The following is a 57,671-nucleotide window of genomic DNA, read 5'->3' as shown; positions in this document are numbered from 1 at the left end:
CGTGCTCAACCTCGACAAACAGGGCGTGGCGATCAAAGGCTACGACCCGGTGGCTTACTTCACCGAAGGCGCCGCACGGGCGGGCTCGCCTCGCTTCACGGCCACGCACAAGGGTGCGACCTACCACTTCGCCAACGCCGCCAACCGTGACGCCTTCAAGGCCAAGCCCGATCAGTACGAACCGGCCTACGGCGGCTTCTGCGCAATGGGCGTGGCGCTCGACAAGAAGCTCGATGGCGACCCGCAAGTCTGGCGCGTGGTCGACGGCAGGCTCTACCTGAACGTGAACAAGGATGTGCAGGTGCGTTGGCTGGAGGACGTGCCGGGCAACCTGAAGAAAGCCGAGGCCGAATGGCCGCTGATCCGCAACAAGGCCCCCAAGGACCTGTAAGCCCCCAACGCACTTCGCGGCACTTCGCTGCCGCGAAGTGCCTGCCTGGAGAAGCACCATGGACGACATCACCGTCTACTCGGGCGAGCACTGCCCGTTCTGCACCGCCGCCAAGTCGCTGCTCGATTCGCGCGGCCTGCGCTACACCGAGATCAAGGTCAGCGAAGACCCCGTCCGCCTGCATGAAATGATCGCGCGCAGCCAGCGCCGCACGGTGCCGCAGATCTTCTTCGGCGAGCGCCACATCGGCGGGTTCGACGACCTGCAGGCGCATTTCGGCGGGCAAGGCTGAACGCGCCACCTCACGATCCAAACACCCCACACAAGGAGCCTTCGGGCTCCTTTTTTTCGTTCACGCGTCCGGCGCCGCTGCGGTGCTAAGTGTTCCCTCAGTGTTCCATTTTGTGGAACAAATTATTGCGCTGCGCGCGGATTCTTCTTTGATTCGGAAGTTGAAAGAATGCAGTCACCCCGCAGCACACGGTGTGCGGCGGAATCCGAACCCAACCGAATACAGGAGTTACACCATGTCTCGCATCGCCATCCCGTCCGTCGAACAATCGCCCGTCGCCTCCAAGCCGCTGCTCGACGCGGTCCACAAGCAGCTGGGCGTCGTCCCCAACCTGATGAAGCTGGTCGGCAACAGCCCGGCGGCGCTCGAAGGCTACCTCTCGCTCAACGGCGCGCTGGCCAAGGGCGTGCTGAGCGTGCAACTGCGTGAGCGCATCGCGCTGGCGATTGCCGAATACAACGGCTGCGACTACTGCCTCTCGGCCCACACGTATCTGTCGACGCATGTCGCGAAGATCGACGCAGCGGAAATCGACGCTGCCCGCGATGCGTACTCGGCTGACGCGAAGACCCGCGCCGCGCTGCAGTTCGCCCGCCGTGTGGCGGCCGAGCGTGGCCGCGTCAGCGAGGCCGACCTGGCCAGCCTGCGCGCTGCGGGTTTTGACGACGCCAGCGTGGTCGAGATCGTGCTCAACGTGGCGCTCAATGTGTTGACCAACTACATCAACAACGTGGCCCAAACCGACGTGGATTTCCCGCACGTCACCCGCAAGGCGGCCTGATTGCCGTTCCCCTGGTGGCCTGACGCCCTGCGCTCAGGCCACCGCCCCTGAATGAAAGGACTTCCGCCATGCCCCGCGCCTTCGCCGACATCAGCTTCACCCCCAGCGTCAAAGCGGCGCAGGTGCGCTACGGCAGCCGTGAGAACAATCTCGGTTTCGAGCTGGCGGAAGACCCCCGCAACGAACTGCAAGACCACGACATCGCATTCATCGAGGCACGCGACAGCTTCTACCAGGCCAGCGTGGGCGAGAACGGCTGGCCCTATGTGCAGCACCGCGGCGGCCCAGCCGGCTTCCTGCGTGTGCTCGACGCCCGCACGATCGGCTACGCCGATTTCCGTGGCAACCGGCAGTACCTCAGTGTCGGCAACCTCAACGCCAACGAGCGCATCTCGCTGATCCTGATGGACTACGCGAACCGCCGCCGCCTCAAGATCTGGGGCCGCGCGCGCATCGTGCATGAGGCCGACGCGCCCGAACTGATCGCGCAGCTTGAAGTGCCCAGCTACCGCGCCCGCGTGGAACGCGGCGTGCTGATCCATGTCGAGGCGATCGAGTGGAACTGCCCGCAGCACATCACCCCGCGCTTCACCGAGGCGGAGCTCGATCAGATGATCGCGCCCTTGCTCGAAGAGAACCGCGCCCTGCGCGCCGGTGCCCTGGCCGCACGCTCACCGAACGAACTGGGCCAGGGCGAACTGGAGCTGGTGATCAGCGGCGTGCGGCAGCTGAGCCCCCGCGTGCGGGCCTACGAACTGCGACACCCGCTCGGCGCTGACCTGCCGCAGGTCAGCGCCGGTTCGCATCTGCAGGTGCCGGTGCGCCTGCCCGATGGCAGCGAGGCCACGCGGCACTACTCGATCAGCTCCAACCCGGCGCGCCGCGATGCGTACGAGATCGCCGTGCTGCAGCACGAAAACGGCAGCGGCGGCTCGGCCTTCGTGCATCATCACTACCAGCTCGGCATGCGCTTGCGCTGCGGTTTGCCGCGCAACGACTTCGCGCTGCACGACGATGCGCGCCCGGCGGTGCTGATTGCCGGTGGCATCGGCATCACGCCGATCAAGGCGATGGCGCTCGCGCTCAAGGCGCAGGGCCGCGCATTCGAGATCCACTACGCCGGGCGCAGCGCGGGCGACATGGCCTACCGCGACCGCATGCAGCGCGAGTTCGGTGCGCGCCTCACCGTGTGGGCCAGCGATCAACGCGCCATGCCGGTGGCCGAAGTGTTGCGCAGCGCGCCCGCCGATGCGGTGATCTACGTGTGTGGCCCGCAACGCCTGATCGACGGCGTGCAGGCCGCCGCTGCCGCGCTGGGCATTGACGCCGCGCGCATCCACAGCGAGCGCTTTGCCGCGCCGACCGGCGACGGCAGCGCGAGCGCGATCGAAGTGGAACTGCGCCGCAGCGGCAAGACGATTCACGTCGCGCCGACGCAGAGCATCCTCGCCGCGGTGGAGGCGGCCGGGGTGCCGGCCCGATCGGACTGCCGGGTCGGCAACTGTGGCAGCTGCGCGGTGAAGGTCATCGCAGGCACGCCGCAGCACGCCGACACCGCCCTCAACGAACGCGAACGCACGCAGGGCCGGCAGATGTGCATCTGCGTTTCACGTGCCAGCACGCAAACGCTGGTGCTCGACCTTTGAACCCCGATCGTCACAAGGACGCCACCATGATCCAGCTCTACGAATTCCCGCTCTCCGGCAACAGCCACAAGGTGCGCCTGATGCTGAGCCTGCTCGGCCTGCCCTACCAGAGCGTGGTGGTGAGCGGCGCCACGCGGGAGCACAAATCGCGCGATTTCATCGCGATGAATCCCTTCGGCCAGGTGCCGGTGCTCACAGACGGCGACACCGTCGTGCGCGACAGTCAGGCGATCCTCGTCTATCTCGCCAGCCGCTACGGCGGCGCGCAGTGGTGGCCGCAAGATCCGGCCGCGCTCGCGGCGGTGTCGGCATGGCTATCCACCGCGGCCAACGAGGTCGCCCGCGGCCCCAACGCGCTGCGCTTGCACCACAAATTCGGCCGCGCTGGCATCGCGCTGGACGAGGCCACGCGGATCACCGAAGCCCTGCTTGGCATCCTCGAAACCCGGCTCACCGAGCACGACTGGGTCGCACTGGAAATCCCCAGCATCGCGGATGTCGCCGTCTACCCTTACATTGCCCTGGCACCCGAAGGCCGCGTCGATCTTTCTGCCTACCCTGCCGTGCGCAACTGGCTTGCCCGCATGCAAGCGCTGCCTGGCTACGTCGGCATGCCCGGTATCTGACCCCTCCCTCTCAACCCGTACACACACTTCGACAGGAGCCCCCATGAGCCCGAACACGGAAGCCCGCCCGCCGCTGCCGCCCTTCACCCGTGAAACGGCAATCCAGAAAGTCCGCTTGGCCGAAGACGCCTGGAACAGCCGCGACCCCAAGCGCGTCGCGCTGGCCTACACGCCCGACAGCCAATGGCGCAACCGCGGCGAATTTCCGCGCGGCCGCGCCGAGATCGAAGCCTTCCTCACCCGCAAGTGGGCACGCGAGATCGAATACCGCCTGATCAAGGAACTTTGGGCTTTCACCGACAACCGCATCGCGGTGCGCTTCGCCTACGAATGGCGCGACGACGCCGGCAACTGGTTCCGTTCCTACGGCAACGAGAACTGGGAGTTCGACGAGAACGGCCTCATGGCGCGCCGTTTCGCCAGCATCAACGACCTGCCGATCGCCGAGTCCGAGCGCAAGTACCATTGGCCGCAGGGTCGCCGGCCGGACGATCACCCGGGGCTGAGCGATTTGGGGCTGTAAGCGGCTTGTGACGCTGCTGCGCGCGCGATCAGGCGCGCAGCAGCGTCAGCACGAAGCTCACGCCGTCGCCGTCGTTCTGCGCGACGATGGTGCCGCTCATCTTGGCCATGTAGGTGCGTGCGACGAAAAGCCCCTGCCCGCGGCTCTCTTCCGATCCGCCATCGTCCTTTCCGGATACGCCGTACTCGAAGATCGTGTCGAGCATGCTTTCCGGAATGCGGGGGCCGATGTTGTGGATGCGGATGCGCGCGGCGTGCTCGGTCAGCTCCAGCGCCAGCGTGATCGGCGTGCCGGCGCTGCGGTGGCGATCGGCATTGCGCAGGATGTGGGTGACGACGTCTTCCAGCGAGTATTCGTCGCCGCGCACCATCACCGGCTGGCCGAGCGGCGCGTAGCCCACGTCGGCGATGCCGATGCAGTGCGCGTTACCGGCGACATGGGCGAGAAACGCGTCGATGTCGAGCGCCTCGACCTGCAGCGTGCTGGTCTCGAAGGCTTCGCTCGGCGAGGCGCTGCCGTAGAGCACGCGCACCGCCTGCTGCATGCGGTGGATGTAGCGGCTGGCCGGGTCGTCTTCCTTGCCGTGCAGCACCATCAGAGATTGCAGCGGCGACATGATCTCGTGCCCGACGGCGTGCCACATGTCGCGCTCCTGCCCGGCGCGGATGCGTTCGCGTTCGGCGTCTTCCTTCACCCGGCGCAGCAGGTCGTTGAGCGCGCGCGCGAGGATGCCCAGCTCGTCGCGCCCGCGTACCTGCGCCAGATCGAACTGCTCCAGCCCGCCGCTGGCGCGGGCGCTGCGCGAGAGGTCCGACGCGCGCCGCGTCAGCAGCGCGATGCGGCGGATGATGCCGATTTCGAGCACCAGCCAGGTCAGCGCGATCGCCACCAGCATCGCCGCGACGAACCACACCAGCCGTGTCGCGACCACGCTCAGGGTGCGATTCGCGCTGCGTACATCGCCACTCAAGCGCACGACGTAGCCGCCAACCGCGGTGGTGACTTCGTCCTCTGCGGCAAGCGCGGTGTTGCCGTCGTCCACCGGCAGTCGGCGGATCAGCTGGCGCAGCAAGGACCACGATTCCTCCGCACTGACCTCGGGCCCGGCGAGCCGTACCAGTTCCTGTGTGGGTGCGTCGGCGCGCGCGATCACCAGTGACTGCCCCGGTTGCAGCAAGGGCGGCAGCTCGTCGAGCGAGAAGGGCGCGACGGCGTCGCTGTCGTTGCTGTCGAGCAGCGGCGTGGCGCTCTCCGGGCCGAGCGCTTCGACGCGCACCTGGATGTCCGCGAGATCGTGCGGCGGCCATTCCGGTTTCTGCTTCGTGAACAAGGCGTCGCGCAGCACCGCAACCGGCAGCCTGATCGAGAAGAACGAGAGCCGCGCGCAGCCGGCGGCGTCCTGCGAGGGCGCGACGCAATTCGCGTCCTGCCAGATCCAGCCGCGGAAGTCGCGCACCGGGCGCGCGTGGGTGAAGTCGCCGCCGCTGTCCTCGAAACCGGTCAGGCGCCCGCGCAGCCCCGACACGCGGCGCGCACCGGCGTCGTCGATCGGTTCGAACGGGGCGATCCAGCGCGTCGTATCGCCCCGCATCGACACGCTGACGCGTATCCGGTGCGCGGTGTCGAGCTGCGCATCGCCCACGGTGTGGGCTGCCAGCGGCGCACTGGCGAAGGTGCCGGCGACATAGATGAAGCCGCCCGCCCACGGGTTGCTGCCGATCGCCACGCACACCGCGCCGTTGCGGCGGTAGCGCACCATGCAGCCGGTCATCTCGACCACGTTGCGCACCTTGTTCTGGTCGTCGAAATCGATCGACGCATAGGGCAGCAGCACCGGGTGCAGCGGGGTCAGCGCGCGGGCCCTGGTCGGCGCGTTGAGCAGCGCGAGCTGACCGGTCGGGTGGCGCAGCTTGGCGAGCACCTGTTCCTTCGACTTGAGGAAGTCCTTGCGGTAGTTGGCGTAGCTGCGCTGCTTTTCTTCCTGCAGCACGAACAGCGCCATCGCCACCGTGGCCAGCGCCAGCAGCAGGAAGGCGCCGCGGAACAGCATCCGCAGGCCGAAGGATGCGAGCCAGTGGAAGGCCTCGCGCGGGCCGAGCCTCATCGCGGATCGGTCCAGCGGAAGCCGCGCATCGGGATGTTCTCGATGCGGTCGAAGGCCTCGTCGAACTCGCGGAAGGCATCGCGGATCGTGCTGATGTGCTTGCGGATGTTGTCGCGGTTACGCCCGCTCTTCACCACCTGGAACAGCTCGTCGTAGGACACCACTTCGCCGCGCCGCGCGTACAGCGCCGCGAGGATGCGCTGCGCGGTCAGCGGCAGGTTGACGCGCTGGCCGTGCCACAACGGCGTGCTCTGGCGCAGCGGGTCGATCGAGAGTTCGTCGCCGGCGGGCGCAGCGGAGGGCGCGCGTTCCCGGTCGCGGGTGGCGCGCAGGATTTCGAGCAGGGTGTCGATGAAGTCGGCTTCCTCGAACGTGGTCTTCTGCAGGTAGTCCCAGGCATCCAGCGCCTTCATGATGCTGCGGTAGATCGCCGCCGGCATCGCCGACACCACCAGCACCGGCGTGCCTTGCTGGCGCTTGTTGATGGCATTGATGATCGCGACGCCGGCGTGGCGCTCGCGCCCCAGCTCGATGTCGAGCACGACCAGATCGTAGTGCTCGCGTTGCACCGCCGCTTCGGCATCGTCACGTGTGAACCACTGGTCCACGACGATGTCCTTGCGGGCGGAGAGGATCCAGCTGACCAGCTGGTTGCTGGTCGGTGCGTCGTCTTCGATCACGGCCACCCTGAACATGGCCACCTCCTGCGCGTTGAGCTCGGACGCAAGTATCCGGGTTTTCGGCGCGCGCTTCGCTGACGTGGTGTGAGTGTTTGTTCACGCCCCGGAAGCGCCCCTCCCGGCCATGAGCAAAGTCGCCCCGCGTCGGCTTTGAGCGCTCCACCCCGGCGCGCCGAGACTGCAGGCCATGGAGAACGCACGCCGGACGCGACTCCCCGCAGCGATCCCCGCAGCGACCCTGCTGAGGCGGACTGCAAATCAGCCGGCAGCACACTGGGAGATCAACATGTCGGACCGTTTCAACGCCATCGCGCACACCCTCAGATCCAGCCTGCGCCGCCTCCGCCGCCCGGCGCGCGGCTTCGCCAATGAAGCGGGCCGCAACAAGCGCCGGCTGATCGCGCTGGCCGTGGCGGCGCTCGGGGTTGGCTACGTCGTCACGCATCCGCCCTTCGGCGCGGTGGAGGCGGGTGACGTCGGCATCCGCACCAACCTGCTGACGGGCAGCACGACCGAATTCCGCGCCGGGTCGGTGCTGGTGATGCCGGGCCTGCACCAGCTGCGCACGCTGCCGCTGCGCACCCAGATCTACCGGCCGGAAGGCAGCAGCAAGGCGGACGGCCCCTCGCCCTTCCAGTCGGTCGAGGGCCTCTCGCTGGGCATGGACATCACCGTGCGCTACAGCCTCGATCCGCAGAAGCTCGCGACGATCGCCCGCAACCTGCCGGATGACATCGAGGGGCAGGTCGTCGGGCCGGTGGTGCAGGGCGTGATGTACAAGACCCTGTCGCGCTACACCGTGCGCGAAATCTTCTCGACCAAGCGCGCCGAGATCCAGCAGGTGATGGAGGCGGAACTCAAGCCGCGCCTTGCGGCCGACGGTATCCAGCTCGGCGCGCTGCAGATCGGCAAGGTGGATCTGCCGCGCGACTACCGGGTCGGCATGGAAAAACTGCTCATCGAAGAACTCGAGAGCGAGAAGATGCGCTACACGCTGGAACTCAAGGACAAGCAGGTCAAGCAGACCGCGCTCGAAGCTGCGGCAGAGAAGGTGCGGCGCGAAACCGCCGCCGAGGCGGCCGGGCAGGAACAGATCATCGCCGCCAAGGCTCAGGCCGAGGCGATGAAGCATGTGTTGCCGTTCAAGGAAAAGCAGATCGAGCAGCGCGGGCTGGAGGCCGAGGCCGACAAGGTGTCGCGCATCAAATCGGCCGAAGCCAACGCGCAGGCCCGCCGCATCGAAGCCGCGGGTGAGGCGGATTCGCGCCAGAAACTGGCCGATGCCGAGGTCTACCGGCAGGAGCGCATCGGCAAGGTCGCCAGCGAGCAACTGGCGCGCGACGGGGCGCTGATCCAGAAGAACCCGTTGCTGATCCAGAAGACCATGGCCGACAAGCTGGCCGACAAGATCCAGGTGATCATCGCGCCGACGCCCACCGACGGCAGCTTCATCGGCAACGCATTGCTGGGCGCCGGCAAGGGCAACCTGCAGGCTGCTGTTGCTTCGCAGCCCGCCGAGCAAGCGGTGGAAGGGGCGGAATGATGATCACCGTTGCCGCCGCACTCGCCACGATTGCCATCGTCACCCAGGACCAGACCGCGCTGCGCGCCGCACCGCGCGACGCTGCGCAGGCGCAGACCGTGCTGTGGCAGGGCGACAGTCTGGAGATCCGCGGCGAGAAGGGCGATTTCCTGCAGGTGTATGATCACCGCCACGAGCGCGCCGGCTTTGTGCGCGCCACGCAGGTGCGGGTGCATGCACTCACGCCGGAAGCGGCGCCCGAACTGCTGTCGGTGGTGCGCTTCCTGCGCGAGGCCAACGGTGCTGAAACGCTCGGCATTGCCTACGCCACGGCTTACCTGAAAGCCGCACCGGCCGCCGCAATCGATGCCGAACCTTTCGATGCACTGGGCGTGATGGCCGAACGCCTCGCCCGCCGCGCTTCGACCCGCCAGAGCAAGGCTGGCGAAGTCGCCATCGCGGCGCAGATGGAGGTCGCCGCGAACTACGGTGTCGAGTTCGTCGCATTCGAGCGCAACGGGCAGATGCAGACCTGCTACAACGGCGACGCCTTCCGCCGCGTGCTCGGCATGCGCGCCGACGATGGCCAGCGCGCCCGCGCCGCGCTGGCCCTGACCCGGCATGACTGTGTGCCGGGCACGCTCACGCCCGTCGAGCGTGCGATGACCGACGCCTGGCGCGCCGAGGTGCTCGACCGTGTCGAGCTGAAGAACCTGAGCGAAGTCACCCGCAACCGCCTGCATATGCGCAAGGCGGGCGTGTGGTCCGCCATCGCCTACGAGAAGGCGCGCAAGGCCGATGCCGCGCTGCCTGCCGCAACGCGCGCCATCGAAGAACTCGCCGCGGTGAACAAGGCCGAACTCACCGAGGACGATGCGCCCACCTATGCCGATGCCGGCTTGCGGGTCGGCGCCTCACGCTGGGCGGCGGTGCCGGAGGTCGGCATGCCGCGCGGCAAGCTCGCCCTCAGTACCACACCCGGCCAGCAGCCGGGCGAAACCTGTGTCGCCCTGCAACAGGCCGAAGGCAAGGCGCTGCGCACGGTGCTCACCCGTTGCACCTTCGGACTCGTATGGGCCGCCTCCGCGCAAACCAGCGCGCAGGGTGATGCGCTCGCGCTCGCGGTGCAGCCGATGGCCACCTGGCGCGAACTCTGGCTCTTCCATCAGCGCGGCGGCGAATGGGTGGTCGACGTGCTGCCGCCGGCGATCGACAACCCAGATCTGGGCTACGTCGAATTTGCCGGCTGGGTGCCGGGTGGCAACCAGTTCCTCGCTGCGCGCGAAGTGCGCGCCGAGGGCCGCTACAAGCAGAGTTTCGAAGTCCTCAGCCAGAACAGCCTGCAGGTCGAACGCTGGGCCGATCGCGCCAACGCCCTCGCGGCCTTCGTTCGCTGGCAAGACCCGGCGTGGAAGCGGGGCACGGTCAGCGTGCGCTGAAGCACGATACCGCCCAACAGAACAGGGGCCCCTTAGGGCCCCTTCGTGCCTGCCGTCTTGGCGGCGCCCCATGGTGCTCGAGCGCTCCAGCCCTGCTAGCTGATCAAGTTGAAGGCAGCACGCGCCCCAGCAGGGAAAAGCTTGGGCTGGCGGCAAAGTCCTGCGGGCTGACCGTCGCGGTATTGGGGAAGGGGTCGATGATTTCTTTGACCGCGAGGCTGCGCGTGGCTGGCCTGGCGCGGCGTGCGCGGATCAGCGCGGCCTGCGCCGCGATGTGCGGGTCAGCCGCCGTTGGCCCCGCGGTGCCCACCGCCCGCGGGGCGGAGGGGGCCGCCGGCAGCGCGCGGTTGACCGAGTGATGACGCGCATCTTCGTACTCCTCGATCAGCGCGATCCAGTCGATATGCGGGAAGGGCGCTGGCTTCTGCTCCACCACTTCGATGACCGGCCGCAGCGCGCCGGCTGGCTGGGTGTCGGCTTCGGCATAGCTGCGATAGACGAACTCGCTGCACACCATCTGATTCGGGTCACTTTCGACCACATGGTCCAGCGCCACACGCAGCAGCCAGCGCAGCGGCTCGGGCCAGTCGAGCTGGCTGCGCACGGCGCATACCACACCTAGCTCGAACAGCTTGTCGAGCGGATAGGGCGTGCCCAGGAAGGCGCGTGCCTTGGCCTCCAGCGCGGCCAGTTGCGCCGCGTTCAGCCCCGCGCCCGGCGGGCCGAAGCGATAGACGTCGATCAGGGTGTAGTGGGCGGTGTCGGTCAGGCGTGTCGACATCGGTCGCGTGATCACGCCGGTGGCGCCGGCCTCGATCATGGTGTCGGCGTCGAGCGCCATGGCCGCGTGGCTGTAGATCGAGTTGCTGGCCCACGCGATGAGGTCGGACAGCGGCCCTACACCACCGTGCAGCAGTACATCACCGGGGCGTACGGCAGAGAGGGGGATGGCTGAGGCGGTCAATGTGCGCTCCTTCGTTTTGCGCGGGGTCGGGGGCAACCAGCGATGAATCCGGCGCAAGCGCGACGCGGTTGCGTCCGTCGCGCTTGGCCGCGTAAAGCGCCGCATCGGCGCGGGCAATCAGGTCTTCGCCCGACAGGGCGTCACTGCCGGTGCTGGCCACGCCGATACTGCAGGTCAGATCGATCTGTGCGCCCTCGGCCTGCACCGGGGCGCTGGCCAGCGCGGCGCGCAGTTGCTCGGCGATCGCTGCGGCCGCAGTGCGGTCGGCGCCCTGCAACACGACGAGGAACTCCTCGCCGCCGTAGCGGCCCACCGCGTCGGAGTGCCGCAGTGTGGCGAGCAACCGGCGGCTGGCCTCGCGCAGGCAGGCGTCACCCGCCAGATGGCCGTGGTGGTCGTTGATCGCCTTGAAGTGGTCGAGATCCACGAACAGCACCGACACCGGCTCGCCGTTGTCACGGAATTGCGTACGCGCGGCGTCAAGACGTTCGAGAATGCAGCGCCGGTTGAGCAAGCCGGTCAGGGCGTCGGTGTGGGCCCGGGCCTGTGCGTCGCGCAGCGCCGCACGCATCTCGCGCATGCGGTCTGCCAGGCCCAGCGCCAGCAGAATGCCGGAACCCACCATCGAGAGCGGAAAGCCGTACACGATGAGGTTGCTGCTCTGCAGGCCAGCCGTTTCGCAAAGCGCGCGTGCGAAGGTAAAGCCCTGCATCACCAGCCAGGCGAGCAGGAAGAAAGCCGAGGCGCGGCTGCCGTGCCGCCAGCCAGCCACGCCCGCGGCGACGATGGTCATCGTGCTGGCCATGATCAGCACGTTTCCGATGGCCGACAGCGTTGCGATAGCGCGATAAGGCGTGGCGAGCATCACCAGCAACAGCAGCACAAACAGGCTTTGCTGGGCGCGGAACAGCCACGCAATGCGCGGTGCGATCTGGTCGGCGTTGGTCATGATGCGCGCGAAGCTGACGGCGGCGATACAGGCCAGCACGGCGAAAAGGAAGGTCGGACGAACGCCATACCGCACCAAAGCGCCCAGCCCCGGCAGCGCGTAGGCGTCATAGGTGATCAGCGTGACGTACAGGCCCTGGCATCCCAGCAGGAAGGCGTAAAGGATGAACAGGCGTTCGCGCACGATCAGCCACACGCACATCGCACACAGCGCCAACGCCATCAGCGCTGCGAAGCAACTCGCGCTCAGGCGCACATGCATGATCGCGGTGGCACGCGCGTCGTCGTAGCTCGTGATGCTCAGCCGCGGCACAAGGAGGGTAGGCGATCCCTCGAACCGGGCCCGCAGATACAGGGGCTGGCCGGCACGAAAGCCGTCGCCCAAGGGGAAGATCAGCACGCCGCGCGTCTGCCCGCCCGGAAAGTCCGCCTGCAAGGCGCTGAGCGTCGTCGGCCGCCCGCCACCGGACGGGAACACCGTGAAGCGCTGAAAGCGCGTCTGCTGCACCACCAGCACGGGCGGTGAGTCCGACCGCCAGTCAGACGACGGAATGATGCGGAACCAGGTGTCACGATCAAGCGTGTTCAGCGTCGCCTGCGCGACCGCGTCGAACTGCCCGTCGAGCGCCCCCGACAGCACCGATTTTTCGCTCGCCTCCAACCCGGGCCGCATCCGCTCGAGGCGAAACTCCACCGTCTGCGCCGCAGCGAGGTGCGGGCATAGCCAGAGTACGGCCAGGAGCAGATGGCGGAGGAGGTGCATGTCGCGGCAACACGGGAAGACCGCCAAGCATGGTCTCGACGCCCGCTATTGTTCTTGCTCTAAAGCAGATAGACGCCTGTTTTGACAAAGGAATCGTCCGGGCTGTCTCGCACGGTGCCGACTAGGCGCGGGTGTGGCGAATCGGCTGTTTGGCTCAAACGAGCCTGCGCATCTGGCGGTATTCAGAAGGTCCTTCGGTGTAGGTGCTGCAAGCGAGTAGCCCGGATGTTGGTCGCCGGCGGGGATGCGGGGTGCATGGTGCGCGACGCGGTGTCCCCGGATTTCGCTACGCTGCATTCGGGCTACTAATCGCGAAAGGGCCGCGATTGCTTCCCTTTCGCTGGCTCAGCGGGGTGAATCAGACCTTGTGATACACCTGCGCGCCGGTCTTCACGAACTCCACCGACTTCACTTCCATCCCCTTCTTCAGCGCCTCTTCTTCCGACACGCCTTGCGCGGCGGCGAAGTCGCGCACGTCTTGCGTGATCTTCATCGAGCAGAAGTGCGGGCCGCACATCGAGCAGAAGTGGGCGACCTTGGCGCCTTCCTGCGGCAGGGTTTCGTCGTGGTACGAGCGCGCGGTGTCGGGGTCGAGGCCGAGGTTGAACTGGTCTTCCCAGCGGAACTCGAAGCGTGCCTTGCTCATCGCGTTGTCGCGGATCTGGCTGGCCGGGTGACCCTTGGCGAGGTCGGCGGCGTGGGCGGCAATTTTGTAGGCGATGATGCCGGCCTTCACGTCGTCCTTGTTCGGCAGGCCGAGGTGCTCCTTCGGGGTGACGTAGCACAGCATGGCACAGCCGTACCAGCCGATCTGTGCGGCGCCGATGGCGCTGGTGATGTGGTCGTAGCCCGGCGCGATGTCGGTGGTCAGCGGGCCCAGCGTGTAGAACGGCGCTTCGTCGCACCAGTCCAGCTGCAGGTCCATGTTCTCCTTGATCAGCTGCTGCGGCACGTGGCCGGGGCCTTCGATCATCACCTGCACATCGTGCTTCCACGCAATCTGCGTCAGCTCGCCGAGCGTCTTCAGTTCGCCGAGCTGCGCTTCGTCGTTGGCGTCCCAGATCGAGCCGGGGCGCAGTCCGTCGCCAAGCGAGAAGGCCACGTCGTAGGCCTTCATGATTTCGCAGATCTCTTCGAAGTGCGTGTAGGTGAAGTTTTCCTTGTGATGCGCGAGGCACCACTTGGCCATGATCGAGCCGCCACGGCTGACGATGCCGGTCATGCGGTTGGCGGTCATCGGCACGTACTTCAGCAGCACGCCGGCGTGGATCGTGAAGTAGTCGACGCCCTGCTCGGCCTGCTCGATCAGCGTGTCGCGGAAGATCTCCCAGGTCAGGTCTTCGGCCTTGCCGTTCACCTTTTCCAGCGCCTGATAGATCGGCACCGTGCCGATCGGCACCGGCGAATTGCGCAGGATCCATTCGCGCGTTTCGTGGATGTTCTTGCCGGTCGAGAGATCCATCACCGTGTCGCCGCCCCAGCGGATGCTCCACGTGAGCTTGTCGACTTCCTCCTGAATCGATGAGGACACCGCGCTGTTGCCGATGTTGGCGTTGATCTTGGTGAGGAAGTTGCGGCCGATGATCATCGGCTCGCTCTCGGGGTGGTTGATGTTGCTCGGGATGATGGCGCGGCCGCGGGCGACTTCGTCGCGCACGAACTCTGGCGTGATGACGTCCGGAATCGCGGCGCCGAAGCTTTGCCCCGGGTGACGACGGCCCATGAAGGCGGCCATCTTCTCGCCGGTGGGGCCGGTGGCCTTGAGCGACTCGATGTAGGCGGCGCGGTTGAGGTTCTCGCGGATGGCGATGAACTCCATCTCCGGCGTGATGATGCCTTTGCGGGCGTAGTGCATCTGCGTGACATTGGCGCCAGCCTTGGCGCGGCGCGGCTTGCGCTGAAGGTTGAAGCGCAGTTCGTCGAGCTTCTTGTCGGCTTCACGCGCACGGCCGTAGTCCGACGACAGATGCGGCAGCACTTCGGTATCGCCGCGTTCCTCGATCCACTTCGCGCGCAGCGCGGCGAGGCCGTTGCGCACATCCACCTTCACTGCCGGATCGGTGTAGGGGCCGGAGCAGTCGTACACATAGATCGGCGGGTTCTTCTCGCCGCCGAACGCAGTGGGCGTATCGGCCTGCATGATCTCGCGCATCGGCACACGGATGTCGGCGCGCGAGCCTTCGAAGTACACCTTGCGCGAATTGGGCAGCGGCTGGATGGCGGCCTCGTCGACATGCGCGTTCGAGGCGATGAATTGTTCTTTGGCGTTCATGGTGCTTCCTCTCTTGGGGCGGGGAGGAAGCAGGCAGGCGGGCAGGGTGCCCGGTGGCGGCTTCGCCTCCCTACGCCGGCATGACCCGGATCAGGTGCAGAGGGTGTCTCTCACCCCGATGCGTCGGGGACCCCTGGCGAAAGGACGCAGGCTAACGAATGGGGCTGGGGCTGGCAAGTCGGCCTTTCACCTGCGCGGCGTTGGACTACGCTGGAAGGGGGCAGATCAACCGAGGCGGAGGTGCCGATGGCCGGAATGCTTGCAACTTGCGTGGCGTGCGCGTCGCTGGCTTGGTTATCGGGTTGTACGACACCCTCAGAACCGGATGCCCGCTGGGACGATGCACGCTGCGACCGTGAAAAGATGGCCTTGATCGATGACCACGTCAGCAAGCGCGGGCATCAGGTGGTGTGGATTTCCTGCCCGCAATTGCCGCCGGCCTCGAGTTCGGCGCCGCGGTGATCGCGCGCCGTCCGGAGCCTGCGGCCGACCTTTGATCGGGCGGCGCGAAGCCGGCCGGATGGTGGTGGTATAAGCAAGACGGTTCAAGAGGATCGGAAACAGGATCATGGTTTCGAGAGTCCAGGTTTTGTGCGTCATCGGCGTGCTTTTCATGGCCGGCTGTGCGACACCGGAGCCGCCCCCGCCGCCCGCACCGGAGCCCCCGCCGGCGGCCGCGCCGGCACCGATTTCGTCGGTTGAGCCGGTGGCGCCTGCACCCAAGCCGGCGCCGGCCAAACCCGCCAAGACCAAACCGAAGAAGGGTGACAAGGCCGGCGACAAGGTCGCCGAGAAAGCGGCTGAAAAGCCGGCTGACGTTGCCGCAGTGCGTTCGGCCGACGCCGGAGAGCCCGTCGCACCGCCCGAACCGGTGGCCAAGGCGGAACCCGAAATTCGCGGCCCGGCCTGGCTGTCAAAGTGCGCCACCAAACGCTTCGATGGCGGCGCGATCCTGTGCGATGCCGATGCGTTGCTGGCCAGCCCCTCGGGCACGATCAAGGTCTACACCCGCGACCCCAATCTTGCCGGCCCGGTTGCCAGTGGGGGGCGTATCGAATACCGCCCGGGCCTGCCGCGGCGCTATCGGCTCTTCGTGCTGCCCTGAAGTGCGAAGCGGGCCGTGGCGACCGGCGCCTGACGGCCTAGCGCGACGCAGACCACCACGCCGGCCGCCAGCGCCCACCTCTGCGGCGCCACGGTTTCACCGAACCAGGTGGCTGCGGCAAGCAGGGTCAGGAAGGGTTGCAGCAACTGGATCTGGCTGATGCGCGCGATACCGCCGCGCGCCAGTCCGCCATACCAGGCAAAGAAGCCCAGGAACATGCTGACCGCGCTGACGTAGGCAAACGCGCCCCATGCCTGTGGCGATGCAGCCGACCACTTCACCGGGTAGCACGCCAGCACGAGCACCAGCACCGGCGCGGCGATCACCAGTGCCCAGCAGATCACGCGTGCCGGTGGCATCTCGCGGGCCAGCATCGCCCCTTCGGTGTATCCCAGTGCCGCGGACAGCATGGCGCCGACCAGCGCGAGATCCGCCGTACCGATCTGGCCGTGGCCCGCGCTCAGGGCATGCGCGACGACCAATGCGCTGCCCGCGATTGCGCACCCCCACCACCGGGCGCTTGGTCGCTCACCGGCGCGCAGCGCGGCACCCGCCGCGGTTGCAAGCGGAAGCAGGCCCGCAACGATTGCGCCGTGGCTTGCATCCACCGATTGCATCGCCCACGCGCTGAGGAGCGGAAAACCGACGATCACGCCCAGTGCGACGATGATCAGCCTTTGCACCTGCGCACGCGACGGACGCGGCGCCTTTTGCCAGCCGAGTACGCACAGGGCGAGCACAGCCGCCACGACAGCACGCCCGAGGCCGACGAAGACCGGGTCCAGCTCCGCGACGGCGAGCCGCGTCATCGGAAACGTGAGGCTGAAGCTCGCGACGCCGAGGAAGCCGAGCAGGTAGGCGCTGCCGAGGGTGTGTTCGCGCACGGCGCTTACTCCACCCAGCGGTGCGGCAATTGCGCGGCCCGCGCGACGCGGGTGGTGTCGCGACTGAGCAGGCGCAGACTACGGGCGTCGTAGCGATAGATCGCGTCGTTGCCCTCCACGGTAAGCACTGCGTGCTGCGCATCCAGCGAGAGCTGCGTCACCGCGCGCCGCTGCGACGCACGCAGCACGCCGAATTCGCTGACGCCATGGCGGATGCCGACCGCGTGCACCGCGCCGGTTTGCGGCTCGGCCCAGAACAGCACTTGCTGTTCGGTCCACAGCACTTCCGGGCGGTCGGCGGCACGCGCCGGGTGTGCGATGGCCGCGCAAAGCGGCAGCAGCAGCGCAAGTGCGATGCGTAAGGGGCGGGGGCGCCGTTGCGAGCGGGCGTGTTGTGAGAGGAGCTGCGACATGGTGACCTCCGTTGCGTTTGAACGGACAATACCGGACACTTGGCGCATTGAACCCTGACACTTGTTGTGGTGTGTGCGGGACCGTATCGGTCGTTTCGCCATGACACCTGCACGCGGAGTACCCCATGCTGAGCCTTACTCTCGACACATCGACCAGCCTGCCGCTGGTGGAGCAGATCGTGCGCGGCGTGCGCGAGCAGATCGACGACCGCTTGCTGCGAGGCGGCAGCCGGCTGCCACCGATCCGCCAGTTCGCCACGCACTACGGCGTGAGCCGCTTCACCGTGGTCGAGGCCTACGAACGCCTGGTCGCGCTCGGCTACCTGCAGTCGCGCCGCGGCTCCGGCTTCTACGTGCAGTCGCGCGACGACAGCGGGCCGGTGCGCGCTGCGGAGCCTGTGCCGGATCGCGCGCTCGATGTGGCCTGGGTGGTGCGCAGCGGGCTCGATGCGCCGGACGAACAATTGCGCGCCAGCGCAGGCTGGTTGCCGCCTTCGTGGCTGCCTGAGGAGGAGATCCGCCGCCAGTTGCGGGCGATTGCGCGCGAAGAGAATCCGCGGCTCACCCGCTACGGCAACTCCATGGGTTACCTGCCGCTGCGCGAGCAGATCTGCGTGCGGCTGGCGGCACGCGGCGTTGCGGCCCAGCCCGAACAGGTGTTGCTGACGCAGGGCGCGTCACAGGCGCTGGATCTGGTGGCGCGGCATCTGGTGCGCCCGGGCGATGCGGTGCTGGTGGATGACCCCGGCTACCACGCCTTCTTTGGCAACCTGCGGCTGCAAGGCGCCCGCCTGATCGGCGTGCCGCGCACCGCGCAGGGGCCGGACCCGGAGGCGCTGGAACGGCTCGCGGCCGAGCACAAGCCGCGCTTCTTCTATACCCAGTCGGCGCTGCACAACCCGACCGGCACCGATCTCTCGCCGGCCGTCGCGCACCGCGTGCTGCGCTGTGCCGAGCAGCATGACTTCGCGATCCTGGAGGACGACGTGTTCGGCGGCTTTCAGCCCACGCCGACGGTGCGGCTCGCAACGCTCGACCAGCTTGCGCGGGTGATCTACGTGAACAGTTTCTCGAAAACCATTTCGGCCGATCTGCGCGTCGGCTATGTGGCCGCGAACCCCGCGCTGATCGCGGCCTTGCGTGATCTGAAACTGCTCACCAACAACACCTCGCCGGAGATGAACGAATCGGTGGTGCACGGCATGCTGATCGGCGGGCAGTATCGCCGCCACTGCGAACGCTTGCGCGAACGGCTCGACGCCGCGCGCGCCAGCACGCTGCGGATGCTGGAGCGCACTGGCTGCGAAGTACCCTACGTGCCCTCGGCTGGCGTCTTCCTGTGGGTACGCAAGACCGGCGTGGAGGACGCCGCGCCGCTGGTGGACGCAGCGGCACAGTCCGGCATCCTGCTCGCGCCGGGGCAAACGTTCAGGCCGCAGATGCAGGCCTCGCCGTACTTCCGCATCAACATCGCTTACGGCGGCGATCGCCGGCTGGAGCGCTTCCTGTCGCAGTACGGGCCGGGCTGAGGCGCGATCCGGAGCGGCCGCTAGACGGCGTCGGCACTGGCAAGGCAGTCGAGCAGTACGGCGGCCCACAGCCGCGCGGTAACCGACGGGTAGTAGCTCAGGTAAAAGCCGGTTGCGGCGGGTTTGGCGTCCGCCAGCGGAATCTCAAGCAGGCGCCCGAGCTTGATCTGCTCGGCCACCAGATAGCGCGGTAGCAGCGTGATGCCCAGCCCGGCGCGCACGCCTTCGAGCAGCGCGAAGCTGTTGCCGAGCACCCGCGTATCGGCCAGCGATGCCAGTTCCAGCCCCGCTACCGCAAGCAGATCACCCCAGCTGTGGCTGCGCTCGGCATTGCGCAGCAGCAGGCGGTGGCGGGCCAGCGTGCTCACCGTGTCCGGAATGCCGTGTGCGTCGGCGTAAGCGCGGCTGCACACCAGCACGTTCGCACTGGTCAGCAGCGGTTCGTGCACCAGCCTCTCCTCGTTCGGCTCGTTGCGCACTGCGAGGTCGAAGCGGCTATCGACCAGCGCAACCGGCTGGTCGGACAGATGCAGGTCGACGATCAGACCGCGTGCCTCGATCTGCGGCAGGCGCGGCGTGATGTAGCAGCTGCCGAGGTCCACCGGCGCCGTGACGCGGATGCGCTGGCGTTCGCTGCCGACGCGGATCATGTCCAGCGTGCGCTCGATCGACTTCTCCGCGAGCCGGTACTCCTCCAGCAACAGCGCGCCGCGTTCAGTGAGCTTGAGCGGTTGGCCATGGCCGCGGATGAAGAGCGGAAAGCCCAGCCGTTCTTCGAGCTGGCGGATCTGGTAACTCACGCCGGCCTGCGTCAGTACCAGTTCCTCGGCGGCCTTGGAAAAGCTCGCATGGCGCGCCACCGCAGCAAAGCCCGGCAGATGATGCAGCAGGGTTCTGATCACAAGTAGAACTTATAAAAACAGAAGAAATACAAGTTTGGCTTTTGATTGTTGGCCGCGCAAGATGCAGTCATGGCCCCGCTGACGGGGCGTGGTTGAAAGGATTCAGGCATGAAGATCGAGCATGTCGCGATCTGGGCGGCGGACCTTGAAGCACAGCGGCGTTTCTACGAAACGCGCTTCGGCGCTACCGCCGGCGATCGTTACCACAACACGCGCAAGGACTTCCGCTCGTACTTCCTCAGGTTCGCCGATGGCGCGCGGCTCGAGCTGATGGCGATGCCCGGCATCCCCGCCAGTCAGGACAGCGTGGCGGCCCAACGTCTCGGGCTGATCCATCTGGCCTTCTCGGTCGGCAGCCAGGAAGCGGTAGACCAGCACCATGCGCAAAGCGTGGCCGAAGGGCTGCGCGTGCTCGACGGCCCGCGCTGGACCGGCGATGGCTACTACGAATACGTGCTGCTCGATCCGGAAGACAACCGAATCGAAGTCACGATCTGAAGGGGCTGTGCGAAACACGCGCGCTTTCGTCGCGATACGGCGTTGCTCACGAAAAACTCCGCCTTGCATATCAAGCATATGCGGCGTTGGAGTTTTTCGTTCGCGCCTTGTCTCGCTTAGAAACCGCGGTGTTTCGAACCCCCTGAACACGCAACAAGGTTGAACAAAGATGAACGGAATACGACTGATCGCCTGCGATCTGGATGGCACCCTGCTCGACGAACAGAAGCAGCTGCCGGCTGACTTCGCCCACACGCTGGCGCAGCTCGCGGCGCGCGAGGTGGTGTTCTGCCCGGCGAGCGGGCGGCAGTATCACAGCATCCTGGCGCTGTTTCCCGAGCTGGCGGCGACGATGCCGGTGATCGCGGAAAACGGCGCGCTGGTGATGATGGGCGAGCGGGAGCTGGCGTCGAGCTGCCTCGCGCGCGCGGATGTGAGCGAACTGGTGGCGATCTGGCGCGGGCTGGTGCAGCAGGGCCTCGATGTCGGCGCGGTGATGTGCGGCAAACGCTCGGCCTATGTCGAGCGCGGCGGCACGGGATTCATCGACGAGGTCGCCAAGTACTACCCGCGGCTGGAAGTGGTCGATGACCTCGCCGCCGTGGCGGATGACTTCCTCAAGCTCGCCCTGTGCGTGCCGGGATCTGCCGAACGCGACATCTACCCGCACTTCGCGGCGCTCGGTCCGTCACTCAAAGCGGTGGTATCGGGCGAGCGCTGGGTCGACGTGATGGCGGCAGGCGTCAACAAAGGGCGCGGGCTGCAGCAGTTGCAGGCGGCGCTGGGCATCGCCCGTGAGCAGACGATGGCCTTCGGCGACTTCGTCAACGACCTTGAAATGCTCGACGAGGCCGCCCACTCCTACGCGATGAAGAACGCGCATCCGGCGGTGGTGGCGCGAGCGCGTTTCCGCGCGCCCTGCAATACCGAGCGCGGCGTGCAACGGGTGATCCACAGCCTGCTGGCCGGCGCAGCGGCCTGAGCCCGAGGTGGTGCAGGGCGGCCCGGCGAGCCGGGCCGTGTTTCAGCGCGCCAGCCGGTACATCGCCATGCTGGCGAGGAAGTTGGCCTCTTCGGCCACCGGTTTGTCTTCGTCGAACGCGGCGCGCTCAAGGATGCGGATGCCGCGCTGCTCGCACAGCGCCTCGAAATCCGCGATCGTGAAGAAGCGGACGTTCGGCGTGTCGTACCACTCGTAGGGCAAGGTCTCGGAGACCGGCATGCGGCCGTTGAGGATCGCCTGCCGGTGCTTCCAGTAACCGAAGTTCGGGAAGCTCACCACCGCTTCGCGGCCGACGCGCAGCATCTCGTCGAGGATCTTCTCGGTGTGGTGCACCGCCTGCAGCGACAGGCTCATGATCACGTGATCGAACTGGCCGTCGTTGAAATCGGTGAGGCCCTTCTCAAGGTCGATCTGCAGCACATTCACGCCGTTGCGGATGCAGGCCACGACGCGATCGGGGTCGGCTTCCACGCCGTAACCCTTGATGCCCCGGGTGTCACGCAGGAAGGCGAGCAGGCTGCCGTCGCCGCAGCCGAGGTCCAATGCGGTATCGCCGGGCTGCACCCAGCGCGCGATCACTTCAAAGTCGAAACGGGTAGACATCTCAAACTCCAATGCCGTCGAACCACGCGCGCAACACCGCGTGGTACTGCGGATCGTCGAGCAGGAAGGAGTCATGGCCGGCCGTGCTTTCCAGCTCGGCGTAGCTGACCTTGAGGCCGTTCTGGATCAGCGCGAACACCAGCTCGCGCGAGCGCTCCGGCGAGAAGCGCCAGTCGGTCGAGAACGAGGCGACGAAGAAGTCGGCCTTGGCGCGCGCGAGCGCGGCGGCGAGGTCGCCGTCGTAGTCGAAGGCCGGGTCGAAGTAGTCCAGCGCCTTGGTCGCCAGCAGATAGGTGTTGGCGTCAAAGTAACCGGCGAACTTGTCGCCCTGATAGCGCAGGTAGGACTCGATCTCGAACTCCACGTCCCAGTGATACTTGTGCTCGCCGTGGCGCAGCTTGCGGCCGAATTTCTCGCCCATCGCGTCGTCCGACAGATAGGTGATGTGGCCGACCATGCGCGCGAGCTTGAGGCCATTCACCGGCACCACGCCGTGCTCGTAGTAGTGGCCGCCGTGGAATTGCGGGTCGGATTTGATCGCCTGCCGCGCCACTTCGTTGAACGCGATGTTCTGCGCCGAGAGTTTCGGCGCCGCGGCGATGATCGCGGCGTGGCGCACGCGGTCCGGGAAGGCCAGCGTCCACTCCAGCGCCTGCATGCCGCCGAGGCTGCCGCCCACCACGGCCGCGAAGCGTTCGATCCCCAGCAGATCGGCCAGCCGGGCCTGTGCCGCGACCCAGTCTTCCACCGTCACGAAGGGGAAGTCCGCGCCCCAGGGCTTGCCGGTGGCCGGGTTGATCGAGGTCGGGCCGGTCGAGCCATAGCAGCCGCCCAGGTTGTTCACCCCGATCACGAAGAACTTGGTGGTATCCAGCGGCTTGCCGGGGCCGACGAGGTTGTCCCACCAGCCCACGCTCTTGGGCTTGCCGGCGTAGGTGCCCGCCACATGGTGCGAGCCTGACAGCGCGTGGCAGACCAGCACCGCGTTGTCGCGCTGGGCGTTAAGGGTGCCGTAGGTCTCGTAGACGAGATCGTAGGCTGGCAGCACCGCGCCGCTTTTCAGCGTGAGCGGCTCTGCGAAATGCGCCGTCTGCGGCGAGACGACGCCAACGGATCCGGAAGAAGTCATGGTTGCCCGTCAGAAAAACAAAAACCCGACCGGCTCATCGGAGAGCAAACGGTCGGGCTGCCCTCGCTTTAGCCGGATTTGTAATGCGCCCGCAAGCTGTAGATCAAATCGGCGCAGTGGCAGGAAACTAACGCGCAGGCGGCGTGAAGTCAAACAGTCCGGTCAAGGCGGAAAAGAAAACGGGGGCCGCCGCTTGTTGGCGGCCCGCCGTCAGGAGCGTCTCTCCCGGTCCGCTCAAAGCCTGAATTTGGATACCGCGGCGCGCAGCTCGGAGGCCATCGCCTCCAGATCCCCCACCGATCCGGCGCTGCGCGTGATCGCCGCGTTGGTCGAATCGCTCATCTGCGCGATCCGCTCGATGTGCTCTGCGATCGCGTGGCTGGCGGCGCTTTGTTCGTTGTAGGTCTCGACCAGCTCGGCAACTTCGTGGCGGGTGGTATCGGCACCGCTCTTGAGCGAACCGAGCGCCGGGCCGAGACGGCTGATCGCTTCGACCGACGAATTTGCCTGCGTCGCGGACGCGCGCATCACGCGGGCGACACTTTCGGTCTCGCCGTGGATCGCGCCAAGCGCGGTCATGATCTCGCTGGTCGCCTTGCCGGTCTTTTCGGCCAGCTTGCGCACCTCGTCCGCTACCACCGCGAAGCCGCGGCCTTGTTCGCCCGCGCGTGCCGCCTCGATCGCGGCGTTGAGCGCCAGCAGGTTGGTCTGGTCGGCGATCTCCTTGATGATGCCGGCGATGCCGCTGATGCGGGTGGAGTGCTCTTCGAGGCGGCCGATGTTGGACGCAGCGGTATTCACCGACTCGGCGACACGACCGACTTCGCCGCTGGCTGCTTCGGCCAGCACCGAGCCTTCTTCCGACATGCGGTGCGCGTTCTGCGCCTCTTCACGCACCCGCGCGGCCCGCTCGGCGACATGGTCGAGGCCGGCGGTCATCTCCTGCACCGCGGCGGCGATACCGGCGGCGGCCTCGTTCTGCTGCGACGCACTGCCTTCGATCTCGTGATAGGCGTTGTTCAGATGCTGCGCTGCACCGGCGATATTGGCGCTGGACTGCTCGATCGCGCCAATCATGGTGCGCAACTGTTCCTGCATCGCACCGAGCGCGGCGAGCAGCTTGCCGGTTTCGTCATGGCGTTCGACTCGAATCTCGGTGCTCAGGTCACCGGCCGCGATCTTTTCAGCCAGTTTGACCGATTGGCCGAGTGGCCGGGTCACCGAGCGGATGATCGAGAACGACAAGGCTGCCGCCGCGACGAGGCCGACCAGCGCGATCGCCATCGTCGAGTTCTTGATCTTGGTGGCAGTGGCTGCGACTTCGGCGTTCGACGCCTCGGTATCCTTCACCTGCATCTTCAGCAGCGCGGTCAGCGCATCGATCGCCTGCTCGAAGGCTGGCAGTGCGTTGGAGCGGAATTCCGACACTGCCTGCATGCGGTCGCCTTCGCCGTACATCTTGACCAGCTTGTCGCGCGACTCGGTGAAATCCTTGTAGCTGCTCTGGAAGGCCTTGATCTGTTTCTTCGCGGCCGGGTCGTCCATGGTCTTGAAGGCCGCCTGCAGCCCCTTGAGCGCTTCGGCGTCGAGCTTGCGCATCGCTTCGAAGTGTTCTTCCGCGGTCTTCACGTACTGGGTTTCCATCGCCAGCACGATGCGCATGCGGCTGCGGTGCAGCGTATCGAGCGAGACGCCCAGCTGGGACATTGGCACCGTGTGCGCGACGTAGGCGGATTCGATCTTCTCGGTGGCGCTGGACAACCCGTTGCGGCCGATGATGACCACGACGACGACCAGTGCAAGCAGGAAGCTTGACAGCAGAACCAGTCTTGACGAGATCCGCAGGTTCTTGAACATGTTCTTATTGACTCCGGAAGGTGGACTGGCAAGTGACTACAGCGTTATCGGCCGCAAACGGTTCAACTTGAGGGTGCCGAAACACCTGTTTGCAAAGCGGACCGGCAAGGGATGGGCGTCTTTCCCTTGCCTGCCCGCTCGATCTGGTTCGACCAAAAAACATGACGGGTGCGTGATGCTCGCCTATAACGGGTACTCGTTCCAGAAGACTTGTCGTCCCGCGTAAGGGGGATGGCGGTGGAGGCCCGCATGTCTGCCCTGCAGAACCTGATCGGACAGTCCCAGATATTCCTGCGCGCGGTGGCGCTGATCGAGCGCATGGCGCGCTTTGACGCGCCGGTGCTGGTCACCGGCGAAACCGGAACCGGCAAGGAAGTCGCGGCGCGGGCAATCCATTACCTTTCGGCGCGGCGCGATGCGCCCTTTGTACCCATCAACTGTGGCGCGCTGCCCGACGCGCTGATCGAAAGCGAACTCTTCGGCGCGGAAAAGGGTGCCTACACCGACGCCCGGCAATCACGTGGCGGGCTGGTCGAAGCGGCCGACGGCGGTACCCTGTTCCTCGACGAGCTCGAGTCGCTGCCGCCGCGCGCACAGGTGTCCTTGCTCCGCTTCCTGCAGGATCAGACCTATCGCCCCTTGGGAGGCACCCGTGAGAAGGCAGCCAACGTGCGGGTCGTCGCGGCGGCCAGTCCGCGCCTCGCCGGGTTGATCGAAACAGGCGTTTTTCGCCCGGATCTGGCGTGGCGCCTCAACGTGCTGGCGGTGGAGTTGCCACCGCTGCGCGACCGCCCCGGTGACGCCACGCTGCTGGCCGAACACTTCCTGAGCCGCTATGCGCGCCGCTATCACGTCGCGCCGTGCACCCTCGATCCGGCGAGCCTGCCCTGGCTGGAATCACGCCCCTGGCCGGGCAATGTGCGCGAGCTCGACAACCTGATCCATCGCAGCCTGTTGTTGTGCGATGGCGGCGTGATGCGGCTGGGGGTGCTGCCGGCCTCCCGCCGGGCGCCCGAGGCCCATGCGCCGGTGAATTTCAACGATGCGCGCGCCGCTGCGATCGAGCAGTTCGAGCGCCAGTATCTGGAAAACCTGATGCGGCAGACCGGCGGCAACGTCAGTCTCGCTGCCCGAATCGCGGGCAAGGAACGCCGCTGCTTGGGCAAATTGCTGAAGAAATACGGCCTCGACCGGCGCCCCGCCGACATCGCCACGGCCCCTGGGTCTGCCCAGACCCACCCGGGTCCGGTGCAACCCGCCTTCCGTGACCGCCGCTCGCCCACCCGCCGCCACTGGCCGGTGACGCTGGAGCGCCGCAGCTTCAACGCCTGAGGGCGGGTCCGCCGCCACCCGCCGAAAGGTCTGGTCTGCGCCCTGCGGACCGACGACTTCCCAATCGAATCAAAGACATGGCGTGCCGCCGCGCGCCTGGCACGCCGCTCGCATAAAGGGGCCATTGCGCCTTACGGAGGTCGGCGTGTGCCCAGTCAGCGACCCGAATCTGGGTCGGATCGTCGAAGCAATCGAGAGCTACCTCTCCGCTCACCCCGGTGCCGCGGACAGCGAGCTCGGGATTGCCGAGTGGTGGTTGCCGACCGAAGGGGTGGATGGCGACCCGGCACTGGTCGCCGCCGCGCTGCAATGGCTGACGACTCACGGGCGGGTGGAGCACCACACGCTGCCTGACGGTCGCCAGATCTTCCGTGCAACCCGGGCGATGCCCCATGGAGACAACTGAGTGGCAGGTACGCAAGCGATCGCGACGGTAAGCAAGACTTTGCGCGGGCTGCTCGAAGAAGGGCGGCCGGCCGAGTTCGCCGATATCCCGGTGGCGCTGCTGCGCCCGGTCGACTTCGACAATGGCTATGCCAAGGTCACAGATGGCACCGAAAAGGGCTTTGGTCTGCTGCTGCATCGCGTCACGCCCAACACGGCCCGGCGTCCTCAAACGCCGCGTGTCGCGCCGGACGGCACCCGCCTGCGCCCGTCCTTGCCCGTCGACCTGCACTACCTGCTGGCCGTGTGGCACACCGATGTGGCAATCAGCCAGATGATGCTGGGCTGGGCGATGCGCGTGCTCGAAGACGTTTCACTCCTGCCGGCGCATCTGCTCAATCACTACGCCCCGGTTGCCGGCGTGTTTGGCGAGGAAGAGGGCGTCGAACTGGTCTGCGATCCGCTCGCGATCGCCGACTGGCTGGGCCTGTGGGACAAGCTCAAGCCGCATCTGGTGATCGGCACCACCTACCTGGCGCGCGCGGTGCTGCTCGATTCGAACGCGCCGCTGCACAGCTATGGCCCGGTACTCGAACGCATCTTCCCGTTTGGCGAGGCGACGCCGTGAGCGTGCAAGTGATGGAACGGCTCGCGCTGCGCCCGGGGGTCGGGCTGCGGCTGGAAGATCCCTTCGGCGGCCCGCTCGGCGAAGGGCTCAAGGTCAGCATCGTGCTTGCCGACAGCGGCTTGCCTCCGGCGCCGCTGACGTCGACGCCCTCCGGCCACTGGGCCGCGCATGGCCTGCCGGGTCTGCGGGCGTGGGAGGGGGGCGAGGTGGACGACCCCGCGCCGCTCGCACGTCTGTTTGAAGTGAGTGTCGCCGACCCGCGTGGCCGGGTGCTGCCGACGCGTTTCCGCGTCTCGCTGCCGCAGAACCGCCTCGCACACCTCACGTGCCCCGGCGCCTTGCCGGCCGACCCTCCGATCGAGCACTTCCCGATCCCGCTCTTTTCGGCCCCGGCACGCTCCGCGCCGGCGGGTTGGGCCGCCGTACGGGCGAGCCTGCGCGAGCTGCCGCCCGGCGATCCGGACACGGCCACGCCCGCCGCCTGGGCGCTGGTCAGGGTGCTGAAGGGCGCCACGCTGTTGGCGCAGGGGCTGGCCGATGCCCGTGGCGAAGTGATGCTGGCCTTTCCTTACCCCGAGCCGCCCGACGCCGGTGCGACGCCGCGCAGCGCCTTCGACCACCGGTGGGGTTTGACGCTTTCTGTCTGCTACGCCCGCCTCGACCCGAAAACCGTGCCGCTGCTGTGCACCGTACTGGCGCAGCCGGCCAAGTCACTCGCCCGATCCGTCGCCGGTGATCCGCCGGTGGTGGATCCGGGCGCCGACCTCTCCCTCAGCCTGCGCTATGGCCAGCCGCTTGCGGTGGCTACTACCGGCGCGCGGGCGCTCTTCGTGCAACCCTAGGAGCTCGCCATGCCCGAATATCTCGCACCCGGCGTGTACGTCGAAGAGACGTCCTTCCGTGCCAAATCCATCGAAGGCGTCAGCACCACGACCACCGGTTTCGTCGGCCCCTGCCGCTACGGCCCGATCACACAGCGGCCGGACATCCTGACCGGGCTGGTCGAGTTCGAATACTTCTACGGCGACGGCCGCGCGCTGGCCTTCGACGACAGCGGCACGCCGGTCGGCGGTACCAACTACATGTGGCACGCCGCGCGCAGCTTCTTCGAGGAAGGCGGCAAGCGCCTCTACATCAGCCGCATCTTCCGCCGCATCGACGATACCGACCCGGACAACCCCAAGCCCTACGGCCCACCACCCGATACCCTCAGCGACGATGCCGCGGCCGCCTTGCTGGCTGAAGTGGCCGAGACCCAGCCCGACGGTCACGCCCGCGCGCTGCTGGTGTCCGACAGTGTGGCGAACGCGCTGGAACTGGTGCGTCAGGCGCGTGCCTGCGCCACCGCCAAACTGGGCGCGCATGCCGCTGAAGTCACCGCGGCTGTCACCGCCATCACCGCCGCGCTGGCCAAGGTCACAGCGCCGACGCCGCTACACGATGCCGCCAGCGCGACCAAGGACGCCGCCACCGCCGCGGCCGCCGCCGACGCCGCGGGCACCGCCGCCGCAGTACACGCGCTGCAAACCCACGCCGACGCGCTGGAAGATCTGGCGCTCGGCGAGGCGCTCGCGATACGCGCCCGCTTCCCCGGTGCGGCGGGCAACTTCCGCGTGCGGCTCTTCTTCCGCTTCGGCCAGAACGTGCTCGGCCTGCGCGATGGCGAACCGTCGGTTGCCGGACTCGGCCACCACGATGTGGTGTTGATCGACACGCCGGATGGTGCCGCCAACCAGCTCTACCGGGCTGCGTGGGACAACGCCGCGCGCACGTGGAACTTCGAGCCCGCCGACGGGGGTACCGATCTCGAACTGGCAGACCTTGACCCCGGCAACAGCGACCCCGACAGCCGTCAGCGCATGCGCATCCTCAGCCTCGCGGTCTCGGTCGAGCCGATGGACGCCTCGCGCAGCGCCGAAGTCTGGGACGGACTGGCGGCCGACCCCGCCCACACCCGCAACGGCGCGCCCGACGCGCTGACCGCCACCTTCCGCGTGCTGCCCGCGGCCGACCCGCAGGCACGCGCGCTGCCGATCGAAGTGTTGGCGGGGGATGCGCTCGACACCGGGCTCGAGCTGGTCGCGCTGATCGCCGCGGCCCATGCGGCGGCCAACCCGCTCGGCGGTGCTGCGGCCGACGCGACCAACGATCTGGCCACGGCCTTGCGCAACCCGGACGTGGATGGCGCGATCCGCTCGATGGAGATTCACCTTGCCGGCGGCAACGACGGTGCGCCGCTCACCGCCACCGAATACACCGGCCGTGCCGAGCTGACGGATCCGTACAAGACCGGCCTCGCATCGTTCGAAGACATCGAGGACATCTCGATCGTCGCGGCACCGGGCAGCACCTTTGGCTACGAGCTGTCGGACAGCTCGCGCAGCAATGCGCAGGCGATCCTCAACACCGTCATCGCGCACGCCGCCCGCATGCGTTACCGCATCGCCGTGCTCGACAGCGGCAACGACCAGTCCATCGCTGCCGTGCGGACCATGCGCGCCCGCTTCGATTCGACGTACGCCGCGCTGTACTACCCGTGGGTCAAGGTGCGCGACCCGATCACGCGGCAAGACCTGATGCTGCCGCCCTCGGGTTTCGTCGCCGGCATCTACGCGCGCAACGACATCGAACGCGCGGTGTGGAAGGCACCGGCGAACGAAGTGGTGCGCGGCGCGATCGGTTTCGAGCTGATGCTCAACCGCGCGCAGCAAGAGGTGTTGAACCCCGAGGGGATCAATTGCTTCCGCTACTTCGAAGGTCGCGGTATGCGGCTGTGGGGGGCACGCACGATCAGCTCCGACCCCGAGTGGAAGTACGTGAATATCCGCCGCTACTTCTGCTACCTCGAACGCTCGATCGACAAGGGCACGCAGTGGGCGGTGTTCGAGCCGAATGGCGAGCGTCTGTGGGCGAACGTGCGCCGCACGATCGAGGACTTCCTGCTCAACGAATGGCAGTCCGGTGCGCTGCTCGGCGACCGGCCGGAGAAAGCCTACTTCGTGCGCTGCGACCGCTCGACCATGACGCAGAACGATCTCGACAACGGGCGTCTGATCTGCCTGATCGGCGTCGCACCGCTCAAACCCGCCGAATTCGTCATCTTCCGCATCGGGCAGTGGACTGCCGATGCACGTCGCTAACTGGAGACCCCGACCATGGCCGTGCTACGCGATCGCCCCTATGTGCAGTTCAACTTCCTCGTCGACCTCGGTGACGGCAACACCGAGGGGCCCGACGCAGGCTTCCAGGAAGTCTCCGGCATCGGTATGGAAGTCACCGTCGCCGAATACCGCAACGGCAACGAGCGTGAAAACTCGGTGCGCAAGATCACCGGGCTCAACAAGAGTACCGACGTCACCTTGAAGCGCGGCGTCATCGGCTCGCTGCGCCTCTACAACTGGCTCAACGAAATCCGCAACGGCAACCAGAACGCAATGCGCACGGTGACGATCCAGTTGCAGAACGAGGATCACACCGAAGTCGTGCAGACCTGGAAGCTCCTGCGCGCCCGCATCATCAAGCACACCTCGGGGCCGATGAACGCCAAGGGGACGGATGTGGCGATGGAGGAGTTGGTGCTCGCTTACGAGCGGCTGGAGATGGAGTGAGGGGAGGCGTCGTGCTTTTCGCACGGGATGGCCTCGCGCTTGTCGCAGCCGACGTGGCGGCGGGCTTAGGTCTGGCTGAGCTTGGCGAAGCCCAACGTTCTTCCTGCAGCTTGCGATTTGCGCTGTCCGGTTGCGGCGGCCTTCCCGTTCAAGCCGGGTCCCGGCCCGGCGGCCGGGGTACTTTCTTTGTGCGAACAAAGAAAGTACCCAAAGAAAGTCGCCCCGCTTCAACGCCCCTTGCTGCGCAAGGGGTGCCCTGCGCTGCTCGAAACATCGGGTGGCTGCGGAACTCGGCCCTGCGGGCCTCAGACAGTCCTCGCCACCGCCGCTGCGCGTCGGACCCCGATGCTTCTGCGCTGCTCGGCGTTTCAGAGGGGGAGGGCGAAGCGTCAACGTTTTCCTGCTGTCCGAATCTCGTAGCTCGGATGCAGGCCGCAGGCCGGAATCGGGGAGGCGCCGTTGAACATCTCGGAGCGCCCCATTCAGGCTACGAATGCGCAACGCACCTTGAAACTGCGATGGTTTTGACTTTGGGTCCCGTCGAGAGCGCCGAGCAGCGCAGCGAACTCGGGGGATCGGCGCGCAGCGCCGACGGCGAGGACTGTCTGAGCGGCGGGCGAAGCCTGGCGCGAGTTCCGCAGCCGCCCGATTTCGCGAGCACGCGAGGGAAGTCCGGTGCGCAGCACTGGACCGCGAACGCCGGGTCGCCTTTTCTTGGTTACTTCTTTTGGCGAAGCAAAAGAAGTAACACGCCCGCCGGGGGCGGGACCCCGGCCGAAGCACGGTTGGTAGGCGTCATCCGTCGTTCTGCGCGTTGGGCTTCAATGCCTTCGGCTCAAGCCACGCCAACGCCAACGCGTGACCACGACCGCCAGTGCCAGAACATGCGTCGGAGGCCATGACGATGAGCCTCCGTCTGCCGGGTCTCGCGTTCGAATCCGCCCCCGTCGCCCTCGACGAGCGCCTCCCCCGCATGGACATCGCGCTGTTCGTCGGCTTCGCGCGTCGCGGCCCGATCGATCGGCCGGTGCTGTGCGAGGACTACGCAGCGTTCACTTCGGTGTTCGGCCCGGAGCACGATCTGTTCATCGATGCAGGCAGCGGTGCGCCGGTCACCGCGCAACTCGCGCCGGCGGTGCAGAGCTTCTTTGCCAACGGTGGGCGGCGCTGCTGGGTGGCGCGGGTCGCGCTGCGGCCGGTGACGGCCAAGTTGCCGCTGGCGGGCTTGTGGGTCGAGACCAAGCTCGGCTGGCGCGCGGTTCAAGCACGTGCGGCGAGCGGCGGGCGTTGGGGCTTCGGCTTGCGCGCTGGTGTGCGGTTGGAACGAGCGGCGCTGGGCGTGCTGAGCGCGGGCAACCCATGGGATGGGCAGGCGCCGCACCGGATTGCGCTGGACCCGGCGAGCACGGCGCTGCCGGAAGCGGGCGACCTGCTGCGCTTCGTCAGCGATGCGCCCGATGCGGTTGTGGCGACGGACTTCTTGCGCGTCGTCACGTTCCTGCGCGTCGCCAGTGTGCTCAAACGCAACGACGGCCAGCACGGCACGCGTGTCGATGCGCGCATCGCCGAATCCTGGTGGTTCGGCGTACCGAAGGCCATACCGGCGAGTTTCGACGGCAGCCTTGCGCTGTCGCGCGCAAGGTCGGTGACGGTGAGCTTTGTGGCGGACGATCAGGCGGCGGCGCCGTTGCCGATCGGGCCGGAATGGTGCGGCGTGCTGCGTATCGAATTGCCGGCCACGCTTCGCAGCGCGGATTGGCCGCAGGCCGGTCATCCGCTGCGGCTGCGGGCTGGCGCACGGGTGTTCCTCGCGACGCTGGGTGACTGTGTGCTCGCCGCGCGCGACGCCAGCACCGTCACGCTCAAGGCGCAGGTGGCCTTGCTGGAACAGCTGCCCGCGCCCTGCGCGCTGAACGACGAGCCGCTCGGCGAACGTCTGCGCATCACGCTGATGAGCGACGACGAACTCGAAGGCGCCCGCACGTTGGCCGACATTGGCCTGTGCCACGGCCATGCGCGCGCCTGGCAGGCGCTGCCGCGTGACGACGCGCGCTGGAGTGCCGACCCGGCCCACGAGGTCGTGATTCCCGCCAAGCACGCGGCACTGTGGGCTGAAGCGCGAACGAATGCGTTCCCGATTGCCGGCCGTGGCTTGGGCGATTGCCTGCCGATCGGTCTTCCATGGGCCGCGCCGAGCTGGCTCGACGCGGTGCAGGATGCGCGCAGCAGCATGGCGCGCGATGGCCTGCGCCGCTTGTCGGCGGCGCTGTTCCTCGACCCGCGCCTCGCGGACGCGACGATGCACACCCTCGTTGCCCGCGCCGAGGCCTTGCGCTTCCCGTTCGACCCTGCACGCATGCCGGCGCGCTCGGTGCGCGGTGTGCATAGCCTGCTTGCGCTGGAAGAGGCCACTTTGCTCGCGGCGCCCGACCTGGCCCTGCCGCCGTGGCGCCTGGCCCACGCGGCTTCATGGCCCGCACCGGCGTCGTCCGACCCGGTTGCGGGCCCGGCCGGTCCCTGCGGCGCGGCGCTCCCCTTTGCCGCCTGCGTGCCGGTGCGCGTGGCGCCGCCGCTGCTGACGATAGCGGTTGACGGCGAATCGCGTCTCACCGCCCAGTGGACCGCCGACCCGGTGGCGGATCAATTCATCCTTGAAGGCGCACGGCATCCGGATTGGCAGGACGCGGTGGTGCTGTACCAGGGCGGCGAAACGCGCTGGTCCTTTGACAGCGAACCCACTCCCTGGCGCTACCTGCGGGTGCGCGTCGCGGCGCCGGGCTGCTACAGCGACTGGTCGCTCGGTGCGATCGTGCCGCAGGCGGAGACGACCGGCTGGGCAGCGCAGCCGGATGCGCCGGAAGGGCTCCGCACCGCGCTGCGCGTGCAGCGCGCGATGTTGCGCATCGCCGCGGCGCGGGCCGACAGCCTTGCTGTGCTCGGTGCGCCCGCCTGGATGGACGACGCCGATGCGCAGCGCCACATCGCCACCTTGTCGCGCCACGGCCCGGGCGGTGACGAATCCATGCTGGGCGATGACGAGGTGGCAGCACTGTCCTATGCGGCGATCTACCACCCCTGGCTGCGACGTCGGCGGGACGATGGCGTCGTCGCCTTCGCGCCGGACGGGGCGGCCTGCGGGCTGATTGCGCGGCGAGCCTTGTCGCGCGGCGCGTGGATCGCCGCCGCGAACGAAGTGGTGGCCGACGCGATCGGTCTGGAACGCCCGCCGGCCGACCCGCTGCGCCTGTTCGGTGCAGGCGCCAACCTGTGGCGTTACGACGGTCTGCGGGTGCGCTTGATGGGTGCGCGCACGCTGAGTCTCGATCCCGACTGGGTGCCGCTGAATGTGCGCCGCCTGATGAGTCTGCTGCGCCGCCTGCTGATCCGCGAAGGCAATGTGTGGGTCTTCGAGCCGAACGGCGCTGCGCTGGAGCGTTCGGTCGAACGCGGCCTCACCGCATGGCTCACGCAACTGCATGCCCGTGGTGCCTTTGCCGGGCGCAAACCGGCCGAGGCGTGGCAGCTCACGCTCAATCCGGGGCAACAGCGCGACCGCGACGACGGTCGCTTCATCGTGGAGTTGCGCTTTGCACCGGCGACGCCGCTTGAGTTCCTGACCGTGCGCCTCGTCCGAAACGGTGATGCCCTGCGGGTTGAAGGAGCCTGAGATGGACAACCCGCGTCCCGAAACTGTCGTGTATCCCTTCACCGCCTTCAACTTCGCGGTCGAGATCAATCGCGCCGGCAGCGCCGAGCGCATGGCCGCAGCGTCCTTCGCCGAGTGCGATGGACTGGAGATCACGATGGAGGCGAAGACGATCCGCGAAGGCGGCGCGAACGGGCAGCTGGTGCGCCTCGCCTCACCGGTGAGCTACGGCACGCTCACGCTCAAGCGCGGCATGACCGCCAACTTCGATTTGTGGGAATGGGTTGAGCAGACCGTCGAAGACCCGCGTGTGCGCGCCGACTGCGAGGTGGTGATCTTTGCTGCCGACGGAAGCACCGAGCGCGTGCGCTTCGTTGCTGCGCGTTGCCTGCCCGTGAAGCTGAAGGCGCCCGCGCTGAATGCCAAGGACGGCATGGTCGCGGTGGAGGAACTGCAGCTCGCCTACGAAACCCTGTCGCTCAAACCGCCGGGAGGCCGCTGATGCCGGTCGCGATTCCGCTTGAAAAGGCACGCCTGGTCGAACTCGAACCGGACTTCGAAACCGTGAAGTCCGGCGGCCGCAGCGTGTTCGTGCAGTTCAACCCGGAAAGCCTAAAGGTCAGTTTCGCCAACCAGGTGCAGCAGCCACAGGGCGGGGGGGATTCCGGTGCGCCGCCATCGATCCAGTTCGTCGGCGCGGGCACCACCAAGCTCACCGTGCAACTGTGGTTCGACGCCACCGCGCCGATCGAGGCGCGTGCGCTGCCGCAAGCCGAACGCGGCGCCGGCAAGGTGGACGATGTACGCAAGCTGACCCAGGAAGTCGCCTGGTTCATCACGCCGCAGCTGGCACCGAAGGACAAGAAGAAGTTCGTGCCGCCGGCGGTGGCCTTCTTCTGGGGCACCTTCCAGTTCAACGGCATGATCGATTCGATGGACGAGTCGCTGGAGTTCTTCGCGCCGGAGGGCAAGCCCCTGCGCGCGCAAGTCTCGCTGGCGATGTCGCAGCCGCGCATTTCGGCCTTCAAGTTCGCGCAGCCGGTCGGGCGCCCCGACGCAGCACCGCGCACACCGCTCACCGGTGGCGGCTCGGGCGCCACCGCGCCGGGCGCAGCCGGTGCCGGCAGCACCGGCCCGGGCGCGCAGGCGCTGACCGCCGCACCCACCGGCGCCAGCCTGCAGCAGATGGCCGCCGCAAGCGGGCAGGGCGGCGACTGGCGGGCGATCGCGCAGGCCAATGGCATCGAGAATCCGCGCCTGCTGGCGCCGGGCCAGTTGATCAACCTGAACATCGGGCGGGGCTGAGCGATGCCGATCGTGATCAACGATTTCGAAGTGGTGACGGCGCCCGCACCGTCCGGTGCAGCAAGCGCCGCGCCCGACACACCTGCCGCCGACAGCGCGCCGGCCGCCGACCCGCACACCATCGCCGCGGTGCTGGCCTGGCTGGCTGCCCGCAGTGACCGGATCAAGGACGACTGAACATGCCGCCGCCGGAAGCCCTTCGCTCCGCACGCCCGACCGTCGTGATCGATGGCGAGACCTATCCGCAGGTCGCCAGCGGGCTGCGCGAACTCGCGGTGAGCGATAGCGACGCCGGCCTCGCGCATTGCAGCCTGACGCTGGAGAACTGGGGCCCGCGCAACGGCACACCGGACTACCTGTACTTCGACCGCCGCGTGTTCGATTTCGGCAAGCAACTCGAGATCCGTGTCGGCGACGCGACGCTGTTCCGTGGCCGCATCAGCGCGATCGAGGCCGCGTTCGAAGAGGGCACGCCGCCGGGCATCACGGTGCTCGCGGAAGACCGCCTGCAAAGCCTGCGCATGGCACGCCGCACGCGGGTGTTCGAACAGATGAGCGACGCCGATGTGATCCGCCAGATCGCGAACGATCACGGCCTGCAGCCGGAGGTGAATCTCTCCGGCGATACGCATCGCGTGCTCGCGCAGGTGAACGAGACCGATCTGCGCTTCCTGCGCGAACGCGCGCGGCGCGGTGGTTTCGAAATCTGGGTGGACGACCGCACCTTGCATGCGGCCGAACGCAGCAGCCGGCGCGGTTCGCCGCTCACGCTGACGATCGGTGCGAGCCTGCGCAGCTTCCGTGTCGTTGCGGACCTGGCGCATCAGGTGGATACGGCGCGTGTGGGGGGTTGGGATGTGTCGGCGAAGGACGCGCTCACCGGCGAGGCGGCGGCCTCGTCGCTGTCGTCCGAAGGCGGTGGCACCCGCGGTGCGGATCTGATCTCGCAGGCGCTCGGGGCGCGCACCGAAGTTGTCTCGCATGTGTTTCCCGCCACGCAGTCCGAGGCCGACGCGATTGCCCGCGCCTGGCTTGCGGCACGTGCACGGCGATTCGTCGTCGCGCACGGCGTGGCCGAAACCACCGCCGATCTGAAGGTCGGCACGCGGATCGAGATCGCCGAAGTCGGCGCGCTCTTCTCGGGTGCATACGATCTTGTTGGCGTGACGCATCGTTTCGACAATCGGATCGGCTTGCGCAGCGACATCGCGCTCGAACGCGCATGGATCGGGGACGCGTCATGATGCCGAGCGACGAGCTCCGCACCCGCGCCGCGAGCGGCCTTGGCGGCCCGTGGTACGGCGTTTATCCGGCCCAGGTCACCGACATCAAGGACCCGGACGGCCAGGGCCGCGTGCGGGTGAAGTTGCCCTGGGTGCCGGATTCCGGCAGCGCGCACTACGAGAGCTGGGCGCGCCTGACCACGCTGATGGCCGGCAACAACCGCGGCAGCTGGTTCATCCCCGATGTGGGTGATGAGGTGCTGGTGGCCTTTGTGGGCGGCGATGTGCGCCACCCCTGCGTGGTCGGCGCACTGTGGAACGGCAGCGATGCACCGCCGGATTCGATGGACGGTGCCGGCAACAACTACCGCAAGGTGATCCGCTCGCGCAATGGCGTGAAGCTCACGTTCGACGATCAGGACGGGCAGGAGAAGTTCATCGTCGAGACCCCGGGCGGCCAGAAGATCACGCTGCAGGACGGCCCCGGCAAGGTCGAGGTGGTCGACTCCAACGGCAACTCGATCAAGCTCGAAACCTCGGGCATCACGATCGACGCTGCAGCCAAGGTCACCGTCAATGCGGGTGCAATGGTCGAGGTGAATGCGGGCATGGTCACGGTGAACGCCGGCATGTCGCGCTTCTCCGGCGTGGTCCAGTGCGACACGCTGATTTCGAACTCGGTGATCAGCGCCTCCTATACCCCCGGCGCCGGGAATATTTGGTAGCCATGGACCGCGCGCGCTTCCCTCATCACGACAGCGTATGGCAGGCGCCTGCGCCGCTGTGGGGCGGGGTGCGTGAGCGCACGCTGCGGCCAGCCTTGCTGCGTTTTGCCGACGATGACTTCATGGAGCGCATCGCGGCGATCCTCGCGCAGCCGGATTCCGCTGCGCGTACCGCGGCGCTTGCAGCCTTGCAGGCACGTGGCGAAACCTGGCGCGACGGCATGCCTGCGACACCGAAGCCCGCACCCGCGGCACCACCCCTGGCACGACGCATCGCTGCGCGCATTGGCAAGCCGCTACGTCTCAACGTGCAGGCTGAGGCGCCCGAGGTGGCGGCGCCGGTCGAACGGCCGCTGAAGCTGTTCCAGCCCGCGCATCAACGTTACTACCTGGTCGGTGCGAGCCTCGTGTGCGGTGTGCCCGGTCTGCCGGATCGCGCGCTCGACAGCGCGAAGAAGGAGGCGGTGCGTTTCGTCGTGCGGCGGCTGCTGCCGACCACCGCAAATACCGCAGGTGCTTTCGCGAAGCCGACGCACACCGCCTACGACCCGCAACAGTGGCAGGAGTACGCCTGGGTCGGGGGACGTTGGGTGGTAGCGGCAAGCGACGCGGCGGCGGACGGCGAAGAGATGCTGCCGCTGTTCCCGCTCGCATGGCGCGAGGCGGGCCCCGCCGGCGAGCGGCCGCGCAGGATGTGGGCAGGCCTCGTGCCGGTCGGCAAGCGCGAGGCCTACCTCGGCGGCGCAATCGACGACGCCGCAGCCCCGCCGGCGTCCGACAGCGGCGCGGTGGAGGACGATGACGCGCGCCTCACGCTGCTGCGCAAGACGGTCACCGGCCCCTGGCGCCAGCTGATCGAACAGGGCTGGGCGCACTACAACCGCCATGAACGCAGCAGCCCGGTGGCGGTGGATCAGAAATTCCTCGACGACGAAGAGGGGCGTTCGACGCTCGCACGTCGTCGTCTGCGTGAGGCGATGCAGATCGGCGGCTGGTATGTGCTGACCGACTTCGCGAGCTGGCTGGCGGCCGAACTCCCGAACGTGTGGCAGGCGGTGCGCGCACGTGCAGCCGGCACCGCGCTGCCAGCGATGAGCGCGGCGGAGCGCGGCTTCTTCGATGCGCTGGATGCGGCGCAAGTCGGGGGCGGGCTCGCCAACTCGCTCGCCGAGGCGGTGGGCAACGCGTATCAGGCCAACCCGGAGGGGCTCGCCTACGACGCCGGCAAGTCGGTCTCCGAGAACGCCCAGCGCTTGTTCGCAATGCCGTCCTCGCTGTGTGCTGCGCTGGTCGCGGCCGATGCGGCACGCAGCGCGCTGGAAGCGGCATCGGGCGTGTTCGCCTGGACCGGGCTCGCGGCGCGGCGCGGCTGGCCGGGCTTCCTGTATCCGCTCGCCGACGGCGTCGTGCCCACCGATGCGCCATTGCCGATGCCGCTGGCGGAACAGGATGCGGCATTCCAGATCTCGCCGCTCGAGCGTCGCCATTTCCGCGCGCTCAACCGGCTCGTTGAACTCGCCGCCGCTGCGCTGCCGGCAGCACCCGATCGCGCCAAGCTGCTTAACGTTACCGCGCCGCCGCGGCTCGAAGCGGAGAACTGGTTCGTGATCCGCTGCGTGTATCTGAAGCCGGAATGCTTCAAGCACGGTGCGCTGCTCTCGGCACCCACCGAGGCCTTCCAGCTCGCCAGCTTCTTCGACCCCGACGCGCCCGCGCGCCCGATCCGCATCGGCCTGCCGGTCGACACCAGCGCCGCGGGGCTGCGCAAGTTCGACAAGAACACCGCCTTCGTCATGAGCGACTTGCTCTGCGGCCAGGTCGCCCGCGCCAAGGGCCTCGGCCTGATCGACCTCGTGCGCTCCGTGCTGCCGTGGCCGCTGCACAAGGATCTCGATGTCGGCGACATGGGGCCGTGCTCGAAGAACGACCCCAACCAGCTCGGCATGATCTGTTCGCTGTCGATTCCGATCATCACGCTGTGCGCGCTGATCCTGCTGCTCGTGATGGTCGCGCTGCTCGACATGATCTTTGCGTGGCTGCCGTTCTTTGCGATCTGTTTCCCAATCTTGAAGAAGAAGGGGGGCGGGTCATGATTTTTGGTTCTGTTGCTGGGCGCAACGGCGCCACGGGTAATGGTCGCGTAGCTAGGGCTGAGCTTCGTGAAGCCCAAGGTTTCGGCTTGCGACTTGCGTTGCCAGTTTGCGTCGGCCGTCCCGCTGAAGCCGGGTCCCGCCCCGGCGGGCGGGTTCCTTTCTTGTGCCGACAAGAAAGGAACCAAAGAAGCGGCCCCCGCTTCAACGCCGTGCGCTTCGCGCACGGTGCCCTGCGCTGCTCGCGTCGCCGGGGGCCTGCGGAACTCGCCCTCGCTGCGCTCGGTGCTCGGACAGTCCTCGGCCCCGCCGTGCTGCGCACGTCGGAACCCGGCAACGCTGCGCTGCTCGGCGTTTCAGAGGGGGAGGGAAAAGCGTCGGCGTTTCACCGCTGTCGGATTTCCGTAGCCTGGATGCAGGCCGAAGGCCGGAATCCGGGATGTGCGGTTGAGCATCTGGATACGCCTGCCCCGGATTCCGCTGCGTTCCATCCAGGCTGCGAACAGCGCGCAGGCGTTGCGCGACGGATGGTTTTGACTTTGGGTCCCGTCGAGAGCGCCGAGTGGCGCAGCGGGGTCAGGGGATCGGCGCGGAGCGCCGACGGCGAGGACTGTCTGAGGCCCGCAGGGCCGAGTTCCGCAGCCGCCCGACTTCGCGAGCACGCGAGGGAAGTCAGGCGCGAGCGCCTGACCGCGAACGCCGGGTCGCCTTTTCTTGGTTACTTCTTTTGGCGAAGCAAAAGAAGTAACACGCCCGCCGGGGGCGGGACCCCGGCCAACGCGCGGCTGAGCCACGACACCGTGTATCGCATGCCGCACAAGGCAGCCGAAGTTGCTGTGCTTCACAACGCGCGGTTCAACGCGCAGTTGAGTGCTGGCTGCGAACGCGAGACAGAAGAAGAGGCCAGACCATGAACGCTGACCACCTCCTCGGCCGCAGCCTGGCCTGGCCGCTCACGATCACCCCTGACGGGCGACTCGCCCGCTCGTCGGGCGAGGACAACATCCGCGAGAACGTGCGCCTGATCCTTGCCACCAACCGCGGCGAGCGCGTCGGCGTGCCGGAGTTCGGCGCCGGGCTCGAGCAGTTCCTGTTCGAGCCGAACACAATCACCACCCACCAGCTGATCCGCGGCCGCGTCGAGCAATCGCTGGCGCGATGGGAGCCGCGTATCCGCGTATCGCAGGTCGATGTCGATGTGCTGCCGGACGATCCGTTTGCGGCGCGCGTCACGATCACCTACAGCCTTGTTGCGACCGGCCGGCAGGAACGGGTCGGTCTGACGCTCACGCTCGGAGGCAGCTGATGCCGATCGAACTGCCCAAGCTCGACGACCGCGCATTCCGCGATATCGCCGATGAGGCGATCGCACGGATACCGTCGCACACACCGGAGTGGACCAACTTCAACGAGGCCGATCCGGGGGTCACGCTACTTGAGCTCTTCGCCTTCATGGCGGAGAACATGCTCTACCGCGCGAATCAGATTCCGGAGCGCAATCGCCTCAAGTTCCTGCAACTGCTCGGGGTGCCGCTGTTGCCGGCGCAGCCGGCACGTGGCGTGGTGGCGTTCGACAATGCGCGCGGCCCGCTTGCGACACTCACGCTCAATTGCGGCGAACCGCTGCGCGCTGGCAGCCTGCCCTTCCGCACTACACAGGGGCTGGATGTGCTGCCGGTCGAATCCGCGCTGGTGTTCAAGCGCACACTCGCCTCGCCTGACGCGGTCACGCTCGCCGCGTATCAGGATCTCTACGCCAGCTTCTCGACCGGCGGCGCCGCGCCGGAGCTGAGCCTGTATGAAACCGTGGATCTGGCGAGTGCGCCCGGCACCGAGATCGGCGAAACCGAAGGCCAGTGCTTCTGGCTTGCGCTCCTGCGCCGCAGCGCCGACCGCAATGCCACGCGCGAAGACGTCCGCGCCGCGATCGCCAGCAAGATGCTGACGATTTGCATGGTGCTGGCGCCCGAACCCGCGACCACACGACGACTCGCCGCGGGCGAGGGCGTCACGCACAAGCCCCCGCAGCTGGTGATGGAGATCGCTGCGGCCGATCACCTTGGCCCGCCACCGGATCGCCTCGCCAGCTGGCGCAGCCTGCCGCTGCGCATGAGCGGCGATGGCGAGGTCGAACCGCTGCGTCTCGATGTGGAACTGCCGGCCGCCGAAGGGCTGCTGACTTTTGATGATGTCGACCCGCTCGAAGCGGGCTCGGGCGAATTGCCGCCGCTGTTCGAAGATCCGCAGACCGATGCGCGTGTGGTGCTGTGGCTGCGTATCCGGCCGGAAGGCGATCTGGGCGGTGCGCGCCTTGCGCCGCTGTGGGCCGGCATCAACGCCTGCGCCGTCGAACAGCGCGACCTGGTGCGCAACGAGGTGATCGGGCTCGGCAGCGGCGCGCCGGATCAGCAGTTCCGCTTCGCTCGGGGGCCTATCGTCACCGGTAGCGTGCAGGTCTCGGTCGCCGGCACACCGTGGGCCGCGACCGACGAGCTGTACGCCGCGCCACCCGAGATCGCGCTGCGCGACGCGCGCTTGCCGCAGAGCCTGCAACCCGCTGGCGGCGGCGAGCTGAGTCGCGTGTTCGCGGTGGATGCGGAGGCTGGCCTGCTGAAATTCGGCGACGGTTTGCGCGGTGCGCGGCCGCCCTTCGATGCAACGATCCTCGTCGACTACGACATCACCCAGGGCGCGGATGGCAACGTCACCGCGGGTGCGGTGAAGCTGGGGCCACGCCTGCCTGCAGGGCTCAGCGTTGCGAATCCGATTGCCACCTGGGGCGGGCGCAATGCGGAGTCGGCGGATGAGGGCGAGCGCAGCATCCAGGCCTGGCTGCGGCATCGCGACCGCGCGGTCACCGCAGAAGATTTCCGTGACCTTGCGCTGCGTACGCCCAGTGTGCGGCTCGCACGCGTGGAAGTGCTGAGCGCCTTCAAGGCGGATGTGGGCGCGCAGGCGGGCGCCGTCACCGTGATGGCGGTGCCGGCCAGCGACCCGAAGCACCCGGACGCGCCGCGGCCCGATCCGGTGGCGCTGCGCGCGGTGTGCGAATGGCTTGATCCGCGCCGCCTCGTCACCACCGATGTCTACGTCACCGGCCCGCGCTATCGCGGCCTGTGGATCGCGGTCGGGCTCGAACCCGATCCCGGTGTCGCGTTGGCCGAGCTGCGGCCGCGGGTGCGGGCCGCGCTGCTGGCCTTCCTGTCGCCGCTGCCGCTTGCCGACGCCAGTACACGGCCAGGCGGCATCGACGACATTACGCCCGGCGGCTGGCCGCTGCGTGCGCCGGTGATCGCCGCACAGCTACTTGCAGTGGTCGCGCGGGTGCCCGGTGTGCGGCTGGTGAACGACCTGCTGCTGGGCGAGGAATCGTCTTCCGGCCCGCAACCGACCGAGCGCATCGCATTCGCCGATCTCGATCAGCCGGAACTGCTGGGCCTGCTGGTCGAAGCACGCGACTTCGCACCCGGCGAGAACCCGCTGGTTGGCTTGCGCGATGCGACCTTGGGCCGCGCTGGTGTGGCAAGCGGCGACCGCCGCCTGCCGGTGCCCTTCATTCCGGATCAGTGCTAAGGACCATGATGCCCCCACGCTCGAATTATTCGCGCAGGGCCGGCTTAAAGACGCCGGCCCGTTCGGCGAGCGCGAAGCAGTGCTTCGCGAATGCCTCGCGTCACCCCCCCGAGGGGGCTTCAGAGCCCTTCGGGCGGCCGGGCGGGCTCTGACATGGATTCCAACGGCTCCCGCTACTGGCTGCTGCTCGGCCCCGAGGATTGGGGCGCGTGCGTGCGCAGCGATCTCGCTGGTTCGCCGACGCTCGCTTCCCTGTGGCCGGCGGGTGCCAGCGTGGGCGAACTCGCTGCAGAAGGCTGGGACGCGGACGACGCCGAGCTGATGCTGCCGCGCGAGGCCTTCCGCTTCCGTGCGGCACCGCTCGACGTCAAGCCTGGCGCCGCGAGCCGCCGCGGTGCCGCGGCGGATGCCGATGGCAATGTGTTCTGGATCGACGAAGACGGCCGCCGCATCCTGCGTCAGTGCGCGCAGAGCGGGCAGCTCAGCGTGTTCTGGCCTGTGGAGCGGCCGATGCCGGAAGTTGTCGGTGCGGTGACCCAGGCCTTCGGCCCCGAGCTTCCGCTGCTGGGCGAACCGACGCCGGCGTTCCGTGGCGCGGGGCAGCCGCGCTTTGGCGATGCCTCGGTGGCCGATGAAGCCGCGCCACAACTCGCCGGCCTCGCGATGTCGCCCGATCACCGGCTGATCGCCGGCAGCATCGCACCGGCTGGTCTGCTTGATTTCGACCTCATCGCCGGCGGGCCGCCGCGCTGGTTGGCGTGGCCTGACGCGGCGCCCGGCGTGCGCGCCTTCATGCCCTGCGACATCGCGGCGGATGCCTGTGGTCTGTGGATTCTCGACCGCGCGCTACCCGCTGACGCACCGCCGGCCATGCCGGTCGATGCCCGGCTGTGGCGGCTTGATCGCCGGCTCGCCAGCGTCGGGCCAGCCGGCGCGGCTCCGGTTGCTGAAGCGGGTGACTTCGGGCCGCAGGGCGGCGGAGCGCGAGCCCTGCCACCTGCGCCGAAGCGGATCGACTTCGCCCATGCGATCGCTCTGGCACTGCGTTCGCCCATCGCGGTCGAGTCCTTGCCGGATGGCCGCGTGATCCTGCTCGACACGCCGCTGGCGGGTGACGCTGATCCTTGGGGCGCGCTGGTGATCGTGTCGGCCGACCCCGCGGTGGCGCGCGTGCGGCTGAGCCTTGACGCGGTGCGCGCGGTGATTGCCGACGAAGACGCCGATGCCTTCCGCCTCGCCGGTCATGCACTTCTGGCCGGGGCCCCCGCAGCGGACGACGGCGGCGCGGCACGCGCGCAACTGTGGGTGGTGGGCGACGATGGCAACCAGGCCTTCCGCATCCTGCTGGTGGCGCGTGCGGGTGTGCTGTCGCTGGAGCCGCTGCCCGAATTCCTGCCGATGCGGCGATACGGCGGGCGCGGCCTGGTGTCGGTTGCCGGCGCGCCGAAGTACGACCACGAGACCGGCGCAGGCTTCGGCCGTCAGGCCGGAGCACAGCCGGGCCAGCGTTCTACTGCAGGAGCCGCAGGGCTCCTGGCTGATGCGTGGGAAGCCGCCGGCCGTCAGGCCGGTGGGCTGCACAGCGACGGGCACTGGGTGCCGCTGGTCGTGCAGCGGCGGCCGCGTTACAGCCGCAGCCTGCAGGTCGATACCTGGCCCGGCACGGCGGCGCGCCCGCCCTTTGATGCCGGCGAGCCCGGCTGCACCTGGCACCGCATCGTGATGGACGTGGCTATTCCGCCCGCCTGTGCGATCCGCATCCAGGCGCGCGCGGCTGACGACCTTGCCGGACTGCGCAATGCGCCCTGGCGCGATCAACCCGCATTGGTGCCGCGAGCGATTGGCGCCGAACTGCCCTGGCTCGCGCGCCGCGATGCGCAGCCGATCCAGTGCGAACGCGGCAGTCGCGAACTCCTGCTGCAAGGGGTTAAAGGCCGCTATGCGCAACTGCGCATCGTGCTGCTCGGCAACGGCCTCGCCACGCCACGCGTTGGCGCGCTGCGGATCTGGTACCCGCGCTTCGACTATCTGCGCTACCTGCCCGCGTGCTGGCGCGAGGACGCGATTGCTGCGGACTTCCTCGAACGTTTCCTCGCCAACGTCGAGGGTCTGTTCACCAGCTGGGAAGATCGCCTCGCCGCGGTGCAGCTGCTGTTCGACGCACGCACCGCGCCGCGCGAAGCGCTGCCCTGGCTGGCCGGCTGGTTGGGCCTTGCGCTCGATGCGCAGCTCGACGAACGCCGGCGCCGCCTGCTGGTGCGCTACGGCCACCGTCTGCTGGCACGCCGCGGCACGCTTCCGGCCTTGCAACGCCTCGTTCGCATCGCGACCGACCCCTGCGTCGACCCGTCGATCTTCGACGACGACGCACCGCTCGCCGAGCGCCCCGGCGACGTGCGCTACCTCGAACGCCCGAACGGCGCCGCGCACACACTCGTGGTGCGGGTGCCGGTACGGCGCACTGCGGTTGGTTCTGCTGCCACGCTCACGCGTGTGCGCGATGTGCTCGCGATTGCCCTGCCGGCGCATGTGGCCGGCTCGGTGGAGACGGTCGACTACGCCTTCCGCCTGGGGGCTGCGCGCGTCGGGTACGAAACGCAGCTCGCGGCGGACGACCCGATTGCGGCGGCCATCGTTGATTTCGCGAATTTGGGGATGGCGAGGTTGGCTGCGCCGCCGGAAGGGGCGGCGCGGTGGGCGGTGGATAGGGATCGCTTGGGGAGTTTGGGGGTGTTGTCGTGATTGGGGGCGTTCTTGGTTCCTGGCGGGATGCTCTAGCTGCGCATTGGGGCGTAGGTTGGGCTGAGCTTGGCGAAGCCCAACGCTTCGACTTGCGATTTGCGCTGCCGGTTTGCGTCGGCCTTCCCGCTGAAGCCGGGTCCCGGCCCGGCGGCCGGGGTACTTTCTTTGTGCGAACAAAGAAAGTACCCAAAGAAAGTTGCCCCGCTTCAACGCCCCGCCTGTGGCGGGGTGCCCTGTGCTGCTCGCGTCGCCGGGGGCCTGCGGAACTCGCCCTCGCTGCGCTCGGAGCTCAGACAGTCCTCGGCCCCGCCGTGCTGCGCACGTCGGAACCCGACAACGCTGCGCTGCTCGGCGTTTCAGAGGGGGAGGGAAAAGCGTCGACGTTTCACCGCTGTCGGATTTCCGTAGCCTGGATGCAGGCCGAAGGCCGGAATCCGGGATGTGCGGTTGAGCATCTGGATACGCCTGCCCCGGATTCCGCTGCGTTCCATCCAGGCTGCGAACAGCGCGCAGGCGTTGCGCGACGGATGGTTTTGATTTCGGGTCCCGTCGAGAGCGTCGAGTGGCGCAGCGGGGTCGGGGGATCGGCGCGGAGCGCCGACGGCGAGGACTGTCTGAGGCCCGCAGGGCCGAGTTCCGCAGCCGCCCGATTTCGTGAGCACGCGAGGGAAGTCAGGCACTTGTGCCTGACCGCGAACGCCGGGTCGCCTTTTCTTGGTTACTTCTTTTGGCGAAGCAAAAGAAGTAACACGCCCGCCGGGGGCGGGACCCCGGCCAACGCACGCCAGCAAACCGACTGCGCCAATCGCAAGTCGCAATCGCCAATTCGCAAGTCAAGCGTCGGGCTTGGTACCACTCTCCCAGACAGACGTGCTCAGTCCGCCACGCGCGCCGTTTGGGGTGTCGACTCCGCGGCGATGCGCGAGTACCGCATTCAAAACACTGAGGCCCGAACGGCCTCCCCGTTCACCACAATCCCTCTCCGGGAGAATCGCTCATGAGTGACGCCGCCTTCTCCACTGCCGCCACGCCGTCGACGCCCGAAGCCGACAAGCGTGTGCGCTACAGCCTGGGCCAGATTCTTGGCGCCGATGAATTCGAGCAGGAGCAGTTCTACTTCCTCGAGCGCGATCGCCAGCACAACCGCGTGCTGCACGGCTACGGCACTGCGCTGGGCCTGGCGGTGTCGCTGTCAGGCAGCGAGGTGCGGGTCGAGCCCGGGCTTGCGCTGACGGTCGCCGGCAAGGTGGTGCGGGTCGATGCGCGGCAGTGCGCCGACTTTGCCGCCTGGGTCGGCGCGAATGCGGCGACGCTGCTGCCGGCAGACGACGCCGGTTTCCAGCGCGCGCATGTCGTGCTCGGCTACCACGAGTGCGATACCGACCGCCTGCCGCTGCCGGTTACGCCCTGCTGCGGCGAAGGCGAGGGCGTCGCGACGCGGATCGCGGAAACCTTCCATCTCGCCTTCGTCGCCGAACCGCCGGCGCAGGTCGAGGAATGGATGACGGATCGCTTCGGTCGCCTGATCCGCGCGATCCGTCCCGCGCCCTCGGCGGGTACCGCGCTCGCGCTGGCCGATGTGCCGGCGCTGGTGCGCACGCTGATCGCCGGTGAAGCGGTGGGCGGGCCGTGGCAGGTGGCGGTGGCGGACTTCGATGCGGCGATCGCGCTGGCCGAGCGGGTGTGGGTGACCGAGGTGCGGCCGCAAGTGCCGGTGGACGCCGGCCCGCCTGCGGCGCCGACCGCGCTGCATCCGGAAGAGCCGGTGCTGCTCGCGAGCCTGCACTTCCGCCTCAATGCCGGCGCGCTCGACGTCGCCTCGCTGACGCTGGACGACAGCGCCCGCCCGCTGCTGCTGCCGACCCGCACGCTGCAGGAACTCTACGGCCTCGGCCAGACCGCGCAGCCGGCGGCCGCGACCGATGTGGTGCCGGAGACCCTGTTCAACCAGACCGCTGCGGTGGGCGCCAGCCTCGCCTACGCGCGGGCAGACCACACACATGGTTCGCCGACGCTGCCGGCGACCGGCGGCGATCTGACCGGGGCGATCACCGCGGCGCAGATCACCGCCCTGCAGGGCGTCGGCCTCGTCGCGACCGGCGCTGCGAGCGGCCAACTGCTGGGCTTTGACGGTAGCGTCTGGCGGCCAGTACCCGCGCCCACCGGTGGTGGCGCGCCGGTGGTGCTGGGGGGAGACGCGAACGGCCCCGCGGGCGACAACACGGTGGCCGGCCTGCAGAAGCGCAAAGTCGTCGATACGGCACCCAGCAACGGCGACGCGCTGGTGTGGGATGCCACGATCGACGCGTGGCGGCCCGGTGCGGTGAGCGCACCGCCCGCAGCTGCGGGCGTGAAGATCGTCGCGGCCGGCATCATCGGTTTCGACGGCACGCGCGGCCCGGTGTTCGGCAAGCTCGAGCTTGTAGACCGCGCGCCCTTCACGATCGGTTTCGATGGCTACATCCAGCCCAATGCCGACCGCAAGCACATGTACATCCTCAAGGCGATCGCGGTGGCCAAGCTCGACAGCCCGGTATTGACGGTGGGCTTCAGCAGCTTTGGCGAGAAGGGCATCGTCGTCACGCTGGCGCTCGGTGGCAAGCCAATCGGCTTCGACAACGGCATGGCGCTGATGGTCGAGATCAGCCAGTACGGGGAGCTGCCATGAGCGCGCTGGCTGAAGCCGCGGCACCCGGCTACTTCGATGGTGCGCTGCGCGCGGTGAACTTCTTCGGCGGGCGTCTGCTCTCCGGCCGCGACATGGCCGATGAGCAGGCCGCCAGCGCGGCACGCGATGCCGCCATCGCCAGCGCGGCCGGCACCGGTATCGCCCGTGGGCTGGTCGTCACCCGTGCGCGCAGTGCGAACGGTTCGCTGCTTAATGCGGTGGACCTGTCGCCCGGCACCGCGATTGCGCCAGACGGCAGCGTGCTGCGCCTCGCCGCCGCATTGCGCATCGCGCTGGTGCCGGACGATTCACACGCGCCGGCGGCACCGCTTGGCCCGGGCGAATTCCGCCTGTGCGGGCCCAAGCCCAGCGGCAACCCGACGCCCTCGGTGCAGTACGGCACCGCGCTGCAGGTGCTGCTGGTCGGCCCCGCGCAGGCGCTGTCCGCCGAGCAGGCGCCCGGTGTATCGGGCGAGGGCGGCGCGGCGCTGAACCGTTGCGGCGCCCGTTGGCGGCTCTCGGGGCTGCGCTTCCGGCTGGCGACGATACCCGGTGCGCTGTTGGGGTCGGACGCACCGCTGTTCAACGACAGCAGTACCCTCGGCCGGCACCGTGCGCGCCACCTCGCGGCCTTTGCGGCGCTCGGCGGCAACGTGGTGGCCGAGGCGCTCGCCGATCCGCTCGGCGGGCTCGATAACCCGCTGCGCGCTTACGGTCTGCTCGATGCGGCCGGCGTGGTGGCAGATAACGAGGTGCCGCTCGCGCTGTTCGGCTGGCAGCCCGGTGGCCTTGCTTGGCTGGACATGTGGGCGGTGCGTCGCAGCCTGCATGCGCCGGCCTCGGCGGCCGATCTTCTGTTGCTTGGCAGCGGGCGCCGCACGGCAGAGGGCGAAGCCTTCATCCGGCAGTTCGCGCTGCAGATCGCCGAGCTGATCAACGCGGGCGACGTATTGCCTGCCGGCCTGCAGGCAGCCAGCGTGTTCCGCTACCTGCCGCCGGTGGGCGTGCTGCCGCTCGCGAGCAGCACGCGGCGCGGCATTGATGCCGACACCTTCTTTGCCGGCCTCGCGGTGAGCGAAGACGACTTCCTCGATGGCGCCTTGCTCGAACCGCTATGGCGCGGCGCGGCGATGCTGCCGCCGATCAACCTGACGAGCGAACCGGCACAGCTGATCTGGCGCTTCCGTTTGCGTGGCGACGACGGCAATGCCAGCGGCGCACTGCTCTTCGGCCATCGCCATCTGCCCCTTCCTGCGGCGTCGCGCGAGAACCGCGCCCGCTTCGATCACGACCGCTACCCCACTTTCTGAGGAGACCGACATGGCCGACCTGATCAAGAGCGTGACCAGCACCGCCCTCAACGCCACCGGCGTGCAACGCGCGGCCGCCGCGGCCCTCGCGCAACCGCTCGCCAGCAGCGCGATCCGCGATGATCTGTTGCACATCGCACCGGGCCTGCTCAACACCGGCATCATCGGCACCATCGACCCCGGCGTGCTGCGGCCCACCGTTACGGCGACCCTGTCGCATGTGCAGCCCGGCGAGCTGATCACGGCAACGCTGATGAACGCGATCATCGACCGCCTCAACGCACTGGCCGGCAACACCGGGCCAGCGACGATGACGGGGGATGTCACCGGCACCACCGCGGCGAACCAGATCAGCGCGTTGCAGGGCAAGAGCGTGCTCGCCAATGCGCCGGCCGAAGGGCAGTTGCTGGGCTTCTCCAACAACGCGTGGCGGCCGGTTGCCGCGCCGCAGGCGACACCGGTGGTGGTGGCCGCGGCCGCGATCCAGAATCGTGGCATCGTCACCACAGGCAGCGTCTGGGGCGTGACGTCGATGCTTGGCAATTTCGTCAGCGCCGATCTGCGTGCTGCGCGCTTCACGTTCGACGGCTACAACCCGACCTTCAACACCTACTTCTTCCGCTTCACCTTGGTCGATGCCGACCACCGCGGCGGCATCGCGACCGTGATGCCCTATGTGCTGCGTGTCGATCCCGGCTTCTTCGAGATCGGCTTCCAGCCGCTCGGGCCGGAAGCGCGTTTCGATCCCGGCCTGATCCTGCAGGTGGAGGTGGCCGCGTATCCGAGATTGCGCCTCTTGCGCACGGACTTCACCGAACTCTCGTCCGGTCTTCTGAACGCCGGTGCCATCAGCGCCGGCACGTTGGCGCAGGGTGCGGCGAGCGTCGTCGCGAACCCGGCATCAGCGGGCAATCCGGCAGTGGCAGGCAGCGGCGTGCTGAATGTGGACCTGGTGCGGGCGGAAGCCGCCAGCCCGGGCATGGTGATCAGTTCCGGCCCGGTCGCGGCGGCACCCGGTGTGGTGTCGGGGCTTGCACTGGCGCAGCCGGTGGTGGCGTCCGAGACCGCGCTCAGCGCACGGCCGGCTGTGGGCGTGTCGACCATCGCTGAAAAGCCCGCCGCGACCATCGGGATTCGCAGTGCGCCGGCGCCCAAGAAATCGCCGGCGCGGGCACCCGCCGCCAAGCCGGCGCCGAGCAAACGAACCGGTGCCAAGAAGCCGGCTGCCAAGGGCGGAAAAGGCGGCTGACGATGGACGGCCTGCGCATCGTGCGGGCAAGGGTGCGCGGCAGCGCCTTTGCGCCCGACCTGCAGGCGCGCCTCGCGCGGCGGGTGGATGCGGCCATGCGCGGGCTCGATCCGGGCGAGGCGATCCTGTGTCTGCGCGAAGCCGGCGGCGTGCTGGGCGAGGGCGTTCTTTCCGCGCCGCTCGATCGCGCCCATGCTGACTGGCGGCCGATCGTCGAACAGACCCGTGCGCGCCTTGCCGCCGCACGTCGACCCTGGGCGGAAACGGTCACGCCGGATGCGCTGGCGGTGCGCTTCGCCGACACCGCGGAGTGGCTCGCCTGCGCGGCCCTCGATCTGCTCGCCCACCGCATCGAAAGCTGCTGGTGGTGGTGCAGCCTGCCGCAGCCCGGGGCGGCGGGCGTGCTGGCTGCGTGGTTGCAACATCCGCAGGCCGTACCTGGGGCGATGGCCCTGCTGGCACAACGCCGTGCTGCGGTGGCCTTCGTGCAGCGTTGCGCGACGCAGGCTGCGATCCTGCGCCAGCACTTGAAGCAGTGCTTCGGCCTCAGCGACACACCGGGTCCGGCGGGCGCTGACGCATCCTGCGTGATTGCGGATGCGCTTGCCGATTGCGACACCGCCGACGCGCGCAGCCTCGGCGAAGCGCCGCGGGCCTGGCTTTGGCTCGCGCTGGGCCTGCAGCGCCTGCCTTCCGCGATGGCGGCGGCACCCTTGCCACCCGCAAGCTGGATTGCCGATGCGGCGACAGTGGCACCCGCTGAAGCAAGGTCTGCGCTGCGCGATGCTCAGTCGCAGGCGCTGCCCGCCGTCGATCAGGGGGATGTGGGGCGCGCTGCGGTTCAGGCGCACGTCGGCCGGGCCGAGCCGCTTCGCCCGATCCGCGTGATGCATGGCGTCGGACGTGTTGCCCCGGCGATCCTGTTGGCGGCAAACGACGCGCAGGCCCCGACCCCGGCCGCGGATGCGCAGAGCGCACTACCCACGCCGATCGAGGAGCGCCCGCTTGGCCGCGAACAAGCGCGACCCGCGGCAGGCGGCCCCTATCCGCCCGCCGTGGCGCCCGCGCTTCCGCCTCCTCTGGACTGGTCAGAACCCGCGCCACTTCCGCTGGAACCCCCCGCCCGGTTGCCATCGGCGGGCGAGCCGCGTACTGCCGCGCCGCGCGATCTGCATGCCGGGCAGGCGCTTGTATCCGACTGCGGCGGTGTCTTCCACCTGCTCAACCTGGCGCTCGCGTTGGACCTGTATCCCGACTTCAGCCGGCCGGCTGAGCGCGGACTCGCCCTGCATCCGTGGGACTTCCTTGCGCTGCTTGCCACCGCCATGCTGGGCGAGGCGTTCGCGGCGGACCCGCTCGCAGACTGGCTAGCCGATGCCGCGGGCAGGCCGCGTGACTGCGTGCCGGGGTTGTGGGCCGGCGCCCCACCTCCCGATTGGCGCTTGCCCCCCGGCTGGCTTGTTCCGTGGGCGGCACAGCGCGCATCGTGGCGCAGTGCGCAGACCAAGCGCAGACATGCCTTGTGGCACCCGGCCGGGTTCTGCGTCGCCGACCTGCCGCGCGACAGCGCGTTGCGAGGTGAAGACTGGCCCGGCTGGCGCGCGCCACGGCACACGCCCCTGCGTGGACGCCGCCTGCCGCGGGCGATCACGAGCTGGCCCGAGTGGATCGCGCGGCTGGTGCCTTTCGTGCGTGCGAGGCTTGGAGCCGCGACCGGGTTCCCGCCGGACACCGCGGCCGAGCAGGTGTTGTGCCGGCCGGCGCGGATACGTCGCATCGGCGAGACGGTCGAGGTGCACATGAGCCTTGCGGCGCTGCCGATCGAGGTGCGCCTTGCCGGGCTCGATCGCGACCTCGGCTGGCTGCCGGCGGCCGGTTGCGCGCTGCGCTACCGCTTCGACAGCGGGGCGTCGTGATGAACGCGCCGCGCGCCCCGCTGGCCTTTGCCGACGTCGCGCCCGGGGCGGCCAACCAGGCGCGCCTGTTCTTCTTCGGCGCGGTGCTGGCCTGGCTGGCGCCGGCGCTGCGCAAGGCGGGCTCGCCCGACACCCTGTTCGCGCAACACCCCTTCCTGCACGATTACCTCGAACAGATCGACCGGCCGGAACTCGACGGCCTCGCGCTCGAAACCTGCTGGCAAGCCTGGCACGAGGCGGGTGCGGCATGGGCAGCGGAACAGTCGGGGCTTCCGATCCGCCGTCTGCAGGCTGCGCTGGATCTGGATGATGCGGCGATCGGGCTGGTCTTCCAGATCGGCCTGATCGAAGACGACCCGCGCTTTGCCGCACTCGCGGCCGATCTGCAGGACGGCGCGCCGCGTCCCGCCTGGGGCTGGCTTGCCGCCTGCCATCCGGCGCTGGAACCCGACGCGGTGCGCGAGCGTCTGCAGGCCTTGCTCAACGCGGGCCTCTTGCATGCCGAGATGCAGGGGCCGCGCGCGGCATGGTCGCTGGCGGTGCCGCTCGCGGTGTGGGATGCGCTGTGCGCCCGCACCGTCGAAGACCCGGCGCTGCGGCTGCGTGCCGCTGCGCAGGCGCTGCCGCTCAAGCACGTCGTGGCGCCGGCCGATGCGCGCACTGCAGCAACGCCGCTGGCGCTGCGTGGCCTGCCCGGCAGCGGGCGGATGAGCCTGGCTGCCGCACTTGCGGCCGACACCGGGCGGGCGACCCTGAGCTTGCGGGCCAGTGCAACGACATCCCGCATGGAGGTGGCCGCCGCACGTGCGATCGCCCTGCTCGCCGACGCGGCGCTGGTGCTCGATGCACGCCGCCAGTTGCCGGACGCCTTGCCGCAGCTGGTCAATGCGGTCGACTGCGTGCTGCTGCCGCTCGGGGGCGGCGAGTTGCCGCCGCAGGTGAGCGTGCTGCGCCTCGACCCGCCCGCGCCTGACGATCGCCGACGCATGCTGCGCGCCGCATGGGCCGCCGCCGGGCGGGACGAACCACCGCTTGCGCTGGCCGAACCGCATCGCCTGCCGGCGGGGGTGTGGCAGCGCATGATCACGCGGGCGCTGACGCAGGCTGACCCGGCACGTGCGCTGGCAGCGTCGCTCGCGCGCCGCGGCGACGCAACGCTGGCCTCGCTGGCCGAAGCGCTGCCGGCCGGCGGCGACTGGAACGAACTCGCGCTGCCGCCGCGCGCGGCCGAGGAAATCGCGTGGCTGGAATTGCGCTGCCGGCGTCGCGAAGCGCTCGCCGCAGGGGTCGGTGCTGCGCTTGCCGCGGGCCTCACGCCGGGCGTGCGGGCGCTGTTCAAGGGGCCGTCGGGCACCGGAAAGACTGCCGCGGCGCGCATCCTCGCGGCGCAGCTGGGCAAGCCGGCCTTCCGCATCGATCTGGCGCGCACCGTGAGCAAGTACATCGGCGAAACCGAGACCAATCTCTCGCGCATCTTCGAAGCGGCCGAGGCGATCGACGCGGTGCTGCTGCTCGACGAGGGCGACGCGCTGATGGCCGGGCGCACCGGTGTCAGCAACGCCAACGACCGCTACGCCAACCTTGAAACCAACTTCCTGCTGCAGGCAGTCGAACGCTTCCACGGCATCCTGCTGGTCACCACCAACAGCGCCGAGCGCATCGACAGCGCCTTCCTGCGTCGCATCGACGTAACGATCGACTTCCCGGCGCCGGACGCAGCCGTGCGCGAACGCATCCTCGCGATCCACCTGCCACGTGAGCACGCAGTGCCGGCGGAGGTGTTGTCACGGTTTGCGGCGCGTTGTGCGCTGTCAGGCGGGCAGTGGCGCAACGTCGTGCTGCATGCGGCGCTGCTCGCGCTCGATGCGGGCGGGCCGATCGGCGCTGACGCGCTGGAGCTGGCGATCCGCCGCGAGTATCGCAAGAGCGGGCAGATGTGCCCGCTGCGCGAAGGCACCGAGCCATGAGTGCGGTGGCGCGCGCCGCGGCGGTGGCACGGGCGGCGCCGGCTGCGGCACCCGCGCGCCCGGCTGCGGGATCCGCGCAACGCATGCCGGGCCGGCTGGGGCCGGGGCAGGCGCTGGCGATGCCGGTGCGACGCCGTCTCGAACGCAGTCTGAACGCTGATCTTGCGAGCGTGCGGGTGCATACCGATGCGGCCGCCCAGCGTGCCGCGGCGCAAGCTGGTGCGCGGGCCTTCGCGTTCGGCGAAAACATCGTGCTGGCAAAGGGCGAACGCGCCGACGACGTCGCCCTGCTGGCGCACGAGGTGGCGCATGTGATCCAGCAGCGCGGCCCGGCGCGGCCGCGGGTGCAGCGGCTGGGCGGAGGCAGCGACGGGCTGGAGGCGGAGGCGAACCGCGCGAGTGCCGCGGTGGTGGCCGGAAGCCCGTTCAGCGTGAGCGGACGCACGTCCGGCGCGACGGTACAGCGCAAGGAGCCGGGCGTGCTCGAGCGCCTTGGCGCGGCGGTCGGCGGCGCGATCGACACCGCCAAGCAGGCCGCCAAGGACATGGCGATGGACCTGCTGAAGGAATACGCGCCGGAACTGGTGCCCTTCGTGCAGAAGGGGCCGCAGGCGGTCATCGACTGGGTCAAGGACAAGGTCACCGCCGGCTTCCAGCGCGTGATCGATGGCGTGATGGCGCCGGTGAAGGTGGTCGCCGATGCCGGCAAGCAGTTGAGCGCCCGCTTCGCGCCGATGATTGCCTGGGTGCAGGAGGCGGTCGGCAAGATCGCCGCCAACGATTGCACGCCGCTGCGGCAGGCGGCCGAAAAGATCGAACAGCTCGCGACCAAGCTGCTGACGCCCATCGTCGAGAAGCTGCAGCCGCTGGTGAAGAAGATCGAAGACCTCTGCAACACGCTGTGGGAGAAGGTCGGCGCGCCGGTGTGGGGCTGGATCAAGAAGGTTGCGCAGCAACAGTGGGAGCAGATCGAGAAGCTCGCGAGCTGGGTGTGGGACAAGTGTGCGCCGATCCGCAAGGCCTCGGCCGACGCCTGGTCCTGGGTCAAGAACAAGATCGGCATCGGCGACGGGCCGGATGGGCAGAACGGCATCCTGCAGTGGGTGCAAGGCAAGGTCGAGACGGTGTGGGACGCCATTGCGGAAGTGACCGCGCCCTACAAGAAAGAGATCAAGGCGGTAGCCGGCGTGGTGGGCGGTGTGTTGCTACTCGCTTCGCCGGCCGGGCCGCTGGTGGCGCTGGGCGCCGCGGTGGTCGGCGTGGTGCAGGGCGTGCGCTGGATCAAGGCCCACTGGGGCAAGGGCAACATGGTGGTGCAGGCGCGTGCCTACCTGCAGAACACGCTGCTGCCGACGCTGCGCAGCGGCGCCCACCGCTTCGGCAGTGGGCTGGTGAGCCTTGCGCGCGGCATGTCGGCCGCGATCGGCAAGCTGGCCAAGGCGGTGGGCGGCTGGGTCGGCGCGGCCGCGGGCGTCGGGCTGGCCTTCCTCGTTTCGGCCGCGCAATGGGTGGCCGACCGCATCGACGACATCGCGCAGTGGGCGACGCAGAAGCTCATGAAGGTGGCGGATGGCCTGCTCGGCATGGTGGACCGGCTGGGCGCCTTCATCGGCCGGGCGATCGCCTTCCTGCGCCGGATCGCGAATGTGGTGCTGGACGTGTGGGGCCTGCCGGTGCTGCTCGCCGAAAAGATCTGGGACATGATCCCGAGTTGCATCCGCGACCCCTTCGTCGACTTCCTGATCCCGATCATCCTGCGCCAGATCGAGCTGTTCGAGGCGCTGGCGCGCGACGGCGAGGCTTGGGCGCGCACGAAGACCGAAATTCGCCGCCTGATCAAGCTGGTGTTCAAGGACCACGACTTGATGGGCGCGGTGAAAGCGAGCTTCCGGCTGGTGCTGCGGGTCTTCGACGTGCCGCCGGAGCTGCTCGGCGAACTCATCAGCAAGGCCTTCTCGGTGTGGGACCGCGTGATGCGCGCGCCGATCGACTTCGTGCGAAATGCGGTGCGCGCCACCGGCGCCGGTTTCAAGCGCTTCGGCAAGAACATCCTGAGCCACCTTGGCTTCGGCATCGAGGGCTGGCTGTTCGGCGAACTGGCCGAGAAGGGCATCAGCGCGCCGAGCAGCTGGAAGGACCCGATGGCAGTGTTCGGCTTCGCGCTGGATGTGCTGGGGCTGTCGGTGAACCACATCTTCGATCTGCTGAAGAAGCGCTTTGACCCGAAGAAGGTGGACAAGCTGCGCACCTGGATGCGCCGCTTCGGCAGCGCGATCGCCTGGGTGCGCGGTGCGATCGACACCTCCAAGTCGCCCGCCGAGAACACCAAGGGCATCATCGACAAGGCCAAGGAATTCGGCAGTACGGTGCTGCAGGGTGTGGCCGAATGGGTGGCGGGCAAGGTGGCAGAAGAGATTGCGATTGTCGCCGC

Annotated in this window: 46 protein-coding genes and 1 riboswitch (2 of these 47 cut by a window edge); of the genes, 34 read left to right on the top strand and 12 right to left on the bottom strand. The window is 68.4% G+C overall.

Going from position 1 to position 57,671, the window contains the following annotated elements; translation table 11 throughout:
• The 6 genes from GGR36_RS13130 to GGR36_RS13105 all read left to right on the top strand — a co-directional run.
• On the top strand, window positions 1–391 hold the 3' portion of the coding sequence (locus tag GGR36_RS13130) for a YHS domain-containing (seleno)protein (protein WP_183635186.1). The gene continues 113 nt to the left of window position 1, outside the view; only the last 391 of its 504 coding nucleotides appear in the window; its start codon lies beyond the left edge, outside the window; it ends in the stop codon at window positions 389–391.
• Between the two features lie 58 nt (window positions 392–449).
• Window positions 450–683 carry a glutaredoxin 3 gene (gene grxC, locus GGR36_RS13125; RefSeq protein ID WP_172201449.1) on the top strand — a complete coding sequence of 78 codons (234 nt, stop codon included), beginning with the start codon at window positions 450–452 and terminating at the stop codon, window positions 681–683.
• Window positions 684–918: 235 nt separating this feature from the next.
• A complete protein-coding gene (locus GGR36_RS13120; RefSeq protein ID WP_183635185.1) occupies window positions 919–1,464 on the top strand; it encodes a carboxymuconolactone decarboxylase family protein in 546 nt (181 codons plus the stop codon).
• A gap of 68 nt (window positions 1,465–1,532) precedes the next feature.
• Window positions 1,533–3,110, top strand: coding sequence for a 2Fe-2S iron-sulfur cluster-binding protein (locus tag GGR36_RS13115; protein WP_183635184.1), 1,578 nt, complete (start codon window positions 1,533–1,535; stop codon window positions 3,108–3,110).
• Window positions 3,111–3,136: 26 nt separating this feature from the next.
• A complete protein-coding gene (locus tag GGR36_RS13110; RefSeq protein ID WP_183635183.1) occupies window positions 3,137–3,736 on the top strand; it encodes a glutathione S-transferase family protein in 600 nt (199 codons plus the stop codon).
• A 43-nt stretch (window positions 3,737–3,779) separates the two neighbouring features.
• Window positions 3,780–4,259 (top strand): nuclear transport factor 2 family protein, encoded by a 480-nt coding sequence (locus tag GGR36_RS13105; protein WP_183635182.1) that lies wholly within the window; start codon window positions 3,780–3,782, stop codon window positions 4,257–4,259.
• Between the two features lie 28 nt (window positions 4,260–4,287).
• On the opposite strand, the gene GGR36_RS13100 is transcribed toward GGR36_RS13105, so the two are convergent.
• Together GGR36_RS13100 and GGR36_RS13095 are read right to left on the bottom strand one after the other, a co-directional pair.
• Window positions 4,288–6,363 (bottom strand): sensor histidine kinase, encoded by a 2,076-nt coding sequence (locus GGR36_RS13100; protein WP_183635181.1) that lies wholly within the window; start codon window positions 6,361–6,363, stop codon window positions 4,288–4,290.
• Entirely contained in the window at window positions 6,360–7,058 is a 699-nt protein-coding gene (locus GGR36_RS13095; protein WP_183635180.1) for a response regulator transcription factor, read from the bottom strand. Before GGR36_RS13095 ends, GGR36_RS13100 begins: the two co-directional genes overlap by 4 nt.
• Window positions 7,059–7,329: 271 nt before the next feature.
• Here GGR36_RS13095 and GGR36_RS13090 point away from each other — a divergent pair, with 271 nt between their 5' ends.
• Entirely contained in the window at window positions 7,330–8,586 is a 1,257-nt protein-coding gene (locus GGR36_RS13090; RefSeq protein ID WP_183635179.1) for an SPFH domain-containing protein, read from the top strand.
• The gene (locus tag GGR36_RS13085) at window positions 8,583–10,004 is read left to right on the top strand and encodes a hypothetical protein (RefSeq protein ID WP_242533259.1); all 1,422 of its coding nucleotides are present in this window, start codon (window positions 8,583–8,585) and stop codon (window positions 10,002–10,004) included. Before GGR36_RS13090 ends, GGR36_RS13085 begins: the two co-directional genes overlap by 4 nt.
• Window positions 10,005–10,107: 103 nt before the next feature.
• Here the strand turns inward: GGR36_RS13085 and GGR36_RS13080 are convergent, their stop codons facing one another.
• From GGR36_RS13080 to GGR36_RS13065, 4 genes are all read right to left on the bottom strand, one after another.
• On the bottom strand, window positions 10,108–10,968 hold the full coding sequence (locus GGR36_RS13080) for a C40 family peptidase (RefSeq protein ID WP_183635178.1): 861 nt from the start codon (window positions 10,966–10,968) through the stop codon (window positions 10,108–10,110).
• Window positions 10,925–12,679 carry a sensor domain-containing diguanylate cyclase gene (locus GGR36_RS13075; RefSeq protein ID WP_183635177.1) on the bottom strand — a complete coding sequence of 585 codons (1,755 nt, stop codon included), beginning with the start codon at window positions 12,677–12,679 and terminating at the stop codon, window positions 10,925–10,927. The genes GGR36_RS13080 and GGR36_RS13075 overlap by 44 nt, the downstream gene beginning before the upstream one ends.
• Before the next feature lie 358 nt (window positions 12,680–13,037).
• The gene (gene thiC, locus GGR36_RS13070) at window positions 13,038–14,951 is read right to left on the bottom strand and encodes a phosphomethylpyrimidine synthase ThiC (protein ID WP_183635176.1); all 1,914 of its coding nucleotides are present in this window, start codon (window positions 14,949–14,951) and stop codon (window positions 13,038–13,040) included.
• A 50-nt stretch (window positions 14,952–15,001) separates the two neighbouring features.
• Window positions 15,002–15,096, bottom strand: a riboswitch (TPP riboswitch).
• Between the two features lie 170 nt (window positions 15,097–15,266).
• The gene (locus GGR36_RS13065; RefSeq protein ID WP_183635175.1) at window positions 15,267–15,566 is read right to left on the bottom strand and encodes a hypothetical protein; all 300 of its coding nucleotides are present in this window, start codon (window positions 15,564–15,566) and stop codon (window positions 15,267–15,269) included.
• Between GGR36_RS13065 and GGR36_RS13060 the strand changes: the two genes are divergently transcribed.
• Entirely contained in the window at window positions 15,565–16,056 is a 492-nt protein-coding gene (locus tag GGR36_RS13060) for a hypothetical protein (protein WP_183635174.1), read from the top strand. The genes GGR36_RS13065 and GGR36_RS13060 overlap by 2 nt on opposite strands.
• Here GGR36_RS13060 and GGR36_RS13055 read toward each other — a convergent pair.
• Both GGR36_RS13055 and GGR36_RS13050 read right to left on the bottom strand, forming a co-directional pair.
• Window positions 16,032–16,940, bottom strand: coding sequence for an EamA family transporter (locus tag GGR36_RS13055; protein WP_207064423.1), 909 nt, complete (start codon window positions 16,938–16,940; stop codon window positions 16,032–16,034). The genes GGR36_RS13060 and GGR36_RS13055 overlap by 25 nt on opposite strands.
• 5 nt (window positions 16,941–16,945) lie before the next feature.
• A complete protein-coding gene (locus tag GGR36_RS13050; protein WP_183635173.1) occupies window positions 16,946–17,353 on the bottom strand; it encodes a hypothetical protein in 408 nt (135 codons plus the stop codon).
• A 125-nt stretch (window positions 17,354–17,478) separates the two neighbouring features.
• On the opposite strand from GGR36_RS13050, the gene GGR36_RS13045 reads away from it, so the two are divergent.
• Window positions 17,479–18,882, top strand: coding sequence for an aminotransferase-like domain-containing protein (locus GGR36_RS13045; RefSeq protein ID WP_183635172.1), 1,404 nt, complete (start codon window positions 17,479–17,481; stop codon window positions 18,880–18,882).
• Window positions 18,883–18,902: 20 nt separating this feature from the next.
• On the opposite strand, the gene GGR36_RS13040 is transcribed toward GGR36_RS13045, so the two are convergent.
• Window positions 18,903–19,784: a LysR substrate-binding domain-containing protein gene (locus tag GGR36_RS13040; protein WP_183635171.1), complete on the bottom strand. Its 882-nt coding sequence runs from the start codon at window positions 19,782–19,784 to the stop codon at window positions 18,903–18,905.
• 108 nt (window positions 19,785–19,892) lie between these two features.
• Here GGR36_RS13040 and GGR36_RS13035 point away from each other — a divergent pair, with 108 nt between their 5' ends.
• Window positions 19,893–20,282: a VOC family protein gene (locus tag GGR36_RS13035; protein ID WP_172201427.1), complete on the top strand. Its 390-nt coding sequence runs from the start codon at window positions 19,893–19,895 to the stop codon at window positions 20,280–20,282.
• A 169-nt stretch (window positions 20,283–20,451) separates the two neighbouring features.
• Window positions 20,452–21,264, top strand: coding sequence for an HAD family hydrolase (locus tag GGR36_RS13030; protein WP_183635170.1), 813 nt, complete (start codon window positions 20,452–20,454; stop codon window positions 21,262–21,264).
• A 42-nt stretch (window positions 21,265–21,306) separates the two neighbouring features.
• On the opposite strand, the gene metW is transcribed toward GGR36_RS13030, so the two are convergent.
• The 3 genes from metW to GGR36_RS13015 form a co-directional block, all read right to left on the bottom strand.
• Window positions 21,307–21,888, bottom strand: coding sequence for a methionine biosynthesis protein MetW (gene metW, locus GGR36_RS13025; protein ID WP_172201425.1), 582 nt, complete (start codon window positions 21,886–21,888; stop codon window positions 21,307–21,309).
• 1 nt (window position 21,889) lies between these two features.
• The gene (gene metX, locus GGR36_RS13020) at window positions 21,890–23,017 is read right to left on the bottom strand and encodes a homoserine O-succinyltransferase MetX (protein WP_183635169.1); all 1,128 of its coding nucleotides are present in this window, start codon (window positions 23,015–23,017) and stop codon (window positions 21,890–21,892) included.
• 234 nt (window positions 23,018–23,251) lie between these two features.
• Window positions 23,252–24,874, bottom strand: a complete 1,623-nt coding sequence (locus GGR36_RS13015) for a methyl-accepting chemotaxis protein (protein ID WP_183635168.1) — start codon at window positions 24,872–24,874, stop codon at window positions 23,252–23,254.
• Window positions 24,875–25,123: 249 nt separating this feature from the next.
• Between GGR36_RS13015 and GGR36_RS13010 the strand changes: the two genes are divergently transcribed.
• The 22 genes from GGR36_RS13010 to GGR36_RS12905 form a co-directional block, all read left to right on the top strand.
• On the top strand, window positions 25,124–26,206 hold the full coding sequence (locus tag GGR36_RS13010) for a sigma-54 interaction domain-containing protein (protein ID WP_183635167.1): 1,083 nt from the start codon (window positions 25,124–25,126) through the stop codon (window positions 26,204–26,206).
• Window positions 26,207–26,351: 145 nt separating this feature from the next.
• Window positions 26,352–26,612 (top strand): hypothetical protein, encoded by a 261-nt coding sequence (locus tag GGR36_RS13005; protein WP_183635166.1) that lies wholly within the window; start codon window positions 26,352–26,354, stop codon window positions 26,610–26,612.
• Window positions 26,613–27,218: a Pvc16 family protein gene (locus GGR36_RS13000; protein WP_183635165.1), complete on the top strand. Its 606-nt coding sequence runs from the start codon at window positions 26,613–26,615 to the stop codon at window positions 27,216–27,218.
• Entirely contained in the window at window positions 27,215–28,060 is an 846-nt protein-coding gene (locus GGR36_RS12995; protein WP_183635164.1) for a hypothetical protein, read from the top strand. Before GGR36_RS13000 ends, GGR36_RS12995 begins: the two co-directional genes overlap by 4 nt.
• 9 nt (window positions 28,061–28,069) lie before the next feature.
• Window positions 28,070–30,358 (top strand): phage tail sheath family protein, encoded by a 2,289-nt coding sequence (locus GGR36_RS12990; RefSeq protein WP_207064422.1) that lies wholly within the window; start codon window positions 28,070–28,072, stop codon window positions 30,356–30,358.
• Between the two features lie 15 nt (window positions 30,359–30,373).
• Entirely contained in the window at window positions 30,374–30,826 is a 453-nt protein-coding gene (locus tag GGR36_RS12985; RefSeq protein ID WP_172201417.1) for a phage tail protein, read from the top strand.
• Between the two features lie 904 nt (window positions 30,827–31,730).
• Window positions 31,731–34,493, top strand: a complete 2,763-nt coding sequence (locus tag GGR36_RS12980) for a phage tail sheath C-terminal domain-containing protein (protein ID WP_183635163.1) — start codon at window positions 31,731–31,733, stop codon at window positions 34,491–34,493.
• Between the two features lies 1 nt (window position 34,494).
• Window positions 34,495–34,974: a phage tail protein gene (locus GGR36_RS12975; protein ID WP_183635162.1), complete on the top strand. Its 480-nt coding sequence runs from the start codon at window positions 34,495–34,497 to the stop codon at window positions 34,972–34,974.
• Window positions 34,974–35,777 (top strand): CIS tube protein, encoded by an 804-nt coding sequence (locus GGR36_RS12970; RefSeq protein WP_183635161.1) that lies wholly within the window; start codon window positions 34,974–34,976, stop codon window positions 35,775–35,777. Before GGR36_RS12975 ends, GGR36_RS12970 begins: the two co-directional genes overlap by 1 nt.
• A gap of 3 nt (window positions 35,778–35,780) precedes the next feature.
• Entirely contained in the window at window positions 35,781–35,954 is a 174-nt protein-coding gene (locus GGR36_RS12965; protein WP_183635160.1) for a hypothetical protein, read from the top strand.
• A gap of 2 nt (window positions 35,955–35,956) precedes the next feature.
• Window positions 35,957–37,021 (top strand): phage late control D family protein, encoded by a 1,065-nt coding sequence (locus GGR36_RS12960; protein ID WP_183635159.1) that lies wholly within the window; start codon window positions 35,957–35,959, stop codon window positions 37,019–37,021.
• The gene (locus GGR36_RS12955) at window positions 37,000–37,725 is read left to right on the top strand and encodes a phage baseplate assembly protein V (protein WP_221229587.1); all 726 of its coding nucleotides are present in this window, start codon (window positions 37,000–37,002) and stop codon (window positions 37,723–37,725) included. Before GGR36_RS12960 ends, GGR36_RS12955 begins: the two co-directional genes overlap by 22 nt.
• A 2-nt stretch (window positions 37,726–37,727) precedes the next feature.
• Entirely contained in the window at window positions 37,728–39,818 is a 2,091-nt protein-coding gene (locus GGR36_RS12950; protein WP_183635158.1) for a hypothetical protein, read from the top strand.
• A 907-nt stretch (window positions 39,819–40,725) separates the two neighbouring features.
• Window positions 40,726–41,121 carry a GPW/gp25 family protein gene (locus GGR36_RS12945; RefSeq protein ID WP_172201404.1) on the top strand — a complete coding sequence of 132 codons (396 nt, stop codon included), beginning with the start codon at window positions 40,726–40,728 and terminating at the stop codon, window positions 41,119–41,121.
• Entirely contained in the window at window positions 41,121–43,388 is a 2,268-nt protein-coding gene (locus GGR36_RS12940) for a baseplate J/gp47 family protein (protein WP_183635157.1), read from the top strand. Before GGR36_RS12945 ends, GGR36_RS12940 begins: the two co-directional genes overlap by 1 nt.
• 153 nt (window positions 43,389–43,541) lie before the next feature.
• Window positions 43,542–46,130, top strand: coding sequence for a phage tail protein (locus GGR36_RS12935; protein WP_183635156.1), 2,589 nt, complete (start codon window positions 43,542–43,544; stop codon window positions 46,128–46,130).
• Between the two features lie 997 nt (window positions 46,131–47,127).
• Window positions 47,128–48,798 (top strand): hypothetical protein, encoded by a 1,671-nt coding sequence (locus tag GGR36_RS12930; RefSeq protein WP_183635155.1) that lies wholly within the window; start codon window positions 47,128–47,130, stop codon window positions 48,796–48,798.
• Complete coding sequence (locus GGR36_RS12925) at window positions 48,795–50,108, top strand: hypothetical protein (RefSeq protein ID WP_183635154.1); 1,314 nt, start codon at window positions 48,795–48,797, stop codon at window positions 50,106–50,108. The genes GGR36_RS12930 and GGR36_RS12925 overlap by 4 nt, the downstream gene beginning before the upstream one ends.
• 10 nt (window positions 50,109–50,118) lie before the next feature.
• Window positions 50,119–51,357, top strand: a complete 1,239-nt coding sequence (locus tag GGR36_RS12920; RefSeq protein WP_183635153.1) for a hypothetical protein — start codon at window positions 50,119–50,121, stop codon at window positions 51,355–51,357.
• Window positions 51,358–51,359: 2 nt separating this feature from the next.
• A complete protein-coding gene (locus tag GGR36_RS12915; protein ID WP_183635152.1) occupies window positions 51,360–53,273 on the top strand; it encodes a hypothetical protein in 1,914 nt (637 codons plus the stop codon).
• Window positions 53,273–55,240, top strand: a complete 1,968-nt coding sequence (locus tag GGR36_RS12910; protein ID WP_183635151.1) for an ATP-binding protein — start codon at window positions 53,273–53,275, stop codon at window positions 55,238–55,240. The genes GGR36_RS12915 and GGR36_RS12910 overlap by 1 nt, the downstream gene beginning before the upstream one ends.
• On the top strand, window positions 55,237–57,671 hold the 5' portion of the coding sequence (locus tag GGR36_RS12905; RefSeq protein ID WP_183635150.1) for an eCIS core domain-containing protein. 1,243 nt of this gene lie beyond the right edge of the window; 2,435 of the gene's 3,678 nt are visible here — the first part of the coding sequence; the start codon lies at window positions 55,237–55,239; its stop codon lies off the right edge, out of view. The genes GGR36_RS12910 and GGR36_RS12905 overlap by 4 nt, the downstream gene beginning before the upstream one ends.

Source organism: Niveibacterium umoris, from assembly GCF_014197015.1.
Classification (GTDB): Bacteria; Pseudomonadota; Gammaproteobacteria; order Burkholderiales; family Rhodocyclaceae; genus Niveibacterium; species Niveibacterium umoris.
Note: the sequence above shows the minus strand (reverse complement) of the source record. Positions and strands in the feature narration are given on the sequence as shown.

Excerpts from the sequence above, each read along its gene's own strand:
- grxC (WP_172201449.1), top strand. The coding sequence starts at position 450 with ATGGACGACATCACCGTCTACTCGGGCGAGCACTGCCCGTTCTGCACC.
- GGR36_RS13120 (WP_183635185.1), top strand. The coding sequence starts at position 919 with ATGTCTCGCATCGCCATCCCGTCCGTCGAACAATCGCCCGTCGCCTCC.
- GGR36_RS13115 (WP_183635184.1), top strand. The coding sequence starts at position 1,533 with ATGCCCCGCGCCTTCGCCGACATCAGCTTCACCCCCAGCGTCAAAGCG.
- GGR36_RS13110 (WP_183635183.1), top strand. The coding sequence starts at position 3,137 with ATGATCCAGCTCTACGAATTCCCGCTCTCCGGCAACAGCCACAAGGTG.
- GGR36_RS13105 (WP_183635182.1), top strand. The coding sequence starts at position 3,780 with ATGAGCCCGAACACGGAAGCCCGCCCGCCGCTGCCGCCCTTCACCCGT.
- GGR36_RS13100 (WP_183635181.1), bottom strand. The coding sequence starts at position 6,363 with ATGAGGCTCGGCCCGCGCGAGGCCTTCCACTGGCTCGCATCCTTCGGC.
- GGR36_RS13095 (WP_183635180.1), bottom strand. The coding sequence starts at position 7,058 with ATGTTCAGGGTGGCCGTGATCGAAGACGACGCACCGACCAGCAACCAG.
- GGR36_RS13090 (WP_183635179.1), top strand. The coding sequence starts at position 7,330 with ATGTCGGACCGTTTCAACGCCATCGCGCACACCCTCAGATCCAGCCTG.
- GGR36_RS13085 (WP_242533259.1), top strand. The coding sequence starts at position 8,583 with ATGATGATCACCGTTGCCGCCGCACTCGCCACGATTGCCATCGTCACC.
- GGR36_RS13075 (WP_183635177.1), bottom strand. The coding sequence starts at position 12,679 with ATGCACCTCCTCCGCCATCTGCTCCTGGCCGTACTCTGGCTATGCCCG.
- thiC (WP_183635176.1), bottom strand. The coding sequence starts at position 14,951 with ATGAACGCCAAAGAACAATTCATCGCCTCGAACGCGCATGTCGACGAG.
- GGR36_RS13060 (WP_183635174.1), top strand. The coding sequence starts at position 15,565 with ATGGCCGGCTGTGCGACACCGGAGCCGCCCCCGCCGCCCGCACCGGAG.
- GGR36_RS13065 (WP_183635175.1), bottom strand. The coding sequence starts at position 15,566 with ATGAAAAGCACGCCGATGACGCACAAAACCTGGACTCTCGAAACCATG.
- GGR36_RS13050 (WP_183635173.1), bottom strand. The coding sequence starts at position 17,353 with ATGTCGCAGCTCCTCTCACAACACGCCCGCTCGCAACGGCGCCCCCGC.
- GGR36_RS13045 (WP_183635172.1), top strand. The coding sequence starts at position 17,479 with ATGCTGAGCCTTACTCTCGACACATCGACCAGCCTGCCGCTGGTGGAG.
- GGR36_RS13035 (WP_172201427.1), top strand. The coding sequence starts at position 19,893 with ATGAAGATCGAGCATGTCGCGATCTGGGCGGCGGACCTTGAAGCACAG.
- GGR36_RS13030 (WP_183635170.1), top strand. The coding sequence starts at position 20,452 with ATGAACGGAATACGACTGATCGCCTGCGATCTGGATGGCACCCTGCTC.
- metW (WP_172201425.1), bottom strand. The coding sequence starts at position 21,888 with ATGTCTACCCGTTTCGACTTTGAAGTGATCGCGCGCTGGGTGCAGCCC.
- metX (WP_183635169.1), bottom strand. The coding sequence starts at position 23,017 with ATGACTTCTTCCGGATCCGTTGGCGTCGTCTCGCCGCAGACGGCGCAT.
- GGR36_RS13015 (WP_183635168.1), bottom strand. The coding sequence starts at position 24,874 with ATGTTCAAGAACCTGCGGATCTCGTCAAGACTGGTTCTGCTGTCAAGC.
- GGR36_RS13010 (WP_183635167.1), top strand. The coding sequence starts at position 25,124 with ATGTCTGCCCTGCAGAACCTGATCGGACAGTCCCAGATATTCCTGCGC.
- GGR36_RS12990 (WP_207064422.1), top strand. The coding sequence starts at position 28,070 with ATGCCCGAATATCTCGCACCCGGCGTGTACGTCGAAGAGACGTCCTTC.
- GGR36_RS12985 (WP_172201417.1), top strand. The coding sequence starts at position 30,374 with ATGGCCGTGCTACGCGATCGCCCCTATGTGCAGTTCAACTTCCTCGTC.
- GGR36_RS12980 (WP_183635163.1), top strand. The coding sequence starts at position 31,731 with ATGAGCCTCCGTCTGCCGGGTCTCGCGTTCGAATCCGCCCCCGTCGCC.
- GGR36_RS12975 (WP_183635162.1), top strand. The coding sequence starts at position 34,495 with ATGGACAACCCGCGTCCCGAAACTGTCGTGTATCCCTTCACCGCCTTC.
- GGR36_RS12970 (WP_183635161.1), top strand. The coding sequence starts at position 34,974 with ATGCCGGTCGCGATTCCGCTTGAAAAGGCACGCCTGGTCGAACTCGAA.
- GGR36_RS12965 (WP_183635160.1), top strand. The coding sequence starts at position 35,781 with ATGCCGATCGTGATCAACGATTTCGAAGTGGTGACGGCGCCCGCACCG.
- GGR36_RS12960 (WP_183635159.1), top strand. The coding sequence starts at position 35,957 with ATGCCGCCGCCGGAAGCCCTTCGCTCCGCACGCCCGACCGTCGTGATC.
- GGR36_RS12955 (WP_221229587.1), top strand. The coding sequence starts at position 37,000 with ATGGATCGGGGACGCGTCATGATGCCGAGCGACGAGCTCCGCACCCGC.
- GGR36_RS12950 (WP_183635158.1), top strand. The coding sequence starts at position 37,728 with ATGGACCGCGCGCGCTTCCCTCATCACGACAGCGTATGGCAGGCGCCT.
- GGR36_RS12945 (WP_172201404.1), top strand. The coding sequence starts at position 40,726 with ATGAACGCTGACCACCTCCTCGGCCGCAGCCTGGCCTGGCCGCTCACG.
- GGR36_RS12940 (WP_183635157.1), top strand. The coding sequence starts at position 41,121 with ATGCCGATCGAACTGCCCAAGCTCGACGACCGCGCATTCCGCGATATC.
- GGR36_RS12935 (WP_183635156.1), top strand. The coding sequence starts at position 43,542 with ATGGATTCCAACGGCTCCCGCTACTGGCTGCTGCTCGGCCCCGAGGAT.
- GGR36_RS12930 (WP_183635155.1), top strand. The coding sequence starts at position 47,128 with ATGAGTGACGCCGCCTTCTCCACTGCCGCCACGCCGTCGACGCCCGAA.
- GGR36_RS12925 (WP_183635154.1), top strand. The coding sequence starts at position 48,795 with ATGAGCGCGCTGGCTGAAGCCGCGGCACCCGGCTACTTCGATGGTGCG.
- GGR36_RS12920 (WP_183635153.1), top strand. The coding sequence starts at position 50,119 with ATGGCCGACCTGATCAAGAGCGTGACCAGCACCGCCCTCAACGCCACC.
- GGR36_RS12915 (WP_183635152.1), top strand. The coding sequence starts at position 51,360 with ATGGACGGCCTGCGCATCGTGCGGGCAAGGGTGCGCGGCAGCGCCTTT.
- GGR36_RS12910 (WP_183635151.1), top strand. The coding sequence starts at position 53,273 with ATGAACGCGCCGCGCGCCCCGCTGGCCTTTGCCGACGTCGCGCCCGGG.